Here is a 51301-nt window from a genome sequence, read left to right on the forward strand (position 1 = left end):
CGCGCATGTCGTCGCCTGCACCGAGGCGGGCCTCCAGGCGGGCTTCCACGCCATCGGGGACGCCGCCGTCACCACCGTGGTCGAAGGCGTCCGCGCGGCCGCCGAGAAGGTCGGCCTGGCCCGCGTCCGGGCCGCCCGGCACCGCGTCGAACACGCCGAGATGCTCACCCCGGAGACCATCGCCGCCTTCGCCGAACTGGGTTTGACCGCCTCCGTACAACCCGCCTTCGACGCGCTGTGGGGCGGCGAGGAGGGCATGTACGCCCAGCGCCTGGGCGCCGAACGGGCCCGCGCCCTGAACCCCTTCGCGGCCCTGCTGCGGGCCGGCGTCCCGCTCGCCTTCGGCTCCGACAGCCCGGTCACCCCGATCGACCCCTGGGGGACGGTCCGCGCCGCCGCGTTCCACCGGACGGCTGAACACCGCGTCTCCGCGCGGGCCGCGTTCACCGCACATACGCGGGGCGGCTGGCGGGCCGTAGGACGCGACGACGCGGGTGTTCTGGTGCCCGGCGCGCCCGCCGACTACGCCGTCTGGCGGACCGACGCCCTGGTCGTGCAGGCGCCCGACGACCGGGTCGCGCGCTGGTCGACCGACCCGCGCTCCGGCACACCCGGACTGCCCGACCTGACACCGGGCGGCGCGCTTCCGGTCTGCCTGCGGACCGTCGTGGGCGGACGGACGGTGTTCGTACGGCCGGGCGAGTGATCTCCCGGGGTGGCGCGCCCCCGATCCACGCCCGCCGCCCTGTCGCGCGACCTGCGCATCCTCTGCCCTGACCAGCCATTTGGGGGAGAAAGCGCAGATCAGACGGCTGTTGACAGGCGGGCGCGGGGGGCCGGTAGGTTCGTCCGAGTCCACCACCGGACGCCCGACCGGGGAACCTCCGAACAATCGCCGAAGCGCCGCTGGGTCAGGGACGGTGTGCCGCACCGGGGCACCGCCACTGGGAGCCAGGCTCAGCGCCCGCGCCACGGCGAGGGAACGTTCCGGCCGGTCGGCTGGTGTGACCCGGGTGGGGCCCGGACGTCCAGTAGACAACGGCCTTGGTCGACCCGCAGCCGGCGGGTCCCAGGTCGGCCCGAAGGGCGCCGGGCCCCCATCCGCAGCACACCAGTACCCAAAAGGCACAGTCTTACCCCGTTCTTGTCGAATCGACACCACCGTACGAACGACGTGGCACGTCATCCCAGGCGGCGGCCACTATGGTGGACGCCTGCGTACGGACATGAAGGGGCAGCAGTGAACGACGGCGACGGAGCCCTCGCGGCACAGGCCCAGGGGCGGAAGTTCGGCCCGCTCGGCACGGCCTTGGTGATCATCCCGACCTACAACGAGGCGGAGAACATCAAGGCCATCGTCGGGCGGGTGCGGCAGTCGGTCCCCGAGGCTCATGTCCTCGTGGCCGACGACAACAGCCCCGACGGCACGGGCAAGCTGGCCGACGAGCTGGCGGCCGAGGACGAACAGGTCCAGGTGCTGCACCGCAAGGGCAAGGAGGGCCTCGGCGCCGCCTACCTCGCGGGCTTCCGCTGGGGCATCGACAACGGCTACGGCGTCCTCGTCGAGATGGACGCCGACGGCTCCCACCGGCCCGAGGAGCTGCCCCGGCTGCTCACCGCCCTCAAGGGCGCGGACCTGGTGCTCGGCTCCCGCTGGGTGCCCGGCGGCCGGGTGGTGAACTGGCCCAAGTCCCGCGAGTTCATCTCCCGCGGCGGCAGCCTCTACTCGCGCGTGGCACTCGACCTGCCGCTGCGCGACATCACCGGCGGCTACCGCGCCTTCCGCAAGGAGACCCTCGAAGGCCTCGGCCTGGACGACGTGGCCTCCCAGGGCTACTGCTTCCAGGTCGACCTGGCCCGCCGCGCCGTCAAGGCCGGCTACCACGTCGTCGAGGTCCCCATCACCTTCGTGGAGCGCGAACACGGCGACTCCAAGATGAGCCGCGACATCCTCGTCGAGGCCCTGTGGCGGGTCACCACCTGGGGCGTGGGGGAGCGGGTCGGCAAGCTCCGCGGCCGGGGCAACTCCGGAAGAAAGCCCTCACAGTCGTAGCCCCGCGACCTCACAGGCCTCGTTGATCGTCCCCTTATCCCGCACTGAGCCGGGCCCAGGCACACTGGACGTATGACGACTGGCGCATCCACCCCTTCCTCCGCCGCCCGAACTCCGCGTTCCCGGCTGCGCAGGTTCCTGCCGCTGGGCATCGTCGCGTGGCTGGTGCTGGAGATCTGGCTGCTGACCGTGGTGGCGGGCGCGTCGAGCGGTCTTACGGTCTTCCTGCTGCTGCTCGCCGGGTTCGTGCTCGGCGCGGTGGTGATCAAGCGGGCGGGCCGGCGGGCCTTCCAGAACCTGAGCCAGGCCGTGCAGCAGGGCACCGCCCCGGCCAGCGGCGGTGGCAGCGGCCTGATGATGCTGGGCGGCCTGCTGCTGATGATCCCGGGGCTGATCTCGGACGCGGTGGGACTGCTCCTGCTGATCCCGCCGGTGCAGAAGGCCCTGGGGCGTTTCGCGGAGCGCACGGTCGAGCGGAAGCTGCGCAAGGCCGCCCCGGGCACCCTGGGAGACGCCTTCCAGCAGGCCCGGATCCACCGCCCGGACGGCAAGGTCGTCCAGGGTGAGGTCATCGTCCGGGACGAGCCGGGCGGTGACGCCCCGCAGGGCCCGCGCCCGCCGCTCACCGGCTGACATCCGGGCAGGCAAAAGCGCGGGCGCCGTACAGGTTCGTACGGCGCCCGCGCTTACTTGCTTGTGCTACTTGCGTGTGCGGTAGAACCGCTCCGCACCTCCGGGACTAGGCCGACTTGCGGCTGTCCCTCGGGTGAACCGCGATATTCATCGCGCCGGAACGGAGAACGGCAAGACGCTCCTCAAGGACCTCTTCGAGTTCCTCGCGGGTGCGCCGCTCCATCAGCATGTCCCAGTGGGTACGCGCGGGCTTGGCCTTCTTTTCCTCAGGGCCATCGCCGTCGACCAGGAGTGCCTGGGCCCCGCAGACCTTGCACTCCCACTCCGGCGGAATCTCCGCCTCGACCGAGAAGGGCATCTCAAAGCGATGTCCCTTCTCGCATGCGTACTCCACGGCCTGGCGTGGTGCCAGGTCGATACCGCGGTCCGTCTCGTAGCTGGTCACCACGAGGCGCGTGCCGCGAAGAGCTCGCTCACTCATGAATCGTGCCTCCCGGGCTTGTCGCCCACAGGACAGGTGTCGCTGTCGTCGTCATCCGGTCAACGTCCGGTCGGCGGTAAAGATTCCCGTACGGGGTCATGCGTCGCCGTCGTAGCCGCCCCTTGTTGTACCCACCAGCGCCCGGTTTGTCACATCTACTAGCAGATGTCACCTAGCGATTCGTCATCTTTGACGCGCAGTAACGGTACGCCAGGCAGGCCAAACGCGTACACTACCGCCCTTTCGCCTCCAGCGCTAAATCCTCTCGGGAAGAGGATTCCCCGCGTCGCCGATCGCCCGTGCCACCGGAACCCGTGCGAGCAGCACGAATCCCGCGATGAAGAAGGCCACCAGGGAGATGATCGCGTCCCGATAACTTCCGGTCAGCTGGTACGTCACCCCGAACAGAAGTGGGCCCAGCCAGCTCATGCCCCGATCGCTCATCTCGTACGCCGAGAAGTACTCGGCCTCTTTCCCGGGCGGCACCAGATGCGAGAACAGCGACCGGGACAACGCCTGGCTGCCGCCCAGGACCAGGCCGATCCCGGCGGCCAGCACGAAGAACCAGACGGGCGCCCCGGCGGGCAGGAAGTACCCGGCGGCCAGCGTCGCCGTCCACGCCACCAGCGAGCCGAGAATCGTCCGCTTGGCCCCGTAGGTCCGGGCGAGTCGCCCCATCCCGAGCGCACCCGCCACCGCCAGCACCTGGACCATCAGCACGGCCGTGATGAGCGTGGACTGGCTCAGCCCCAGCTCCTCGGAGCCGTACACGGACGCCTGCGAGATCACCGTCTGGATGCCGTCGTTGTAGATCAGGTAGGCGAACAGGAAGGACAGGGTGAGCGGTTTGCCGCGCATGTCCCGGACGGTCGCCGCCAGCTGCCGCCAGCCCTGCGCCGTGGGCGCCTCGGACGTCGTACGGCCGCGGTCGCGCAGTCGTTTCAACGGTACGAGAGTGAAGGCGCCCCACCAGATGCCGGCCGAGGCGAGGCAGATGCGGACGGCCATCGACTCGGAGAGGCCGAAGGAGTCGTGGGCGGTGAACAGGACCAGGTTCGCGACCAGGACGAGGGAACCGGCCGCGTAGCCGAAGGCCCAGCCTCGTGAGGAGACCGCGTCGCGTTCCTCGGGCGGGGCGATCTGCGGAAGGTAGGAGTTGTAGACGACCATCGAGACGGCCACGGAGGAGTTCGCGACGATCAGCAGGAAGCCGCCCAGGAGATAGCGGTCGCCGTCCAGGAAGAACAGGCCCGTGGTGGCCGTCGCGCCCACATAGGCGGCCAGCGCCAGGATGGGCTTCTTGCGACCCGTACGGTCCGCCGCCGCGCCCGCCAGGGGCATGACGAGGATCGACACGATCACGGAGGCGGAGACGGTGTAGGCGAAGAAGGAGCCCGCCCGGACCGGTATCCCCAGGGGGTGCACGAACCCGTCGGGGCCGGCCGCCGACTTCGCGACCGAGGTCAGATAGGGGCCCAGGAACACGGTGAGCACGCTCGTCGAGTAGACGGAGCAGGCCCAGTCGTAGAAGTACCAGCCGCGCTGTTCGCGCCGCCGCTCGGCTGCCTCGTCGGCCTCCGGTGACCGCAGGGTGTCGGTACCCACCCGTGCCCTCGCTTCCCCGTGGACGCGTCGGCTCCGGGGCTCAGGCCCAGACGCCCCGCTCCACCATGACCTCGCGCAGTGTGTCGATGTGATCGGTCATGATGCCATCGACGCCCAGGTCCAGGAGCCGGTGCATGCGATCGGCCTCGTTGATGGTCCACACGTGGACCTGCACCCCGCGCGCGTGGGCAGCGTTTACGAAGCGCCGGTCAACAACAGGGATGCCCGACTGCTCCTCGGGCACCTGTGCGGCCACCGCGGAGCGACGCACCGGGAGGGGCGCTCCCCAGGAGCGCAGCCGCAGATTCAACACCCCGCGCGTGCCGAACGACGTGGCCAGGCGCGGCCCGGCCAGGTGCTGGGCGCGGATCACACGCTTCTCGGAGAAGGAGCCGACAAGGACGCGGTTCCAGGAGTCGGTGCGCTCCAGGAGGTCCAGGAGCGGGCGGAGCGCCGGTTCCGCCTTGATGTCGACGTTCCAGCGCACCTCGGGGAAGGTCTCCAGCAACTCCTCGAAGAGGGGCACCGGTTCCTTGCCCGCCACGCGCGCGTGGCTCACGTCGGACCAGAACAGGTCCGCGATCCGGCCCGCGCCGTCGGTCACCCGGTCCAGGGTCTCGTCGTGGAAGGCGACGAGCTTCCCGTCCGCCGTGGCGTGGACGTCGGTCTCGATGTACCGGTAGCCCAGCTCGACCGCGCGCCGGAACTGGAACACGGTGTTCTCCAGGCCGTCCGCCGCGCCGCCCCGGTGGGCGAAGGGGATGGGGCCGGGATGGTCGAGGTACGGATGACGTATGAGCGTGGTCACCCGGGCAGTATCGCCCGTTCCGGTGACCCGGTGGCTACGACCGTGCTGCCGCCGGATGCCGAGGGGGCGGCGAAGACGCGAAGGAAGAGCTGGGCGAGCGGGCCGATCGCCAGGGCGTAGAGCAGGGTGCCGACGCCCACCGTGCCGCCCAGCGCGAAGCCGGTGGCCACGACGGAGACCTCGATGCCCGTGCGGATCAGGCGGATGGACCGGCCGGTGAGCTTGTGCAGGCCGGTCATCAGCCCGTCGCGCGGGCCCGGCCCGAAGCTCGCGGAGATGTAGAGCCCGGTGGCGACCCCGTTGAGCACGATGCCCGCGATCAGCAGCGGAATCCGTACGGTCAGACCGTGCGCGTCCGGGATCAGCGCGAGGCTGCCGTCCATGGCCAGGCCGACCACGAACACGTTGGAGACCGTGCCGAGGCCCGGGCGCTGGCGCAGCGGGATCCACAGGAGCAGCACCACCGCGCCCACGATGATCGAGACGACACCGATCGTCAGGCCGGTGAGTTCGGCGAGGCCCTGGTGCAGCACGTTCCAGGGCTCCAGGCCCAGTCCGGAGACCAAGAGGAGCGCCGAGCTGGCGCCGTACAGCGCGAGTCCGACGTAGAGCCGGATCAACCGTCGGGCGAGACGGTTCCGCGTGGACAAGGGGTGCCCCCTGGTGGTGGTAGTGGCCTGACGCATGACACTCTGTGGCTTGAGAACAGACGTCATACATGGCCAATTCCGGGAAGGTGGACTGGTTTCCATGGCGCAGTGGACCTCGGCGATGGGCGCCGCGCAGCTGGCCCGGCTGCTCAACTCCCAGCAGGACCGCCCGGCCGGGCCCGGCACCCGCCGACCGCCCGCCTATCGCGCGCTCGCGGACGGCATCCGCCTGCTGGTGCTGGAGGGGCGCGTCCCGGTGGCCGCCCGGCTGCCCGCCGAGCGGGAGTTGGCGCTCGCGCTGTCCGTCAGCCGCACCACGGTCGCGGCCGCCTACGAGGCACTGCGCGCCGAAGGGTTCCTGGAGTCCCGGCGCGGGGCCGGCAGCTGGACCGCCGTACCGGCCGGAAACCCGCTCCCCGCGCGCGGGTTGGAGCCGTTGCCCCCGGAGGCCCTCGGTTCGGTGATCGACCTGGGCTGCGCCTCACTGCCCGCGCCCGAGCCGTGGCTCACCCGGGCCGTGCAGGGCGCCCTGGAGGAGCTGCCGCCGTACGCCCACACGCACGGCGACTACCCGGCCGGGCTGCCCGCGCTGCGCGCGATGATCGCCGAGCGGTACACCCTGCGCGGGATCCCGACCATGCCCGAGCAGATCATGGTCACTACGGGTGCGATGGGCGCCATCGACGCCATCTGCCATCTCTTCGCGGGGCGCGGCGAGCGGGTCGCCGTCGAGTCGCCCTCCTACGCCAACATTCTCCAGCTGATGCGGGAGGCGGGCGCCCGGCTGGTGCCCGTGGCGATGGCAGAGGGGCTGACGGGCTGGGACATGGACCGCTGGCGGCAGGTGCTGCGGGACGCGGCGCCCCGACTCGCCTATGTCGTCGCCGACTTCCACAACCCGACCGGAGCCCTCGCCGACGACGACCAGCGGCGGCAGCTCGTGGACGCGGCCCGCTCGGCCGGCACCGTGCTCGTCGCCGACGAGACGATGACCGAGCTGTGGCTGGACGACGTCGAAATGCCGCGCCCTGTCTGCGGGTTCGACCCGGCCGGTTCCACCGTCATCACCGTCGGCTCCGCCAGCAAGGCCTTCTGGGCCGGCATGCGCATCGGCTGGGTGCGCGCGGCCCCGGACGTGATCCGCAGCCTGGTCTCGGCCCGCGCCTACGCCGACCTCGGCACCCCGGTCCTGGAACAGCTCGCCGTCAACTGGCTGTTCAGCACGGGCGGTTGGGAACAGGCCGTCGACATCCGGCGTGGCCAGGCCCGGGAGAACCGGGACGCGCTGGTCGCGGCGGTACGGCGGGAGCTGCCCGGCTGGGAGTTCGAGGTGCCCAGGGGCGGGCTCACGCTGTGGGTCCGCACGGGTGGGCTGTCGGGCTCCCGGCTCGCCGAGATGGGGGAGCGGGTGGGCGTACGCGTCCCGTCCGGGCCGCGCTTCGGCGTCGACGGGGCCTTCGAGGGGTATGTGCGGTTGCCGTTCACCGTGGGCGGCGCGGTGGCCGAGGAGGCTGCGGCACGGCTGGCCGCGGCGGCCCGGCTGGTGGAGAACGGGGTCGGCGGGGGCGGCAGCGAGTCGCCGCGGACGTTCGTGGCGTAGCCCCGGGGTTCGGGGCGGGCGACTCCCGGCCGCCCGCCCCGAAGGCCGGTCTCTACGAAGACTCCGCCACAGCGGCCTCCACGGCCGCTTCCACGGGCAGCGCCTCGGTCGGCATCGTCTCCGCCGCGTCCGCCGGTGTCGTGCGCGGCGGGAGCAGGGCCAGCACCGCCTGGCGGTCCGCGTCGCTCGTCGCGTCGTCGTACGGGTCCGGGGTCGCCGGGACCTGGAGGCGGTGCACCGGGCCGCTGCCCAGGCGGGCATAGCCGCGGCCGGGCGGCACCTGGGCGATCGGCGTGGTGGGCGGGGAAGCGCCGAGGACCGCCTCCAACTGGGCTGCGGTCGCCGGGCCGAGGACGACACGCGCGCGTGTGTGCTGTCGTACGGCGTCGCTCAGGGTGTCCGCGCTGTCGAACTGGTCGGCCACCACCACCGTCACATGGGCCGCGCGGCCGTGCCGCAGGGGTACCTGGAGCAGGGACTGCGGGTCCTGGCGGCCGTCGGCCGCGGCCAGGTGGGCGAAGGCGCTCGGGCGGTCCAGGATGATCCACAGGGGGCGCCTGGTGTCGTCCGGCGCCGGATGGCCCGACTGGCGGGCGTGGTTGGCCGCGATCAGCCGGCGTTCGGTCTCCTGAGAGGCCCACTCCAGGCTGGCCAGGGTGCCGGTCAGCCCGCACTCGACGGCGAGGACCCCGTCCCGGCCGGTGAGGCACGCGTACTCGCCGGTGCCGCCGCCCTCCACGATCAGGACGTCGCCGTACTGGAGGGCCTGGAGGGCGATGGAGCGCAGCAGGGTGGAGGTACCGCTGCCGGGCTGGCCCATGACCAGCAGGTTCGGTTCGGTGGAGCGGATGCCGGTGCGCCAGACGACGGGCGGGACATCGCGCTGTTCCGTGCCGTGGGTCAGCGGGAGCGTGCGGTGGACGTGGGTCGGGTCGGTGAAGCCGAGGACGGTCTCGCCGGGCGCGGTGACGAAGCGCTGGGCGGCGATGTCGGTGGGGAGCGGGGCGAGGACGCCGATGGTGAGCTGGTTGCCCTCCTCGTCCCATTCGAAGCGGTACTCACGGCCGCGCCCGGACTTCGCGGTGAGCAGCTGCTCGATCCGCGCGCGGGAGTCGGCCTCGCCGTCGGTGAAGTAGGCCGGGTAGCGGACGACCAGGTGGGTGATCCGGCCCGCGCCGTCGAACTCGTGGGCGGGGAAGGCCTTCTCCCAGTCTCCGCCGTGGGCGAACAGGGGCGCCGGGTCCTCGGCGATGGAGAAGTAGGGCACCAGCGCCTCGTAGAGGGACCGCAGACGCTGCGTCTGGGACTCGTCGGGCCCTTCGGGCGCCGGCGGGGTGCGGTCGCGGCCGTGCCATGCTGCCGCCGCCATCAGGACGATGACGGCGAGCAGCGGGCCGTACGGCACCAGTGCCACCACCAGGACCACCGAGGCCACCAGGAACAGCAGTGGCCCGCGCTTGTCCTTGGGGGTGTCGGCCCATCTGCGCCGCCCGGCGGATGCCAGTCGGCGCAGACCGCGAGTGATCGTGATCAGCGGATGGAGGACGTCGGTGGCGCTGTCGGCCGCCGTCCGGGCCAGCTCCCGGCTCCGGGCGATCTGTGCGCTGCCGTTGCTCAGGATGCGGGGGAGGGGGCGCCGGGCCACTGCTGTCTCCTGGAGGTGCGTACGGGTGGTTGCGTCAGAACTTGATGCCACCGAGGAGGCTCGCCAGGCTCTCCCCGCCGGCCTTGATGCTCGGCGCGATGGCCGTGCTGGCCATGTAGAAGCCGAAGAGTGCGGCCACCAGGGCGTGCGAGGCCTTGAGTCCGTCCTTCTTGAAGAAGAGGAAGACGATGATGCCGAGAAGGACGACGCCTGACATGGACAGGATCATTTGAGCTCTCCTGGTTCGTGGGGACAGTCACCATGAGTTCTTCCAGGATCACAGGATGTATCCATACGATAAAAGGTGCAAGTGGGTGAATTTCGTCGGATTTCCCTCTGATGGCGGAGCGCATTCGGGCCGTCTGAGCAGGGGTTTCACCTGTGTCGGGCCCTGCGGTGATCTTTGCCTCGGAGAGCGCCGGTCATGTGTCGGCGGAGCCAGTACGCTGGCGATTCACCCGTACTAGTGAGAGGCGGTCAGGCCGATGAGTGAAGCCCCCGACCCCGAGGTCGTGGAGCTCGCGACCAAGATCTTCGATCTGGCCCGCCAGGGCGGGACCGAAGCGCTGGTGGCGTATGTGGACGCGGGTGTTCCGGCCAATCTCACCAATGACCGCGGTGACTCCCTGGTGATGCTCGCCGCGTACCACGGGCACGCCGACGCCGTACGGGCCCTGCTGGCGCGGGGGGCCGAGGCGGACCGGATCAACGACCGGGGGCAGACCCCGCTGGCCGGAGCCGTCTTCAAGGGCGAGCAGGAAGTGATCGAAGTCCTGCTGGAGGCCGGTGCCGATCCGGCCGCGGGCACACCGTCCGCGCTCGACACGGCGCGGATGTTCGGCAAGGCCGAGCTGCTGGAGCTGTTCGGCGCGCACTGAAGTGTGTGGTCCGTCATTCACTGGGACGGGCCTTGTGACCAGGCACGACAAGGAAAACGGGGGAAAACGGGGGAAGGCAGCACGTGGCCGCCCGAAATTTCGGTCGCGGCAGCGAGAACTGCCGGGTCATCATGACGTCGTGATTCACGGACGCGATGGCCGGGCAGGTGTTGCCGCACCGCGCGGACCGTGAGGGTCCGCTTGGGCCACCGACGAGAGGCAGAGGAAAATGGTCTACAGCAAGCAGGAAACGGCGGGCGCCCCGACGTGTTGTCACGCGGCCAGGTAGTGCACGTCCCCCGGTTGCGTCGACGCTTGATGTGAGGCTGTTTCCCATGTTCGATCCGGTCATAGCGCCCAGCGGTACGCTGCTCGGCCTGCTTCAGCGGGGCCGCGGCGACGGCACACTGCACGCGCTCACCGCACCCCGTGCCGAGGCACTCGCGGCACTGAACCACTGTGTGCTGCGCGACCCCCGCCACGACTGGCAGGTGGAGAACCGCTCCCTGTACTACGCCCGTCTGTACCTCGATCTGGGCGGCGATCTGGACGCCGTCGAGGCCCACCTCTTCGACACCGAGGACGTCCTCGACACCGAGGAGTCCCGCACGGGACTCGCCCTCGCCGTCCTCGGGCACCTCGCCTCCTACGGCAGGCGGGACGCGCTCACGCTGCTGCGCCGATACGCGGCCACCGGCAGCAACTGGGCCTGGGCGCTCGACGAACTCGCGCTCAGGGACGACGACGCGGGCCTGCGCGCCCTCGCCGCTCCCGTGCTGGCGCGTTTCCCGGCCGATCCCGAGGGCGAGGCCGAACTGGCCACCGTCGTGCGGGACGCCTTCGAACCCCGGCCCTGGCGGCTGTGGGCCGAGGACTCACGGGAATCGATCGCCACGCGCGTGCGTGCCGCCCAGGAAGCCGGCTGCTTCGACCGCTGGCAACGGCAGATGCGACCAACCGGGCCCCGTCCGGGGTGGAGCGTGCAAGCGGTGTTCGAATGGGCCCAACAGGGCATCGAACGCGGCTCCGCGCTGCACGTCCCCGCCGCCCGCTGCCTCAGCGCGGTGGCCGGCCCCGAGGACCGGCCCGAGATCGTCGCGGCGGCCGAGGACGGCAGCGAGGGAGCCCGCTGCACCGCCCTTCGGTATCTCGCCGACAGCAACGACCCCGAAGCCCTCCAGCTCATCGAGCGAGCCGTGGCCACCGGCTCGGCACCCGTCGTGGAGGCTGCCGTCGACGCCTTCGAACGGATGCGCTCCGTGGCCGCCGTGGACCGGGCCCGCGGCTGGGCCCGACGGCCCGACCCGCTCGGCGCCGCCGCCGGCCGGATGCTCGCCTGCCGGGGCGGAGCCCAGGACAGCGACCTCGTCCTCGGCGCCCTCAGGGAGGCCGTCATGGGCGAAGGGCCCGACGCCCCCACCCTGTGGACCCTCGTCGACGGCGCCGGCCGCCTCGGCATCGTCTGCGCGGCACCCGTTCTGCGCCATGTGTACCGGGAGACCGCCTCGTCCCATCTGCGCGGCCGGGCCGCCCGGGCCCTGGCCGCCACCGACCCCTCTTACCCCACCGGCTTCGCCGTCGAGTGCCTGTGGGACTGCGAGGAGACCACCCGGGAGATCGCCGCCCGGCACGCCGAGACCGGTGACGCACGGGTCGTGGAACAGCTCCGCAGGCTCGCCGCGGACCCGGCCGAGGAAGCGGAGGTCCAGACAGCCGTTCGGAGCCGGATCGGGCCCGACGCCCCCGCAGTGTGAACACGGGATGACTCGCGGGTCAGACGGGCATGGACGCCGTCTGACCTGCTCGGGTGCGCAGCGTAACGCTCATGGGACGTTCACCGTTCGCATAGATCCACGTTGACGCGGGCACGTCCAGCGCGGCGACAACACGGGTATGCGTGTCGTCATCGTGACCGAATCCTTTCCCCCCGATGTGAACGGCGTGGCCCACTGCGCGCTCCAGACCGCCCGGCACCTCGTGGATCGCGGTCATCATCCGCTCGTCGTCGCGCCGGCCACCGCGGCCGGTTCCGGGCCCGACGCCCAGTCGCCGTGCCCTGTCATCCGCATCCCCTCCCTACCGCTCCCGGGCTACCCCCAGGTCCGCGTCGCCCTCCCCAGCCGACGCGTCGCCGCGGCCATCACCGAACACCGCGCCGACATCGTGCACCTGGCCAGCCCCTTCATCCTCGGCGTCCGCGGCATGGCCGCCGCCGCCCGGCTCGGCATCCCCGCCGTGGCCGTCTACCAGACCGACCTGGCCGGATATGCCCGTACGTACGTCGGCGCGGGCGAAGCCACCGCCTGGCGGCGCATACGGTCCGTCCACGCCGCCGCCGACCGCACCCTCGCGCCCTCCAGCGCGGCCCTCGGCGACTTGGAGGCACATGGCGTGCCCCGGGTCAGGCTCTGGCCGCGCGGGGTCGACACCGAGCGCTTCCGCCCCGAGTACCGGGACGAGGCGCTGCGCCGCGAACTCGCCCCGAACGGCGAACTGATCGTCGGCTACGTCGGCCGGCTCGCCCCCGAGAAGCAGATCGAACTCCTCGCCGGAGTCTGCGGTCTCCAGGGCGTCAAGGTCGTGGTCGTCGGCGACGGACCCAGCCAGCCGCACCTCACCGAGGCGCTGCCGGGCGCGGTCTTCCTCGGACGCCGTACCGGCGACGAGCTCGCCCGTATCTTCGCCTCGTTGGACATATTCGTGCACACCGGACCTTTTGAGACCTTCTGTCAGACCGTCCAGGAAGCCATGGCCAGCGGCGTCCCTGTTGTCGCGCCCGCCGCCGGCGGTCCGCTCGACCTGGTCGCCCACGGGCGCACCGGGTTCCTCTTCCCGCCGCGCGACGAGAACGCCGTGACGGACGCCGTACGGACCCTGGCCGCCGATCCCGCGCTCCGGGCCGAGTACGGCACCGCCGCGCGGGCCATGGTCGAGGGCCGCACCTGGGCGGCCGTCGGCGACCAGCTGATCGCGCACTACGGCGACATCCTCGCCGCCCGCAAGGTGGTGGTGGCGGCGTGAACACCGCTGCGCTGCGGATCGTCAGGCTCGCCAACTTCGTGGCCCCCTCCTCCGGGGGGCTGCGCACCGCCCTGCGCGAGCTGGGCAAGGGCTTCAAGGAGGCCGGGCACGACCCGGTCCTTATCGTGCCCGGCGAGCGCCACACCGACCGCGAGACCGAGCAGGGCCGGGTCATCACCCTGCCCGGGCCGCTGCTGCCCGGCACCGGCGGCTACCGCGTCCTCGCCGACAAGCGGCGCGTGGCCAGCCTCCTGGAACAACTCGCCCCCGACCGCCTGGAGGTCTCCGACCGTACGACCCTGCGCTGGACCGGCAAATGGGCCAGGCGGGCCCGCATCCCCGCCGTGATGGTGTCCCACGAGACCGCCGACGGCGTCCTGCGCACCTGGGGCCTGTCGGAGAACATGTCCCGGCGCACCGCCGACGCCCTCAACGTCCGCACGGCACACACCTACGCGCGCGTGGTGTGCACCACCGAGTTCGCCGAGCGGGAGTTCGTCCGCATCGGCGCCCGCAACGTCGTACGGGCCCCGCTGGGCGTCGACCTGGTGGGGCGCACTCCGGCACTGCGGGACCCGGTCGTGCGCGCGGAGTACGCGCGCGTGGACCAGGTTCTGCTGGTGACCTGCACCAGGCTCTCCGTGGAGAAGAAGCCCGGCACGGCGCTCGACGCCCTGGAGGCGCTGGTACGGCGCGGGCGGCGGGCGGTCCTCGTGGTCGCCGGGGACGGACCGCTGCGGGCCCGGCTCGAACAGCGGGCGCGGGAGCGCGGGTTGCCGGTCACCTTCCTCGGGCACGTGTCCGACCGGCGGCTGCTCGGCGCGCTTCAGGCCTCCGCGGACGTGTGCCTGGCACCCGGGCCCGCCGAGACCTTCGGGCTCGCCGCCCTGGAGGCCATGGCTTGCGGCACGCCCGTGGTGGCCAGCGCCTCGTCCGCGCTCCCCGAGGTCATCGGCTCCGCCGGTGCCACGGCCGCGGACAACGGGAGGGCCTTCGCGGACGCCGTGGACATGCTGCTCGAACGCTCCGAGGCGGAGCGGCGGGAGATCGCACGCGCGCGTGCGGAGTGTTTCGGCTGGGACACGGCGGTCGACGCGTTCCTCGCCGCACACGACGCGGATGTACCGGTACGGCGCTTCGTGCCCGGAGGCGTGGCATGAGAACGGTCCGTTTCGTCGCCCTCGGTGACTCGCTCACCGAGGGCGTGGGCGATCCCGTCGGCGAGGCATGGCGCGGTTGGGCCGCGCTGCTCGCCGGCGGGCTGGCCCAACAGCCCGAAGACACCGTGGAGTTCACCAACCTCGCGGTCAGCGGGGCACAGTCGCGGGACGTGCTGGAACGGCAGACCCCGGCCGGGCTCGCCCTGAAGCCGGACGTCGTGTCCGTCGTCATAGGCGTCAACGACACCCTGCGCTGCACCTTCGACATCCAGGCTCTGGCCGCCCGGCTCGACAAGGTCTACGCGGCCTTCACGGCACAGGGCGCGGTCCTCCTGACGGCCTGTCTGCCCGACCCGGGCGCCATGCTCGGCCTCCCGGGCGCACTGGCCCGCCCGCTCGCCCGGCGCCAGCGAGCGGTGAACACCGTGGTGCACGCGCTCTCCGAGCGGTACGGGGCCGTGCACCTGCACGCCGCGGAGGGTGAGTGGATCATGGACCGCGCGATCTGGAGCGCGGACCGGCTGCACCCCGGTGAGCGGGGCCACCGCCAACTGGCCCTGCGGTTCCACGCGTTGCTCGCCGAGGAGGGTGTGGCCACGGGGGCCGCGCCCTCGCCCGAGCCCGAGTTCCCGGCCCCCACCAAGTCGGCCAGCCTGTGGTGGCTGGCGACCGCGGGCACCGGCTGGGTGGCCCGCCGCTGTACCGACCTGCTGCCGCAGCTCCTCAGGCTGGCCGCCGACGAGATGCGCCACCGCGCGCGGGGCACCAGCGCGCGGCTCGACCTGAGCGCGTCCCACGCGGTGTCGGCGGCACTGGCCGCCCTCTCGGTGGGGGAGAAACAGCCGGACGCCGCATAGAGCCTGTCTGCCGGATCAGGTCGCAGCAGAGTGACCGTGCCTGATCAGCGCAGGTCGGCGGGGTCCGGTGCGTCCGACCGCAAGGCGGAGGAGACGTTGACATCAGCGGCTCCGCCGCGGGCGACACGGTGGGGGCACCCCGCGTCTGCGACAGGATCCGCCGGACAGGCCCCGGGGCGCGTACAGGGCCTCAGCGGCGTCGTACGGCCACGAAACGGACCGGGGTTCCGGGCACCGCCTGCGCGGCGGCCGGGAGGTCCGTCGGGCGGACGACCGCGATCACCGGGTAACCGCCGGTGGTCGGATGGTCGGCGAGGAAGACCACGGGACGGCCGTCCGGGGGGACCTGGACGGCGCCCAGGACCATGCCCTCGCTGGGGAGTTCACCGGTCAGGGCCCGCTCCAGGGCGGGGCCCTCGGTGCGCAGCCCGATGCGGTTGCTCGCCGACGACACCTGATAGACGCGTGACGTGAACGCCCGTACCGCCTCCGGCGTGAACCAGTCGTCGCGGGGGCCGAACGTCACCCGGAGGACGAGTTCGACCGGAGGGCGCGGCTGCGGGGCGAAGTCCACGCGCGCGTGGAGGCCGGTCGGGGAACCCAGCGGCAGTATGGCGCCGTTCGTGAGCGGCGCCGGACCGAGCCCGGACAGCAGGTCCGTCGAACGGCTGCCGAGCACCGGCTCCACGGCGACACCGCCGGCGAAGGCGACGTAGGCGCGTACTCCGGAGAAGGCTGTTCCGATGTCCAGGAGGGCTCCGGCGGGCACGTGCACGGGTGCTCCCCAGGCGACGGGCCGTCCGTCGACCGTGACCGGGCAGGGCGCGCCGCCGACCGCCACGAGGATCGTTGAACGAGGCCGTACGGCACACCCGTTGAGGGTCGTCTCCAGGACGGCCGCCTCGGGCGGATTGCCGACCAGCCGGTTGACGAGCGCCGCCGCGGGCCCGTCGAGCGCCCCCGAACGCGGCACCCCCAGGTGCGCGTGTCCGGGCCGCCCCAGGTCCTGCACCGTGGTCAGGGCCCCGGCCCGGACGACGGCGAGTGCGCGGTCCGTCATACGTCCGCCACCGGGACGAAGCGCACGCGCGTGCCCGGCGACAGCAGCGCGGCAGGCACACGCGTATGGTCCCACAGGACCGCGTCCGTCGTACCGATCAGCTGCCAACCGCCGGGCGAGGCACGGGGATACACGCCCGTGTACGGGCCCGCCAGGCCCACGGCACCGGCGTGCACGGCCGTACGCGGGGTGGCACGGCGCGGAACGTCGTAGCGGGCCGGGAGGCCGGTGAGGTAGCCGAAGCCGGGGGCGAACCCGCAGAACGCGACGCGGAACTCGGTGGCCGCGTGGATGCGGCCCACCTCCCGCTCGGGGACGCCCCACAGGGCGGCGACGTCGGCGAGGTCCGGGCCGTCGTAGCGCACCGGGAGGTCGATCACCTCTCCCGCGCGCGGGGGCGCGGGAGGTACGTCGGAGGCCGTCAGTTCGGAGGCCAGCCGGGCCGGGTCGGCGAGACCGTCCAGCAGGACCGTGCGGGCGGCGGGGACGATCTCGCGGACGGTGAGGAGGCCCTCCGCGCGGCGGCGCAGCAACTCCGCGTGGACGGCCTCGGCCTCCTCCCCGGAGGCGACCTCGACGAGCAGTGCGTCGTCCCCGACGCGCAGCGTCCTCACGCGAAGGCCTCCACCGGGACACCCGATTCCAGGAGCCGTGCGCGCACCCTGCGGGCCAGTTCGACCGCGCCGGGCGTGTCCCCGTGCAGGCACAGGGAGCGGGCCCGCACCTCGATGCGCGCCCCGGAGAGCGCCTCGACCGTCCCGGAGCGGGCCAGGCTCAGCGAGCGCTCTACGACGGCCTCGGGGTCGGTGACCACCGCGCCGTCCCGGCCGCGCGGCACGAGCGTGCCCTCGTCGGTGTAGGCACGGTCCGCGAACGCCTCCGTGACGGCCGGCAGGCCCGCCTTGGCGGCCAGGTCGAGGACGACCGAGCCGGGCAGCCCGAGCACGGGCAGCGAGGCGTCGGCCAGGAGCACGCCCTCGACCACCGCGGCGGCCTGCTCGGGGTCGTGCACGACCCGGTTGTAGAGCGCGCCGTGCGGCTTGACGTACGACACGCGCGTGCCCGCCGCCCGGGCGAACACCTCCAAGGCACCGATCTGGTACGCCACTTCGGCCGCTAGCTCGGCGGACGGCACATCCATCGCGCGCCGCCCGAAGCCCGCCAGATCCCGGTAGGACACCTGGGCGCCGACCCGCACCCCGCGCTCGGCCGCCAGCTCGCACACCCGCCGCATGGTGACCGGGTCCCCGGCGTGGAAGCCGCAGGCCACATTGGCGCTGGTGACGACGGACAACAGCTGTTCGTCGTCGGTGAGATGCCAGCGGCCGAAGCCCTCGCCGAGGTCGGCGTTCAGATCGATCATCATCTCTCCTGGTCAGGCGACGCGGTACTGCTCGTCGCGGGCGTCGGTGACGAACATCTGGCCCGGCGCGTGCGTGATGGCGAACGGCGGGCGGGACGCCATCACCGCGGCCTGCGGGGTCACTCCGCAGGCCCAGAACACCGGGATGTCGTCCGGCGCGGCGTCCACCGGATCACCGAAGTCCGGGCGGCCGAGGTCCTCGATACCGAGTCCCGAGGGATCGCCGCAGTGTACGGGGCTGCCGTGCACCGCCGGGAGCAGCGCGGTCACCCGGATCGCCGTCGCCAGGTGCTCAGGGGGCACCGGGCGCATCGACACGACCATCGGGCCGTGCAGCCGCCCCGCCGGGCGGCACGGGCGGCTCGTCACGTACATCGGGACGTTGCGGCCCTGCTCGATGTGCCGGACCGGGACGCCCGCCTCGCTCAACGACCACTCGAAGGTGAAGCTACAGCCGATCAGGAACGACACCAGGTCCTCGCGCCAGTACGCCCGCACGTCCGTCGGCTCGTCCGCCAACTCGCCGTCCCGCCACACCCGGTAGCGCGGCAGATCGGTGCGCAGGTCCGCGCCGTCGGCCAGAACGGTCTCCCAGGAGCCCGCGTCCGTGACGTCGAGCACCGGACACGGCTTCGGGTTGCGCTGGCAGAACAGCAGCATGTCGTACGCCCAGTCGGCGGGCACCGAGATCAGGTTGACCTGGGTGTGGCCCGCCGCGACCCCGGCCGTGGGACCCGTCAGCCCGGCCCGGAAGCGGGTCCGGGCGGAACGCGGGCTCCACGCGTGCGCGTGCTCGTCGACGAGGGTCAAGGGGCGGTCCTCCGTACGGTTCACGCCAGTTCCTTTCCGCGGGTCTCCGGCAGTCCCAGGAGCGCCAGTGCCGCGATGCCGTAACCGATGGCCCCGAAGACGAGCGCTCCGCCCACACCCCAACTGTCGGCCAGGAAGCCCACCAGGGTCGGGAAGACGGCGCCGACCGCGCGGCCGGTGTTGTACGTGAAGCCCTGTCCGGTGCCACGCAGGGCCGTCGGGTACAGCTCGCTCAGGTACGAGCCGAAGCCGCTGAAGATCGCCGACATGCAGAACCCGAGCGGGAAACCGAGCACCAGGAGAAGGGTGTTGGCGCCGTTGGGGATGTGTGTGTACACCAGGATGCAGATCGCCGAGAGCAGGGCGAAGAGCCAGATGTTGCGCTTGCGGCCGAGCACGTCGGTGAGGTAGCCGCCGGTCAGGTAGCCCAGGAAGGCGCCGGAGATCAGGAAGGTCAGATAGCCGCCGGTGCCGACGACGGACAGGCCGCGCTCCGTCTTGAGGTACGTCGGCACCCAGGTGGCGAGGGTGTAGTAGCCGCCCTGGACGCCCGTCGAGAGCAGGCCCGCGAAGACCGTCGTCCGCAGCAGGCCGGGCGCCTCGGCCGTACCCGGCTTGAAGATCGCCGCGAACGAGCCCTTCTGGGCGTTCTGTTCGCGCACGGCCGTTGCCTCGGGGGCGTCGTGCACCCGGCGCCGTATCCAGAGCACCAGCAGCGCGGGCAGCGCGCCGGTCCAGAACATCACCCGCCAGGCCAGGTCGTCCCCGAGGAACGAGAACACCAGCGTGTAGACGACCGCGGCCAGCGCCCAGCCCACCGCCCAGGAGCTCTGGACCGCGCCGAGCGTACGACCCCGGTGTTTGGCGCTCGCGTACTCGGCGACCAGGATCGCGCCGACCGCCCACTCGCCGCCGAAACCCAGGCCCTGGAGGGCGCGGAACACCAGCAGGGTCTCGTAGTTGGGGGCGAAGCCGCAGGCCACCGTGAAGACGGCGTAGGTGATCACCGTGATCATCAGGGCCTTGACGCGGCCCACCCGGTCGGCGAAGACGCCCGCCACGGCGCCCCCGACCGCGGAGACGACCAGCGTGACCGTGGTGAACAGGCCCGTCTGGCCGCTGTCCAGGCCGAAGTACGCGGCCAGCGCGACCATGCTCAGCGGCAGCGTGAAGTAGTCGTAGGAGTCCAGCGCATAGCCGCCGAACGCGCCGGCGAAGGCCCGGCGGCCGTTCGGACCGAGCGCACGGAACCAGGCCAACGCACCGTCGTCGGCGGTCAGTTCGTCCGCGTCGGGCTGCGTTCCGGTGTTCAGGGCCTGAGGTGGAGGGGTCGTGCTCATGTGCACCTCGCAGAGGGAGGACGGAGGGTGCTGGGACTGAGCCGGGCCGTGCGGAGGCCGTCGGCGCCGGGGTGAGCGGGTGGCGCCATGTGAAGCAAAGTAGAGGATCGTTGAACGATCCTTCAAGAGGCATGTTGTTTCGTTCTTGTATCTGCGGTTGAATTCCGGGCATGGCAGAGCAGATGGCGGGACTGGCCGACGACCGCGCCCTCCTGGGCCGTACGAGCACCGCGGAACGCGTCTCGGACATCCTCAGGAGCCGTATCGCGGAGGGCTATTTCCCGCCGGGCGCCCGGCTCTCGGAGGACAGCATCGGCGGGGCGCTCGGTGTGTCGCGCAACACACTCCGTGAGGCGTTCCGGCTGCTCACCCATGAGCGACTGCTCGTCCACGAGTTGAACCGGGGCGTCTTCGTCCGGGTCCTGAGCGTCGAGGACGTCCAGGACATCTACCGCACCCGCCGCCTCGTCGAGTGCGCCGTCGTGCGGGGGCTCGGTGAACCGCCGTACGCCCTCCAGCAACTCGCCGCGGCCGTGACCGAGGGGCAGTTGGCGTCCGTCGAGGATGACTGGAAAGGAGTGGGTACGGCCAATATCCACTTCCACCGGGAACTGGTCGCCCTCGCCGGCAGCGCCCGCACCGACGAGCTGATGCGCAGCGTCTTCGCCGAACTCCGGCTCGCCTTCCACCTCGTGGACGACCCGAAGGCGCTCCACGAGCCGTACCTCCAGCGCAACCGCCTGATCCTCCAGGCGCTCCAGGCGGGCGACGCCGCCGAGGCCGAGAGACTGCTCGCGGTCTACCTCGACGACTCGCTCCAACGGGTCGTCGACGCCTACCGGCAGCGGGTCGGCGAGGACGGGACGGCCCTCGGCTGACGACGGCACGGCGCCCGGCGGAACCTCGCACAGTGTCCGTCGGACCCCCGCACACGGCTGTGGCGGTAGTCGCTTCTGCGTCGTTTGGGTCGTTGTCAGACCGAGGACCTAGTCTGTGCAGCGTGACTTCGCCTGCATCGACGGACAGCGTTCCGCCCCAGTTCAGCGCGGGGCCGCGCCCCGCACCGGGCCCGGCCGCCGACGAGGGACTGGCGCGGCGACTGCGCGCGCTCGCCTGCACCGCGCCGCTGCACGACCTCGACGTGCGCAAGGCCAACCTCGCGGGTGAGTACTCGGTCTACGGCATGGCGGAGGTGGCCCTCGCCGCCATCGACCTGGTCACCCTGAACATGGACTTCGACACCGGCGCCGACCACGACCAGATAGTGGCCAGGCTCATCCCGCGCATCGCCGCCCAGGCCCCCCAGCGCCCCGTCGCCGAGCACGAGCGCGTGGCCCGCTGGGTCCTGGAGAACCTGATCAACGTCGGCAGCGTCGACCGCGGCTTCCGCACGGTCTACGGCACGTTCGCCCAGGACGGCACCTATGTGCGCCGCGACTACGACTTCAAGCTGATCGAGGAGGTCCCCGGTTACGGAGGCAGCGTCTACCTCCGTACGACCGACGAGGCCGTCAACGTCCTCGTGGGCGCCCTCGACACCGACGTCACCAGCGCGCAGATCGCCGCCGAGGTCAAGCTGGAAGTCCTCATCAGCCGCGGCCGGCTCGCCGACGCCCAACTCGCCGCCGAGCAGGCCCGCTACCGGACCGTGCAGTACTCGGAGACCCTGCGCCGCGCCCTGGACGCCACCCGGCGCAACGTCCGCGCGGTGGACTGGCTCAACGCCGTGCCCGACATGATCGCCGAGGCCCTCGACCACGTGGCCGACCGCTACCGCCACGAGAACGCGATCCTCACCAACATCCGCAAGGCCCGCGACGAGTCCGAGGACCCCGAACAGAAGCGCCGCGCCGCCGAGTTGGTCGACATCGTCAAGGACTGCATCCGACGCCACACACAACTCCAGTCGCGCCTCCTGGAGGCCGGGCCGCTGTTCCGCGCCGAGCAGGACCGGCAGGCCTTCGCCACGCCCATGACGACATCGGGGATAGACCTCTACGGGCATCTCGTCTCGCCCGTGCTGCCGCTGCCCCTGGAGCAGGCGATCCGGGTCACGGACGCGTTCTTCGCGCGCGGGACGGGGCTGCGCACGCCCGTGTCGGTCCGGGTGGGCGACCTCGTCGAGATACTGCTGACGCCGCCTCAGGAGCGGGAGCACCTCGGTGCGGAGATGCCGGAGCCGGATCTCATCGCCACGCCGGACGACAGCCGCTTCAGCGAGGAGCAGTTGGCGGCGGCGATGGAGTTGCTCGATCTGCCGGCGGACGCGCCTCGGAGGTTGTCGGGGTTGCTTGCGGACGCTCGGCGCCAGGATCCCGAACTGCCGTATCTGGTCGCCCTGTTGGCCGTGCACGCGGCCAGTCCGCCGGTCGGTACGGCGTATCGGCAGGGGGAGCCGAAGCTGCTGTTCGCCGTGGACGACGGGGTCGAGCTGGACGATCCCGAGTTCGGCGGGGCCGATCTGATCGTGGGGATGGCCCTGTTGGACGCGGCGGGGATGGCGGCGGGGCGGAGCGAGGCGGCGTAGGGCATGAACGACCGAGGAATGAACCACCGTCACGTGAACGACCCTCACATGAACCACCTCAGCAAGGAGCCCCAACCGTGAGCGAGCACGTCGAATGGAGTGAGCCGGCGGCCACGGCCCCGGCAGTGACCGCCGTCATCACGCCCGCCGACGCCGCCGACGCGGCGCGGCTCGTCGCGTTCGGGCTACAGCCCAAGTTGCAGCCCGCGCGGGACCAGGAGTACGCGGAGCTGCTGCGCCGGTACCGGGAGGACCCGCCGTTCGCGCGGCTCGCCGACGCCGTGGCCGCCGGGCTCGGGCTCGTCGTCCTGGAGGTGTCCCCGCGCGCGGGGATGGCCGTGACCGCCGCCGAGGACTCGGTGTTCGCCGTCCGCATGGGCGACTACGCGCGCCGCACCGCCGCCGACTCCGGGGACCGTTTCCTGCACGGGCTCGCGCATCTCTCCGTCGCCGCGATGGCGTTCCCGCGCCCCGAGGACCTCGCCGACGACGGCTACATCGGGCGTGTCACGGTCAACGGCGTCGACGCCTTCGTACGGCAGGCCTGTCGGCGCCTTGAGGAGCGGGCCGACGAGCAGGGCATGAACACCGACCCGGCCACCGACGCGCCCGGCCTGGAGGCCGCCTGGCGGATCTGGGTCAGACGCAGCGCCACCGGAGCCACCAAGGACGCCCGCAGACTCGCCGGTTCGACCACCGGAATCGTCGGCAAGGCCGCCGCGTTCCTCACCGACTCCGGCTTCCTCCAGCGCACGGGCGACGACAACGGCGGTACGTACCGCACGACCGCCCGCTACCAGCTCCAGGTCCGTGACATGGCCGGCAGCGCCGCCATGGCCGAGCTGCTGGAGCTGGGCGTCGTCCCGGTCACCGACGGCACCGCGAGCCTGCTGCCCGCCGAGGACACCGAGGACCTGGAACTGGTGGCCGACGCCGGGCTGCCGTTCCACTCCTGACCCCCCGCCCCTCCAGAAGACCTACGAACCCCCCACACCTGCCGAAGACTTACGACGAGAGTCCGCCATGTACGAGCTGTCCCGGGTCCGCCTCTACTCCATCGGGCCCGCCGGTGCGCGCTACGCCGACACCGTGCTTGACCTGCGAGGCGTGGGCAAGCCCGTGCCCGACCCCGCGCCCACCCAGGCGGAGTTCTTCGAGGACGAGCCCGTCGGACCGCCGCGCCGCCCCGCGCCCGCCGGTGTGCTCTTCCTGGAGAACGGCGGCGGCAAGTCCGTCCTGCTCAAGCTGATCTTCTCGGTGATGCTGCCGGGACACCGCAACACACTCGGCGGCGCCAGCTCCGGCGTGCTGCGCAAGTTCCTCCTCGCGGACGACTGCGGACATGTCGCCCTGGAGTGGCAGCACACGCTGACCGGTGAGTGCGTGGTCGTCGGCAAGGTCAGCGAGTGGCGGGGGCGTCAAGTCTCCAACGACCCGCGGAAGTTCGCCGAGGCCTGGTATTCGTTCCGGCCCGGTCCGGGACTCAGCCTGGACAACCTCCCCGTCGCCGAGGCCACTTCCGTCCGGCCGCCCGTCGAGGGCGCGTCCGGGGCGCAGGGCCGTCGACGCACCATGAAGGGGTTCCGGGACGCCATCACCGAGTCGGGCAAGGCGTATCCCCACCTCGAAGTCCACTGGGAGGAGATCCACGACCGCTGGATCGAGCACCTGGGCGACCTGGGCCTCGACCCCGAACTCTTCCGCTACCAGCGGGAGATGAACGCCGACGAGGGCGAGGCCGCCGGCCTGTTCGCGGTCAAGAAGGACTCCGACTTCACCGACCTGCTGCTGCGCGCGGTCACCGACACCCGCGACACCGACGGGCTCGCCGACCTGGTCGGTGGCTTCGGCAACAAGCTGGGGCGACGCGCCGAACTCATCGCCGAACGGGACTTCACGGCGGGGTCCGTGGACCTGCTCGGCCGCATCGTCGAGGCGGCGGAGGGGCGGGCACGCGCGCGTGACATCCACGCCGGCGCCGAGCGTCGTACCCGCACGTTGGCACGGCGGTTGTCCGCGCGGGGCGCGCAGGAGCGGGTGCGGGCCGCCGACCTCGCCCAGCGGGTCACCGCCGCCGCGTACGCCGTCACGCACTCCGAGGGAGCGCGCGAGCGCAGTGCGCTGATCGCCGCCGAACTGGCCTACCGACACGCCTCGTTGGCGCTCGCCACCACGGAGAAGTCCGCCGCCGCGCAGAAGCGCGAACTCGCCGACGCGCGCACGCTGCACTCCGCCTGGCAGGCTGCCGAGGCCGTACTGCGCCACCGCGCGGCCGCCGACCGCTCCGCGCGCGTGGCCGTCGCCATCCGCGAGGCGGAGCGGGACGCCGCTCCCGCGCTCGCCGCCCGCGCCAAGGCCGCCGTCGACCTCGTACGAGCCCTGCACGAGGCCGCGGAGAGCGCCGAGAACCTCGCCAACGAGGGCGAGGAGCGCTCCGCCGCACTCCAGGAGGTCGGTGAGTCCTCCCACCGGGACGCGACCTCCGCCGCCACCGAGGCACAGCGCGCCCGCAGCGAGATCGGGCATCTGCGCCAGCGCCTGTCCGAGGTCGAGCAGGAGACCGCCGAGGCGGTACGCGCGGGCTGGCTCGACGACAGCGCCCCCGACGCGGACCCGGCCCGCGCGGCCCTCGCGGCGAGCGACGCCGAGAAGACCGCCGTGGCCGCCTGGGACACCACGCGCGAGGCATCACGGCGAGCGGCCGAGCACGCGCGCGAAGCGGCTTCCGCCGAGTCCCGCGCGGAGCTGACGGCGGCCCGCGCGTCCGACGCGGCGACCGCCGCCGCGCGGACCTACGACGCGGAACGGCGCCTCGCGGAGGGACTGGCGGGGGAGGAGCGGCTGGCGGAACTGCTCAGCCTGCCGGGAGCCGGTGGTGCCGGTGGTGCCGGTGGTGTGCCGGTGCCGCGTGGGGCCAACGAGGCTGCGGTGAGCGGCAGTTCCGCCGCCGACACCGCCTCCCTCACCTCCTCCGGCGCCACCAAGTCCTCCCGCCCACTCGCCGAAGGCTCCCTCACCCCCGAGGAACTCGACCGCTTCGCCGACGAGTTGCGTGAACTGCTCGACGACGGGGTCGCCGCCGGCGAGCGACAGCTCTTCGACCTGCGTACCGCCGCCGCCGACGACTCCCGGATCCTCGGGGCCCTCGGAGACGGCGGACTGCTGCCGCCCGGCCCGGACGTACTGGCCACCGTCGAGTACCTGGGCGAGCACGGCATCCCGGCCCTGCCCGGCTGGCGCTACCTCGCGCAGGCCGTCGACCCCGTCGACCACGCGCGCGTGCTGGCCGCCCGGCCCGAACTGGTCGACGGTGTGATCATCACCGACCCGGCCACGCACGCGCGTGCCCGCGAGGCGCTCACCGACGCGGCCCTGCTGCCCCGGTCCGCCGTGGCGGTCGGTACGGCCGCCGCCCTGCTGGCCCCGACCCCGGCGCCCGACGCGGGGAACGGTGACGTCTTCCTCGTACCGCCGAACCCGGCCATGCACGACGAGCACGCCGCCGACGAGGAGCGGCAGGCGCTACGCGCGCGGGCGGGCGAGCGGGACGAGGAGATCCGCACGCTCGCCGCACGGCTCGGCAAGGACCGGGAGCTGGCGGCGCGGCTCGCCTCCTGGCGCACCGGCTGTCCGAGCGGACGGCTGGTCGAACTGGCGCGGTCCGCGCAGGACACGCGCGGGTTCGCCGAGGAGGCCGAGGCCGAGCTCGCCGAGGCGCGGACCGTGCGCGCCGAGGCCGACGAAGCCGCCGCCGAGGCCGCCCAGGTGCGCGACGAGCGGCAGGAGACCGCGCAGAAGGCCCGGCGTGCCGCCGACGCCCTCGCCGGACTCGCCTTCCGGCTGCGGGAGCGCGCCGGCTGGCAGGTCAAGCTCCGCGAACTCGCCGACGAGGCAACCGAGTCGGAGGCCCGCGCCCAGTCCTGCCTGGAGCGTGCCCGCGCCGCCGACGAGGACCGCCGCGCCGCCCAGCGCGCCGCCGACGACGCCCGCCGTACGGCGCGTGCGCTGCGCGCCGAGCGCTCCGAGATCGCGGGCGCCCCCGACGACGTACCGGCCGACGACGCCGACGCTCCCAAGCCGTCGCTGCCCGCTCTGCGCGAGGCCTATCGCGCCGCCTCCCAGCTCTACGAGAAGGTCGGCGTCGGCGCCGATCTACGGGCCGAGCAGGCGCGGGCGGAGAGCGACGAGAGCGCGGCCATCGCCGAGTTGGACCGGGTCAGCAACAAGGTCCGCACCCGCGCGGCCCAGCTGTTGGAGTCACCCGACGGTTCCGACGGGCCGTCCCGGCAGGCTGCCGCGGCCCGCGCCGAGGAGCTGGTGCAGCTGCTGGAGACCCGGGTGTCGAACGCGAGCGAGCAGCTCGGGCGGTTGCGCGGCGAGGCCGAACGGCACGCGCCCGAGGACGGCGAGGCACACACCGAGCTGGCCGAGGAACTCGTCCCGCGCGACGCCGAGCACGCCCAGGCACTGCTGCGCACCGCCACGGCCGAAGTCGCCTCCCGCACGGACGCGTTGGGCCAGGCCCGCGAGGCGCACGCCGAACTCCTCGACGCCCATCGCGCCGCCGAGGACGGGGCCGGCGGCTTCGACGAGACCGCCGCGATGCTGCGTGACCTGCTGCGTGAACACACCTCGGACGAGGACCAGGAGGAGCCCGAGCCGTACCCGGGCAGCGTGGAGGAGGCCCGGCACTCCGCCGCCGAGGCCCGACGCTCGCTGCGCGGCTGCGCCGCCGACCTGTCCGCCGCCGAGGGCGCCGTACGGGAAGCGAGCGATGTGCTCGTGCGGCACGCCAACTCCACGCGCTACGAGCAGGTACGCACCCCCGCGCGGCAGCAGATCCGTGAGCTGCCGGCGTCCTCCCTGCCCGAGCACGCGCAGAAGTGGGCCGACGCCTTCGCGCCCCGACTCCGGGTCCTCACCGACGAGTTGGCGCAATTGGAGCGCAACCGCGACTCGATCGTGGACCGACTGCGCGGGCTCGTCGAGTCGGCGCTCGCCACCCTGAGGTCCGCGCAGCGGCTGTCCCGGCTGCCGGAGGGGCTCGGTGAGTGGTCCGGGCAGGAGTTCCTGCGCATCCGCTTCGAGGAGCCCGACCAGGCCACGCTGACCGAGCGGCTCGGCGAGGTCGTAGACGAGGCCACCCGGGCCGCCGTGAAGAAGAACTCCGACATGCGGCGCGACGGAATGTCCCTGCTGCTGAGGGGAGTTGGCGCCGCCCTGGAGCCCAAGGGGATCGCCGTCGAGATCCTCAAGCCGGACGCCGTACTGCGCGCCGAGCGCGTCCCCGTCGGGCAGATGGGCGACGTCTTCTCCGGCGGCCAGCTGCTCACCGCGGCCATCGCCCTGTACTGCACGATGGCCGCGCTGCGCTCCAACGACCGGGGCCGCGACAAGCACCGGCATGCCGGCACGCTCTTCCTCGACAACCCCATCGGGCGGGCCAACGCCACCTATCTGCTGGAGCTCCAGCGCGCCGTGTCCGACGCGCTCGGCGTCCAACTCCTGTACACCACCGGCCTGTTCGACACGACGGCCCTGGCCGAGTTCCCGCTGGTCATCCGGCTGCGCAACGACGCCGACCTCCGGGCCGGACTCAAGTACATCAGCGTGGAGGAACACCTCCGGCCGGGGCTGCCGCAGCAGGCCCCCGCCGGAGAAGGGGAGTCGGTGCACAGCGAGATCACGGCCACCCGGATGTTCAAGCGACCGGCACCGACCACCCCGTAGGCGAACCTCAGGAGTGGGACTGGGACAGCTGCCCGGCGCCGCCCTTGCGGGCTATCCGCTCCTGCGCCCGCCGGGTGGCCTTCGCCTGACGCTGGGCCCGACGCCGCTCACGGCGGAGGGCCCGTGCCGTGCTGCTGGGCTCCGAGACCACGCCGTTGCGCTGGTTCCACATCTGGCGGGTCACCCAGACGTCCAGGACGCCCCAGGTGGCCACCACCGTGCTGACCACGCTGCTGATCACCATCGGGAACGCCAGCCAGGACCCGGCCATCGTGCACAGGAAGGCCACCGTCGCCTGGATCAGCGTCACGGCGGTGATGAGCACCGCCCGCACCGCCGCCGTACGCACCGGATCGGGCAGCCGGCGCCGACGCGCGGGCTCCTCGATCCACAACGGCCTGTAGTACTCCGGCTGTTCGGCTGTCGCGCGGGCCGCACGCGGCCCCTCGAACCCCGCCGCCTTCGGTGCGCCCGAGCGCGCCGGAGCCTCGCCGTCCCCCGTCGACCGCGCCGCCACGCCGTCCTCAAGCGTCTCTTGCCGCTCCGCCGTGCCCATCAACGTGTCCTCCCCACCGCCGGTACACCACTCGCCCCGGAGTCCGAAGACTCCGACTCCCCAGTGGGTGCCCGGCCTGCCCTGTTTTACGCCGCCCAGATGCGGATGCGGCTCCTGTGGCCGGTTCCGCACCCATATCCCGTAGAGAAAGACGAACAACATCCCACGAAGATTCCCAACGAACGAAAAATTCCAGCCAACTGGCCAAGCGGGTCTATCCGGTCAGGTCCGGCGAACCTCGCGGATTGAGGGCGGCAATCTCCCGTAATGCCCTGACACCTCCCCATGTCCGGTCCCAGGTGCGGAAGTTCACGCTCCGGACAGCTCTTCGAGTTACCTGTGTGTCAGTAGTAGGCTCGCGCCGTTTGTTGACGCACATGTGTACCCCCGGCCGGCGGGGGTCCAGCTGGGGGAGGCCATGCGCTTTCGCGGGAAGTCCATCCGCCGGAAGATCGTGGCGCTCCTTCTCGTGCCGCTCGTGTCCCTGACCGCGATCTGGGCGTTCGCCACGGTCCTCACCGGCCGGGCGGCCGGAGACCTGTTCAACGTGTCGTCGGTCGTCGAGAAGATCGGCTATCCCACCGAGGACACCGTCCGCGTCATCCAGCAGGAACGGCGCCAGTCGCTCGTCTATCTCGCCGACCCGCGCGCTGCCGACGGCCTCAGCGACCTGAAGCGCAGCCGCGCCGCGACCGACGCGGCCGTCGCCAAGATCCGCAAGAACGCACGGAATCCCGACGTCCGTGACGCGATGGGCCAGACCACCGACAGCCGCGTCTCCGCCGTGCTCGACGCCTTCGACGGCCTCACGTCCCTGCGCCGCAGCATCGAGGACGGCACGGTCAACCGCGCCCAGGCCCTCGATCTCTACAACCGCCTGGTCGACCCCTGCTACGTGCTGCTGACCAACCTCCATGTCGTCGACAACGTGGAGATGGACAAGCAGTACCGCGCCCTCGTCAACCTGGCACGCGCGCGTGAACTCCTCTCCCGTGAGGACGCGTTGCTCGGCTCCTCGCTGATCGTCGGCAAACTCACCCGGGACGAGACCCGCGCGGTCTCCGACCTCGTGGCCCAGCGCACCCTGATGTACGACGTCAACCTGCCGCTGCTGCCCTCCTCGGAGCGCGCCCACTTCGACCGCTTCTGGAAGAACGCGGCCAGCGCCCCGCTGCGCGTGGCCGAACAGGCCGCCGCCTCCGCCGATTCCGGCGAGCCCCGCAACGTCACCGCGCAGACCTGGAACACCGCGGCCGGTGCCGTGCTGGACAAGCTCGGCACCCTCGACGACCAGGCCAACGACCGCTATCAGGACCGCGTCCGGCCCGTCGCGATGGGCGTCATCCTGAAGGCGGCCGTCGCCGGCGTCCTCGGCCTGATCGCGCTGCTCCTCTCGCTCTTCCTGTCCGTGCGCATCGGCCGCGGCCTCATCCGCGATCTGCGTCAACTCCGCCTGGACGCCCACGAGGCGTCCGGTGTCCGGCTGCCCAGCGTGATGCGCCGCCTGTCCGTCGGCGAAGTCGTCGACGTGGAGACCGAGGTCCCGCGCCTGGAGTACGACCGCAACGAGATCGGCGAGGTCGGCCAGGCCCTCAACACCCTGCACCGTGCCGCCGTCGAAGCCGCCGTGAAACAGGCCGAGTTGCGCTCCGGCGTCTCCGAGGTCTTCGTCAACCTCGCCCGGCGCAGCCAGGTCCTGCTGCACAAGCAGCTCACCCTGCTCGACACCATGGAGCGCAGGACCGAGGACACCGACGAACTCGCCGACCTGTTCCGCCTAGACCACCTGACGACCCGTATGCGCCGCCACGCCGAGGGCCTGGTGATCCTCTCCGGGGCGGCCCCGTCCCGGCAGTGGCGCAAACCGGTCCAGCTCATGGACATCGTCCGCGCGGCCGTCGCCGAGGTCGAGGACTACGAGCGCATCGAGGTCCGCCGACTGCCGAGGATCGCCGTCACCGGCCCCGCCGTCGCGGACCTCACCCACCTGGTGGCCGAACTCCTGGAGAACGCCACGGTGTTCTCCCCGCCGCACACCGCCGTCCAGGTCGTGGGGGAGCGGGTCGCCAACGGCTTCACCCTGGAGATCCACGACCGCGGCCTCGGCATGGCGGCCGACGCGCTCCTGGACGCCAACCTCCGGCTCGCCGAGACACCAGAATTCGAACTCTCCGACACCGACCGGCTCGGCCTGTTCGTGGTCAGCCGCCTCGCCCAGCGGCAGAACGTCCGCGTCTCCCTCCAGCCGTCCCCCTACGGGGGTACCACCGCCGTCGTGTTCATCCCCGACGCCCTGCTGAGCGACGAGGTCCCGGACACCAACGGCATCGGCTTCCGCCTCGACCGGCCCCAGCCGACGAAGGAGGCCGAGTACGAGGAGAGCCAGCGCTCCACGCTCTCCCAGGTGTCCGCGAAGCTTCCCGGCCTGCCGCCCGCCCTCCTGGACGGGCCGGTCGAACTGGAGGCCCCGGTCGACCTGGACGCCCTCGCCGGCTTCCCGGACGCCCTCGACGACGAGGACGGTGAACGCGGCGAGGTCTTCCGTCCGCGCCGCCCGGGCCTCCGGGACGACCTCGCCCCCGTCCGCCCCGTAGAGCCCCGCCAGCAGCTCTCAGAGGCCCACGACGGACCGCGCGGGGACGGGGACGCCCACCGGAGCGATCCGCTTCCGCTGCCCCGGCGCCGGACGCCCAAGCTCGTCAGCTCGCACGGACGCCCGGTCGTCGAGCAGCGCTCGCGACGGGACCCAGGGGATTCCGCGGACGGTGGCTTCGACGGTCTCTCCACGACCCGGGGCCCGGCCGGAGCCGACCCGGAGGCCCCGGCGCAGCTGCCGGCCCGGCGACGAGGCGACACGCCGCTACGGCGCCGTACCGACGTACCCGCGGCCCCTTCGGCCTCCCCGGGGCGCCGATCGGGCGAGCCGCCCGAGACTCCCGCCCTGCCCCGACGCACACGCCGCGCCGAGATCGCGTCCAGCATTCCGGACTCCGGCACCTCACCGGACGCGAACGGGCCCGACCTGGGGGCGTTGCCCAGGCGCGTGCGGCAGGCCAACCTGGCCCCGCAGCTGAAGAAGGACCCCGAACGGCGCACCACGAATCCGGCGGAGGTCGTGGAGCGCGACGCCGACGAGGTACGCAGCCGCATGGCCTCACTCCAACGCGGCTGGCAGCGTGGCCGCGAGGAGAACGCCGAGGGCGACGACGTCCAAGGCGGCACAGCACAAGGAACTAAGGGGGACGGTCGATGACCGCACCAAAGGCGACCGGCCACGACACGACCGACCAACGCGGGCTGAACTGGCTCCTCGACGACCTCGTCGAGCGCGTAGCCAGCATCCGCAAGGCGATCGTGCTCTCCGGCGACGGTCTGCCCACCGGCGTGTCCCAGGATCTGACCCGCGAGGACAGCGAGCACCTGGCCGCCGTCGCCTCCGGCTTCCACAGCCTCGCCAAGGGCGTCGGCCGTCACTTCGAGGCGGGCAGCGTACGGCAGACCGTCGTAGAGCTCGACGAGGCCTTCCTGTTCGTCACGGCGGCCGGTGACGGCAGCTGCCTCGCCGTCCTGGCCGACGCGGACTCGGACGTCGGACAGGTCGCCTACGAGATGACACTGCTCGTGAAACGGGTCGGTGTGCATCTCGGTGCCGCTCCGCGCACCGATCTGTCCTCCGGCGGGTAGTGAAGTGACATGAGCAGAGACGGTCAGGGAAGAGGCCACTGGTTCGACGACGAGGCCGGACCGGTCGTCCGTCCGTACGCCATGACGCGCGGCCGTACCACCAGTGCGGCACAGCACCGCCTCGACCTGATCGCGGTGGTGGTCGCGGAATCCTGGGCGGACGACTCCGAGGCGGACCAGGCGCTGTCCCCGGAGCACGTGGACATCGTCGGTCTGTGCCGTGACGCCCCGCAGTCGGTCGCCGAACTCGCCGCCGAACTCGACCTGCCCATCGGCGTGATACGGGTCCTCATCGGAGACCTCGTGGACGAGGAACTCGTCCATGTCTCACGGCCCGTACCCCCGGCCGAACTGGTCGACGAGAGTATTCTCCGCGACGTCATCAGCGGCCTGCGGGCCCTGTGAGCGGCGTGGAATCCGACCCGCCCCACCCATCAAGCAGGAGAACAGATCGATGATCTTCGGGCGTTCTGAGCGAGGCAAGCCTCCGGTCGAGCCCGTCACGCTCAAGATCCTGGTGGCCGGCGGCTTCGGCGTGGGCAAGACCACCCTCGTCGGCGCGGTCAGCGAGATCAGGCCGCTGCGCACGGAGGAACTGCTCACCGAGGCGGGGCGTCCGGTCGACGACACCAGTGGTGTGGAGGGCAAGCACACCACCACCGTGGCCATGGACTTCGGCCGCATCACCCTGCGCGAGGACCTGGTGCTCTACCTGTTCGGCACCCCGGGTCAGGAGCGGTTCTGGTTCATGTGGGACGAGCTCTCCGAGGGCTCGCTCGGCGCCGTCGTACTCGCCGACACCCGCCGCCTGGAGGACTGCTTCGCCGCCCTCGACTACTTCGAGCGGCGCTCCATACCCTTCGTCGTCGCCGTCAACTGCTTCGAGAGCGCGGCCCGTTACCCGGTGGAGACCGTACGGCAGGCCCTGGACCTCGACCAGGACGTACCGCTCATGCTGTGCGACGCGCGCGACCGGTCCTCGGTCAAGGAGGTCCTCATCGAGGTCGTCCAGCACGCGATGGCCTACGGTGCGAAGCGCCGCCAGAGCGTCACCAGCTGAGCCGCGGGAGCGGCCCGTACCTCCGCCGACCGGGGTACGGGCCGCAGCTCGTCGAAGGACGCACGCGCGTGTGCCTCATCGACACGCACGATCAACACGCACGCGTGTGTGCCTAGTTGTCGCCCTCCTCCAGCCAGCCGAAGCTCTTCTCCACGGCCTTGCGCCAGTTGTGGTACTCACGGTCCCGCACCGAGGACTCCATGGACGGCGTCCACTCGACGTCCTTCTGCCAGTGCGACTTCAGCTCGTCCAGGCCGTTCCACACACCGGTGGCGAGTCCGGCCGCGTAGGCGGCGCCCAGGCAGGTCGTCTCGGAGACCTTGGGGCGGATCACCGGTACGTCGAGCACGTCCGCCTGGTGCTGCATCAACAGGTTGTTCTTGGTCATGCCGCCGTCCACCTTCAGGGTGGTGATCTGCACCCCGGAGTCCTGGAACATGGCGTCCACGACCTCCCGCGTCTGCCAGCTCGTCGCCTCCAGCACCGCGCGCGCGAGGTGGCCCTTCGTGACGTACCGCGTCAGCCCCGTGACGACACCGCGCGCGTCCGAGCGCCAGTAGGGCGCGAACAGCCCGGAGAACGCGGGCACGATGTACGCGCCCCCGTTGTCGTCCACGCTCGCGGCCAGGCTCTCGATCTCGTCGGCGCTGCGGATGATGCCGAGTTGGTCCCGGAACCACTGAACGAGCGCGCCCGTTATGGCTATTGATCCCTCCAGGCAGTAGACCGGCGCCTCGTCGCCGATCTTGTAGCCCATCGTCGTGAGGAGCCCGTTCTTCGAGGGCACCGGCCGGTTCCCCGTGTTGAGCAGCAGGAAGCTGCCCGTGCCGTAGGTGTTCTTCGCGGTGCCCACGTCGTAGCAGGCCTGCCCGAACACGGCGGCCTGCTGGTCACCCAGGGCCGATGCCACGGGCACGCCCGCGAGTTGGCCGACCGCGGTCCCGTAGACCTCGGCCGAGGACCTGATCTCGGGGAGGATCACCTCGGGGACGTTCATCGCGGCGAGGATGGACGGGTCCCACTGGAGCGTCTCCAGGTTCATCAGCATGGTGCGCCCCGCGTTGGTCACGTCGGTGACGTGCTTGCCGCCGTCGGTGCCGCCGGTGAGGTTCCAGATCAGCCAGGAGTCGATCGTCCCGAAGGCGATCTCGCCGCGTTCGGCGCGGTCCCTGAGGCCGGGCACGTTGTCGAGCAGCCAGGCCGCCTTGGGGCCCGAGAAGTAGCTGGCGAGCGGCAGCCCGGTCTGCTCGCGGAACCGGTCGGGCCCGTCCGAGCCGCCCAGTTGCTTGCACAGGGCCGCGGTGCGGGTGTCCTGCCACACGATCGCGTTGTGCACGGGTTTGCCGGTGGCGCGGTCCCAGAGGACCGTCGTCTCCCGCTGGTTGGTGATGCCGAGCGCGCTGAGCTGGTCGGCGCGCAGTCCCGCCTTGGCGAGCGCCCCGGCGACCACCGCCTGCACCTTGGACCAGATCTCGGTGGCGTCGTGCTCCACCCAGCCCGGCTTGGGGAAGATCTGGCGGTGCTCACGCTGGTCGACGGCGACGATCGCGCCGTCCTGGTTGAAGACGATGCAGCGGCTGGAGGTGGTGCCCTGGTCGATTGCGGCGACGAACCTGTCCGTCATGACGACCCCTTTGTCGTTTCTCTCGGATCCTTGCGAGAGCTGCTCTCGGATGACTGCTCGAAGACCGTTGTCAGAAGGCTGCGTTGAAGATCACTCCGGCGAGTGCCCCGCCGATCAGCGGCCCCACCACCGGGATCCACGCGTAACTCCAGTCCGAAGTGCCCTTGTTGGGGATCGGGAGCAGCGAGTGGACGATGCGGGGACCCAGGTCGCGGGCCGGGTTGATGGCGTACCCGGTGGGCCCGCCGAGCGACAGACCGATACCGACCACCAGGAACGACACGACCAGCACCGCCGTGCCGGACTCGCCCAGTCCCTTGGTGAGCCCGAAGGCCAGGATCGGCAGCACCAGCGCGACGGTCGCGATGATCTCCGTCATCAGGTTCGCCACGACATTGCGGATCGTGGGTGAGGTGGAGAAGATCCCGAGCGTGGGCTGCGCCATCTCCTCCTCGGCGTTGGCCTGGAACTGCGCGAAGTAGACCAGCCAGCACAGCACCGCGCCGAGCATGGCGCCGACCATCTGCCCCGCGATGTAGAGCGGGACCTTGTCCCACTTCCCGGTGTCGATGGCGATGCCGATCGTGACCGCCGGATTGAGCTGCCCGCCGGACAGCGGCGCGGCCGTGTACGCCCCGGCCATCACGCCGAAACCCCATCCGAAGGCGATGACGATCCAACCGGAGTTCTGTGCCTTGGAGTAGTTCAGTACGACGGCGGCGACCACGCCGGCGCCGAAGAGGATCAGGATCGCGGTGCCGATGACCTCACCGAGGAATATGTCTCCATTGCTCATGGCGGCTCCTAGGCCCGGGCCCGGGACTGTCGGCCCCGGTCCTCCGTGCAGGGTGCGGTTCCCTTGGCGACTTCAGCCGAAGGCAGGGAGGGTCCCGAGCCCCGCCCGGCGTCCGTGACGAGCGTGCCGTCGCAGCCGAGATCGCCCTTGGGGGAGTGGGCCCGAGCGCAGGCGCAGCCCGCGCGGCGCAGTGCCTGGTACGCCGAGAATGTACGGCGATGTCGACCGACACCGGGAAGTGTTCACCGGCGCCCAGGGAGCGTCAAGGTCGCGGACGGCAACGGTGACACCCGCCCTGACGGCCCCTGGAGCCCCGTAGGAAGCCCCTGAGCCGCTCTCAGCGCCCGTGCGACTCCGCCGCCGTGCGGTCGGCCTGTACGGGCGTCACAGGCGTGCCACGCAGGATCTCGTACTCGCCCAGCCCCGCCTGGCTCAGTACCCAACTCGTGCCGTGCAGCGACTTCGCCGCCTTCTTCAGCGGCGCCAGATACGCGGCGGCCTGCCGGTGGTCGGCCACACTGTCCGGCACGCACAGCACGGTGGCCAGGGACAGCGTCACCGCCCTGCCGCCCGCCGCCCAGGGCACGTTCAGCACGGCGCCGGCCAACTGCTCCAGCCCTTCGGGATCGGTGAGCACCAGGAAGTCGTCGCCGCCGATGTGCCCCACGCGCGTGTGCCCGGTCGCGGCCCGCTGCAGCGCCTGCCCCACCGAGCGGATCAACTCGTCGCCCGCCGCGAAACCGGCCCCGTCGTTGACCTGCTTGAAGTGGTCGACATCCAGCCAACTCAGCGCGAACGCCCGCCCGTCCGCGATCCGCCGGTCCACCTCCCCGGTGATCGCGTCCGAACCCGGCAGCCGCGTCAGCGGATTGAGCCCCGCGGCCTCCTCCACCCGCGTCTCGGCCAACGCCCGCACCAGATCCGCCAGTCGTACGACCCCCACGCACCGCCCGTACCGGTCGACGACCGCCACGTCGTCCGACGTACGGTCCGCGTCGCCGACCGCGACGACGTCCAGGACCTCCCAGGCGGTCGCGTCGACGCCGATCGTCCGCGGCACGTCCCCGAGCTTGGCGGCGGGCCGGTCGGCGTACAGGGCGTGCCCGTAGCGCCCCGACATCGACAGCAGGAAGCGGGACCGGTGCACCGACCGGACCGGCACCCCGTCCCGGTCCACGAGCACCACTCCGGAGACGTCGGGCGAGCCGGTCAGCAGCGCGCGGACCTGGTCGGCGGACGCGGTGTCGGGCAACAGCGCGGCCGGGCGGACGAACTCCCGCACCCACGGCCCGGACGGCGGTGTCGTCGCGAGGCCGGGCGGCCGGGGCGGAACGTATACGTCCGCCGCGGGAACCCGGGTCGCCGGCGCGAACAGCTCGCCCTGAGCCAGCTGCGCCCCGGCCGATCGCGCGGTCGCGCACTGCGCCTCGGTCTCCACCCCCTCCACGGACAGCAGGGCGCCCAACTGCTCGCACAGGGTCCGCATCGCGCGCACCGCCGCGGGCCGCTCCAGCAGCGACGCGTCGAGCTTCACCAGGTCGGGCGCGAGGTCCGTGAGCAGCCGCAGGGGGATGTCACCGTCGCCGACGCCGTCGGCACTGATCCGGAACCCCTGGCCGCGCAGCGCGGACACCGCCTCCAGGAGCGCCCGTCGCGGCACGTGCGTGAAGGGCGGGACGATGTCGACCGTCACCTCCCACGGCAGCCGCCCCGCCTCGCGGACCGCGCTGTGCAGGGCGGTGAGCCCGCCGAGGTCGGCGAGGGTGCCGGCGAACACATTGATGTGCAGCGGGAGCAGCGTCTCCTTGCGGGCGGCGGCACGGACCGCCAACACGGCCAGCTTGCCGTCGAGTTCGGGATCGCGGCGGGCCTCGGCCAGGATGTCGCCGGTCTCCGGGCGGACGAGTACCTCCAGGCCCGCGATTCCGCCGGTGGTCAGATTGACCACCGGTTGGAAGGCGAAGCGGAGAGTGTCCGTCCTGGAGCGCACGGCAGCATGATGACGCCACCGGCGTACGCCCAGGCCCAGTTCATAAGACGTTCACGCAGCTGGAGGGCCGATCACACCGCTCGGGCGGCACTCCGCCGCTCAGCGCACCGCCAGCACCGCCGATCCGTGCCCGAACAGCCCCTGGTTCGCGGTGATCCCCACCCGGGCCCCCGCGACCTGCCGGTCACCCGCGTCGCCTCTCAACTGCCAGGTCAACTCGCAGACCTGGGCGATCGCCTGCGCCGGTACCGCCTCCCCGAAGGAGGCCAGCCCGCCGCTCGCGTTCACCGGTGTGCGCCCGCCCAGGGCCGTCGCGCCCTCCCGCAGCAGCTTGGCGCCCCCGCCCTCCGCGCACAGCCCCAGGTCCTCGTACCACTGCAACTCCAGGGCGGTGGACAGGTCGTACACCTCGGCCAGGGAGAGGTCCTCGGGGCCGATGCCGGCCTCCTCGTAGGCCGCGCGCGCGATCGACGCCCGGAAGGTCTCGTCCGGCGGTGCCACCGCCGCCGCGGAGTCCGTGGCGATGTCCGGGAGGTCCAGCACCGTGTTGGGGTAGCGCGGTGTCACCGTGGACACCGCGCGGATCCGTACCGGGTCCGCCGCCCCGTGCCGGCGCGCGAACTCCATGCTCGACAGCACCAGGGCGGCCCCGCCGTCCGAGGTGGCGCAGATGTCGAGCAGCCGCAGCGGATCGGCGACCACCGCCGACGCGGCCACCTCCTCCGCGGCGACCCGCTTCCGGTAGCGCGCGTACGGATTCAGCGCCCCCAGGGCGGAGTTCTTCACCTTCACCTGGGCGAAGTCGTCCGGGGTGTCCCCGTAGAGGGCCATCCGCCGTCGCGCGTACAGCCCGAAGTACGTCGGGTTCGTCGCCCCGAGGACCCGGAAGCGGAGCCAGTCCGGATCGTCGTGCCGGTCCCCGCCGGCCGGCCGGAAGAACCCCTTGGGCGCGGCGTCGGCGCCGACGACCAGCACCACGTCCGCGAGCCCCGAAAGGATCTGCGCCCGCGCCGCGTTGACCGCCTGCGCCCCGGACGCGCACGCCGCGTACACGCTCGCCACCCGGGCACCCTGCCAGCCCAGCGCCTTCGCGAACGTCGCGCCCGCCACATACCCCGGGTATCCGCCACGCACCGTGTCCGCACCGACGATCGAGCCGACGTCCCGCCACTCCAGCCCGGCGTCGGCGAGCGCCGCCCGGGCCGCCGCCGTCCCGTACTCGACGAAGCTCCGCCCCCACTTGCCCCAGGGGTGCATGCCCGCACCGAGCACCGCCACGTCCGCTGTCATGCCCCCACCCCCGCAGGCCGCCAGTGCCAGGTCGTCCAGGTCGTCTCCGTGTCCTCGTCGAGCACACCGGGGACGACCTCCACCTCCATGCCCACCGTCAGATCGGCGACGGTGATCCCGGGAACCGCCTGTCCCAGCACCACGATCCGCTCGGACTCCAGCTCCACAGCGATCAACGCGTACGGTTCCCACGGAAGTTCCGGATCGCTCACATACGGTGACGGTGGCCGGTACCGGCTGTCCGTGTAGGACCAGACACGGCCGCGCCGCGACAGCGGGACCTCCTCCAGGTCGCCGCCCGGGCAGCCCGGATTGCGGCAATGGCCGTCCTCACGCGGGAAGAAGACCGACGCACATCCGGAACAGCACGTGCCGAGCAGCCGGAAGTCGTCCCCGTCCCCGGTGAACCAATCGGTGACCACAGGTGTGCGTGTCCGCGACAACGTCCCTCCACAGCACTGGATCTGACGGAACGTCAGAAGTGTGCCACGGGCAACGGAAAATGAGCAGGCCGTTTCGGTGAACCATCGAGCCCCTTATGGCGTCGTGATACCGGGAGGGACGGCCGGGGCCCACGGGGGTGGTTCCGGCCGTTTCCCGTTTACTCGCGCGGCCCCCGGAAAGACGCCCTCCGCTTGATCGGATACAGTCCGCCGGGTGTCCGAAACTCAAGCCTCCGTCCCCAACTCCGCGCCGGACTCCCACTGTTCGAGCTGTGGATCGCCCTACGGAGAGGGCGTCTCCGGCTGGCCCCGCACCTGCCCGGCCTGCGGCACGGTCGCCTACCGCAACCCGCTGCCCGTCGCCGTCGCACTCCAGCCGGTGTACGACACGAAGGGCACCGCCCTGGTCGTCATCACCCGAACCGTCGCCCCCGCGCGCGGAGGCGTCGCCCTGCCGGGCGGCTACGTCGACGACCGCGAGGACTGGCGGCAGGCCCTCGTGCGCGAACTCAGGGAGGAGACCGGCATCGAGGCCGCGAGCCGCGACGTACGACTCGTCGACGCCATCAGCTCGCCCGACGGCCATCTCCTGCTCTTCGGAGTCCTCCCCGAGCGCCCGGTCGAAACCCTGCCCCAGTCCGCCGCCACCGACGAGACGGAGGGCTGGCACCTCCTGCGCAGGCCCGAGGAGCTCGCCTTCCCGCTCCACTCCGTGGCCGTCAGGGCCTGGTTCGAAGGCCGGTACATCTGAGGTCAGCCCTCACCCAGCCCGCGCACCCGCACCGGGCAGGACGGCGTGCTCACGCCGTCCTCCGACTCCCGCTCCACGACCACCCGCCGGCCCTCCCAGCGGGCGACGTACCGCTCGATCTCCGGTTCGTCCCAGCCGTCGCCCGCGTCCGGCACCACCAGCCCGCCCCCGGTCCGCCCACGGGCGGGCGCCCACACCTCCAGCTCAAGGCCGCCGTCCGCACCGCGCACCGGCAGCACGGCACCCGCGCGCGCGAACACCGGAATCCGCGACAACGAGGCATCGACGAGAACCTGGGCCGGCCCCTCGTACGCCCGCTCCGTCTCCGTGTCGTACCAGCGCCCCCGCGGCAACTGCACCGCCCGCCGGTCCGACCCCGGGGTGAGCACCGGCGCCACCAGGAGGCAGTCGCCCAGCAGGAACGCGTCCTCGCAGTCCCGTAGCGCACGATCCTCCGGAGCACCCCACCACAGGGGCCGCACATACGGCGCCCCGGTCCGCCGCGCCAGATGCGCCAACGTCAGGAAGTACGGCAGCAGCCGCCGTCTCTCGACGAGCGCCACGCGCGCGTGCTCCAGCACGTCGGCACCGAACTCCCAGGGCTCGCGACGCCCCGCGCGTAGACCTGCGTGCGTACGGAACAGCGGCAGATACGCGCCCAGTTGGAACCAGCGCAGATACAGCTCGGGCGACGGACTCCCGTCGAAGCCGCCCACGTCCGGACCCGAGTACGGCACCCCGCACAGCCCCAGCCCCATCACCAGCGACAGCGAGGCCCGCAGCCCCGGCCAGCCGGTGGCCACATCGCCGGACCAGGTGCCCCCGTAGGCCTGCATCCCGGCCCACCCGGAGCGCGAGAAGAGGAACGGCCGCTCCTGGGGCGCCAGTTCACGCAACGCCTCATAGGCCGCCCTGGCCATGCACAGCGCGTACACGTTGTGCGCCTCACGATGGTCACCACCCCGCCCCTCCAGGTCGTGCCGGGCCGAACGCGGCAGTGTCGACTCCCCGAAGGCGGCGAACGACGTGGGCTCGTTCATGTCGTGCCAGAAACCCGCGAACCCCTGCCCGAGCCGCTCCTGGTAGAGCCCGCCCCACCACTCCCGCACACGCGCGTGCGTGAAGTCCGGGAAAACCGCCTCCCCGGGCCATACGACCCCCCGCACCAATCGCCCCGACGCGTCCCGCACGAAGGCGTCCTCGGCCGTGCCGCTGTCGTAGACGGCGTTCCCGGGCTCGGCCTTCACCGCCGGGTCGACGATCGACACCAGCCGGATGCCGTCCCGCCGCAACTCCTCGGCGAGCACCGGCAGTTTGGGGAAGCGCTCGTGGTCGACGGTGAACACCTGGTGCTCGTCGTAGTGGTCGATGTCCAGGTGGACGGCGTCCAGCGGCAGACCACGCTCCTGGTAGCCGGCGACGATCCGCCGCACCTCCTGCTCACCGCCGAAGCCCCACCGCGCGTGATGGTGCCCCAGCGCCCACGCCGGCGGCAGCGCGGGAGCACCGGTCAGCGAGACCCAGGCGTGCAGCACGCGCGCGGGAGTGCCCACGATCACCCAGCAGCGCAGCGGACCGCCGTCCATTCGCAGTTCGGACGACCCCGCCCGGTCGTGCCCGGAACCGGCACCCTCCTCGCCCTCCCGCAGCGTCACCGTGCCGTCCCAGGAGGTGTCGTGGAACACCAGATGCGTGGCCGCGTCGGCCACCACAAGCTGTACCGGCATCGTGATGTACAGCGGATCGTCACCCGGCCCGAAGGCATGCCCGGGGTCGGTGTTCCACAGCCGGTACGTCCCGTCGCGCAGCCGGGGGCCCGACGCGCGCCCACCGAGCCCGAAGAACCGGGCGTCCGCGGCCACCTCCGACCGCTGCATCCAGCGAGCCGTGCCGCCGCCCACCGGCTCCCACCAGCGCGGTGGCAGATCCCGGCGCAGCGTCACACCACCGGGCGTACGCACCTCGACCGCGCCGTGCCGCGACACGGCGACCGTCACCCGCTCCGCCACGACCCGCCAGCCGCCGTCCTTGTCCGGCTCCAGGACGGCCCGAGGGTCCGGCTCGGGGCATCGCCCGGCGAGCGCGTACGAGGGCTCGGGAGCGGCCCCGTCCCAGCCCCAGAAGACCGCCCCGTTCACGGCGACGGTGATGCGCAGTTCGGAACGGCTGAACCGGACGACTCCGCCACCGGGCCCGGGCTCCGCCTCCCGCACCGGCCCGGGCACACGCGCCCGCTCGGCCCCCCGCGCGGGCAACCCGGTGGCGTCGGCACGCCTCCTGCGCCACGCGGCCCGTACGGTACGCAACCCCTGCGCCGCCCCCGCCGAACCGACCACCTTCACCGAACGCACCAGGTCACGACCATCCATGCTGCTCACCCTGCCATTACGGGTCGCGGATCACCGCTTCGTTCAACTTCCGTTCACCCGTGGTGGGACCACATCTTCACGGCACGGACTATGTGGAGCGTGCCCTGGTGCAGAAGTCGATCACATGGCATCGTCCGTGTCAGCCGCGTCACGCGCACACCCCCGCACGTGCGCGCCCGACGCACACGACGCGCACAGTCCCGGGAGCCGCCCCATGTCGACCGTGAACCCCCTGCCCCTCTGGCAGCCAGATCCGGAACGCATCGCCCAGGCACAGGTCACCAGGTTCCAGGCCTGGGCGGCCGAACACCACGGAGCCCCCGCCGACGGCGGCTACGCGGCACTGCACCGCTGGTCCGTCGACGAACTGGACACGTTCTGGCAGGCCGTCACCGAGTGGTTCGACGTCCGCTTCTCGGCCCCCTACGCGCGCGTGCTCGGCGACCGCTCGATGCCCGGCGCCCACTGGTTCCCCGGAGCGACCCTCAACTACGCCGAGCACGCCCTGCGCGCGAGCGCGACCCGCGCGCACGAACCGGCCCTCCTGTACGTCGACGAGACCCACGAGCCACGCCCGGTCACCTGGGCCGAACTGCGCCGCCAGGTCGGCTCCCTGGCCGCCGAACTGCGCACCCTCGGCGTACGCCCCGGAGACCGCGTCAGCGGCTACCTCCCGAACATCCCGCAAGCCGTCGTCGCCCTCCTCGCCACAGCCGCCGTGGGCGGCGTCTGGACGTCCTGCGCCCCCGACTTCGGCGCCCGCAGCGTCCTGGACCGCTTCCAACAGGTCGAGCCGGTCGTCCTGTTCACCGTCGACGGCTACCGCTACGGCGGCAAGGAGCACGACCGCCGCGACACGGTCGCCGAACTCCGCCGCGAACTGCCCACCCTCCGCGCGGTGGTCCACATCCCCCTCCTGGGCACCGACGCTCCCGAAGGTGCCATGGACTGGTCGTCCCTGACCTCGGCCGACGTGGAACCCGTCTTCGAAGAGGTCCCTTTCGAGCACCCCCTCTGGGTGCTCTACTCCTCGGGCACGACAGGCCTCCCCAAGGCCATCGTCCAGTCCCAGGGCGGCATCCTCGTAGAACACCTCAAACAACTCGGCCTGCACTGCGACCTCGGCCCCGGGGACCGCTTCTTCTGGTACACGTCCACCGGCTGGATGATGTGGAACTTCCTCGTCTCCGGCCTCCTGACCGGCACGACGATCGTCCTCTACGACGGCAGCCCCGGGTACCCCGACACGGCCGCCCAGTGGCGCATCGCCGAACGCACCGGAGCGACCCTCTACGGCACCTCGGCCGCGTACGTCATGGCCTGCCGCAAGGCCGGCGTGCACCCCTCCCGCGACTTCGACCTCTCCCAGGTGCGGTGCGTCGCGACCACCGGATCACCGCTGCCCCCGGACGGCTTCCGCTGGCTGCACGACGAGGTCCGCGACGACCTGTGGATCGCCTCGGTCAGCGGCGGCACGGACGTCTGCTCCTGTTTCGCCGGAGCCGTACCGACCCTCCCGGTGTACATCGGCGAACTCCAGGCCCCCGGCCTGGGCACCGACCTCCAGTCCTGGGACCCGAACGGCGACCCCCTGGTCGACGAGGTCGGCGAGTTGGTGGTCACCAACCCCATGCCGTCCATGCCGATCTACTTCTGGAACGACCCCGAAGGCACCCGCTACCACGACAGCTACTTCGACACCTACCCCGGAGTGTGGCGCCACGGCGACTGGATCACCGTCACCTCCCGGGGCTCCGTCGTCATCCACGGCCGCTCCGACTCCACGCTCAACCGCCAAGGCGTGCGCATGGGTTCGGCCGACATCTACGAAGCGGTCGAACGGCTCCCGGAGATCAAGGAGTCCCTCGTCATCGGCATCGAACAGCCCGACGGCGGCTACTGGATGCCCCTCTTCGTGCACCTCGCCCCCGGAGCCGTCCTGGACGACGCCCTCCTGGGCCGCATCAAGCAGACGATCCGCGAACAACTCTCCCCACGCCACGTCCCCGACGAGGTCATCGAGGTCCCCGGAGTCCCGCACACCCTCACCGGAAAACGCATCGAGGTACCCGTCAAACGCCTCCTCCAGGGCACCCCGTTGGAGAAGGCGGTCAACCCGGGCTCCATCGACAACCTCGACCTGCTGAGCTTCTACGAGGACCTCGCCCGCAAACGCGCCTGATCGCCCTCCCGTAGAGGCCGATCACGACCGATCATCCCCCATAGGTGGCCTCGGACTCGCCCTCGCCGAGCACCGCGGCGAAGTCCGAGGCCAGCCGCACCGCGTCGGCCGGTTCGAGTTCGGCGACGGAGATCCGTACCCCCGGCTCGGACGACAGCCGGAACCGCGCCCCCGCGGCGACCCACCAGCCGTACGATCGCAGCCCGTTGACCACGGCGGACTCGTCCCGCACCGGCACCCAGAGATTCATCCCACTCGCGCCGTGCGACGCGATCCCCCGCCCGCCCAGCTCCCTGCGGAGGGCCTCCCGCCGCAGTCCGTAAGCCTCTTGAGCACGCGTGACCAACGCGCGCGTGCCGTCGTCCGTCATCAGCCCCTGGACGGTCTCCTGGAGGAGATGACTCACCCAGCCGGACGTCAGCAGCAGCCGCCCGTCGTGCCGCGCCAGCGTGGTCCGGTCGCAGGCCGCCGCGGCCCACCGCAGGTCGGTGCCGAGGAACTTGCTCACCGTCCGCACATGCACCCAGCGCGGCAACCCGCCGGAAGCCAGCGACCACAGGGGAGCGCCCGCCACGGCGGACGCGTGATCGTTCTCCACGACGAGCACTTCGGGCCCGTCCCGGAGCACCTCGACAAGGGCGTCACGGCGCGCGGCCGAGAAACCGCCGCCGTACGGATTCTGCGCCCGAGGACTGCACACCACGGCACGCACACCGGCCCGCAGCGCCATACGCAGCGCATCGGGACGCAACCCCTCGTCGTCCACGGCGACCGGCACGCTCCGCAGCCCCAACGCCGTGACCAGATCCAGCAGATGGTGATACCCGGGATCCTCCATGGCCACCGCGTCCCCGGGCCGCAGCTCCACCGACAGCAACCGCCCGATCAGATCCAGCGCCCCGTGCGCGAAGGTCACCTGCTCCACAGGCACACCGTCAGGCCGAAGCCAGTCCCGTACGACATCCTCCAACCGCGCCAACCGAGGCGTCGACCGGTGCGACCGCGCACCCGGGGACAGCCGCGAGGGCGGCACCAGCGCGGGCAGGAAGAGCGGGTCGGGGTGCCCGCCGGCCAGATCCCGCAGACCCTCCGGGACCCGGGGCGGCCGTCGGGACGCCACCGAGGGGGCCTGTGCCACCACGGTCCCGCCCCGCCCACGCGTGACGACGATGCCCCGCTGCCGCAACTCCTTGTACGCGGTGGCGACCGTGCCCGGACTCACCCCGAGCTCGTCCGCGAGCCGCCGAACCGGAGGCAGCGCGGCATCCGGCCCCAACACGCCCTCGGCCACGGACCGCTCGACGGACGCGGCAATCCCCTTGGCCGTCGTACCACTGATCCCATATTGTATTGCCACGTCATCAACTATGTATCAATACATAATGCGACGCAAGGGGGAACAGTGAGCACGACCCGCCGCACAGCCGCACGGCCGAAACGCATACCCGGAGGACGCGACGGCCGCAGAATGCTCGCGATCGCCCTCGTCGACCGCACCGGCAGCGGCCTGTGGGCCTCCGTGTCCGTCCTGTACTTCACCTACGTCTCGCATCTCTCCGTCGCCCAGGTCGGCACCCTCGCCGCGATAGCGGGAGCCCTCGGCATCGCAGGCGCACCCCTGGGCGGTCGCCTCGCCGACCGGTTCCCGCTCACCCGCGTCCTCACCGCCCTCCAACTCCTGCGCGCCCTCGCCTCCTTTGCCCTGCTCACCACGGACAACTACGTCCTCCTGATCGCCTTCTCCGCCGCCGGCGGTTTCGGTGACCGCGCCGCCAACGTGCTCACCAAGCTCTACGCCACCCGCGTGGCCGGACCGGACCGCATCCGCTACCAGGCCATCAGCCGAACCGTCGCCAACGCGGGCTGGGCCCTGGGCGGTCTCGCCGCGGCGGCCGCACTCGCCCTCGGCACAACAGCCGCCTACCACTGGCTCCTTCTCGGCGACGCCCTCTCCTTCGTCGCCGTCGCCACGCTCACCGTGCGCTGCGGCGAACCCCCGTCACCACAACGCGTCATCGCGACATCGAAGGACGCTCCGCCCGCGAACAAGCCCCCGAACCCCTGGTGCGACCGCACCTATCTCGCCTACGTCGCGACCGAGACCGTCCTCTTCCTCGACGACGCCGTCTTCAAGGTCGGCCTGCCACTGTGGATCGCCCACGCCAGCGAGGCACCGCACGGCCTGGCGCCCCTGCTGATGGTCCTCAACAACGTGATGGTCGTGGCCCTCCAGGTCCCCCTGGCCCGCTTCGGCACCACGACCACAGCCGCCCGCGACCTGCTGATTCCGCTCTCCGCCGCCTTCGCCCTGGGCGGGACCACCCTCGCCCTCTCGGCCACCGGCGGAGCCGTCACCGCGACCGTGCTCCTCACCGCCTCTGCCGCCGCCTTCACCATGGCGGAAATGCTGCACGCCACCGTCTCGTGGGAACTCTCCGTCGCCCTCGCACCCGGCACCGCGCAAGGCACCTACCTCGGCGTGCACGGACTCGCCCAGTCCACCCAGCGCAGCATCGGCCCACTGGCGGTCACCGCAGCCATCGCCACCGGCCCCCTCGGCTGGACCGCCTTCGGTGCTGTCATCGCTCTGACCTGCGTGATTCAGCACCGACTGCTCCGCCGACCACTGGCTCGGACGCCGTTGTCAGTGGCGCCGGTTACTGTGAGTGAGCATTGATCGACAGCGCACAGGGGGAAACATGGCGCACACCGACCACCAGACCATGCGACGCGTTCTGCGCCGCGAAATCGCCGGCACCATCGGCCTGTTGACCGACGAGCAGGACTTCCGCGCCATGCGGCGCTATCGCAGCTTCACCTTCGACGACCACACCGCCTACCTCCAACAAGTGGAAGCACTCCTCAGGAGCCGAGCCGCCCAGGGCAGCCACACCAGCGTGGCCCTCTTCGACCCCCAGGAATACGCCGAGTTCTGCGCCGACAGCGGCCTGGACCCCGACAACCCGTCGAGCCGCACCCGCTTCACCGCCGAACTCGCCACCACCGGCCCCACCCTGCCCTACGACGGCCAACCGCTCGCCGACCTCCTACCGGCCCTCGTCGACGAGGCCGTCCGCCAGGCGACCTGGGAGTACGTCACCACGCTCCTGGCCCGCCTCGGCACCTGCGTCACCTGCGGCGAGGACATCGGCCGCGCGGCCTTCACCCGAGCCTCCGGCCTCCTGGTCCGCATCCTCGACACGGCCCGCCCCGGAAACCGACATCTGGTGTGCAGTGTCTCGGGAACACCGGAAACCATCGTCGCCGCACTCCACGCCGACCAGGACGAGGACGGAGCCACCCACCTGGACGACGCCGAAGCCCTCGAATTCACCAGCATCCTCGCTCTAGGCATCGCCACCCGAAGCCCCGGCGGCCTGGTCATGCGTACCACCAGCCCCAACACCACCGACTGCATCTACGGCTGGCGCCTGCGCGGCGACGGCCTGGAACCCCTGACCGCCGGCGAGGTCTTCGACGCCTACTGCACCGACGTCGAATCCGGAGATCTGATCTCGCCCGAATCAGGCGTCGACTACTGCGTGCCGCCCGACCTCGGCGACCTGGAACAGCCTCCGGGAGGACACCACCACTGAACACACCAGGGGCGCCCCACCCGGTGGTGAGGCGCCCCTGGACCAGAGCCGACGGACGGCTTCCTGTCCGGCTACTCGCCGGACAGCACCGCCTGAGCCGCCTGACGTGCCTCCTCGGCACTGTCCGCGGCCCGGGCCGCCAGCGCGGCCCGCTCGCACTGGGCGAGCGTGTACTTCGCCAGCGTCGACCGTACATAAGGAATCGAAGCGGCACCCATGGAAAGGGAGGTGACTCCAAGACCGGTCAACACACAAGCCAGCAGCGGGTCGGACGCGGCCTCACCACAGACACCACAGCTCTTGCCCTCGGCCTTCGCCCCCTCGGCGGACATCGCCACCAGGTCGAGCAGCGCGGGCTGCCACGGATCCTGAAGACGGGAGACAGCGCCCACCTGACGGTCGGCGGCAAAGGTGTACTGCGCGAGGTCGTTGGTCCCCAGCGACAGGAACTCGACCTCCTGCAGAATCGAGCGCGCCCGCAGCGCGGCCGACGGAATCTCCACCATCGCGCCGAACTTCGCCCGCAGACCCGCCTCCCGGCACGCGTCCGCGAACGCCTTGGCGTCCGCACGGTCCGCGACCATCGGAGCCATGACCTCAAGGTAGACAGGCAGTCCCTCGGCGGCCTTCGCGAGCGCGGTCAGCTGAGTCCGCAGCACGTCGGGGTGGTCGAGCAACGAACGCAGCCCGCGCACACCCAGGGCCGGGTTCGGCTCGTCGGCGGGCGTCAGGAAGTCCAGCGGCTTGTCCGCGCCGGCGTCCAGCACCCGCACGACGACCCGCCCCTCGGGGAACGCCTCAAGCACCTGCCGGTACGCCTCGACCTGCTTCTCCTCGGACGGCGCGTTCTTGCTGTCGTCCAGGAAAAGGAACTCGGTACGGAAGAGCCCCACACCCTCGGCCCCCGCCGCCAACGCGGCCGGCACATCAGCGGGACCGCCCACATTGGCGAGCAACGGCACCTTGTGCCCGTCGGAGGTGGCACCCGGCCCCGTCGAAGAGGAGAGAGCGGCCTTGCGCGCGGCAGCCGCGGCCTCCAGCTCGGCCTTCTTCTGATCACTCGGGTTCACGAAGATCTCGCCGGTGCTGCCGTCCACGGCGACAACCGTCCCCTCGGCCAACTCGCCGGCCCCCGGCAGCGCCACCACGGCGGGCACACCGAGCGCCCGCGCCAGGATCGCGCTGTGACTGGTCGGCCCGCCCTCCTCGGTGACGAAACCGAGCACGAGGGCCGGGTCCAACAGCGCCGTATCGGCAGGCGCAAGATCACGAGCGATCAGGACGTACGGCTCGTCGCTGTCCGGAACACCCGGCATCGGCACCCCGAGCAACCGGGCGACGATACGGTTCCGCACATCATCGAGGTCGGCGACCCGACCGGCCAGGTAGTCACCGGCACCGGCCAGCAGGGCACGGTAGGCGGCGAAGGCGTCGTACACGGCCCGCTCGGCCGTGCTGCCGACGGAGATACGGCGATCCACGTCCGTCATCAACTCGGGGTCCTGGGCCATCATGGCCTGGGCCTCAAGCACCGCCTGGGCTTCGCCCCCCGCCAGATTGCCGCGTGCCATCAGGTCGGCCGCCACAGCGTCCACGGCCTGGCGGGCGCGCCCCTGTTCACGCTCCGCGTCCTCCACCGGAATCTGCTTGGCAGGCGGTTCCAGAACCGCCGTCCCCATGTGCCGAACCTCGCCGATCGCCACACCGTGGCTCACACCGACGCCTCGCAGCGTTGTCTCCATCTCACCCGTCTCCGATAGTGCGGCGGGTCCCGCCGCCGCGGTGGTTGTCCTGCACACCGTCATTTCGACGGCACTGACGTCACTCCCAGGAGAAGAGCCTGTCGCCGGCCTTCACATCGCCGTCCTCGCGGAGTTCGGAGAGGGACTCGGCAGCGGCCTCAAGGGCCACGATCGGGCACACCGGGGACTTGCCGGCGGCCTCGACAGCGGCGGGGTTCCAGCGCACGACACTCTGACCCCGGGTCACGGTGTCGCCCTTGCTGACGAGCAGTTCGAAACCCTCGCCATTGAGCTGCACGGTGTCGATACCGAGGTGGATCAGAACACCATGCCCCTCGCTGTCCACGACGACGAAGGCGTGAGGGTGGAGGGAGACGATGACTCCGTCCACGGGAGAGACGGCCTCGGAGGGCTCACGTACGGGGTCGATGGCGGTGCCGGGGCCGACCATGGCCCCGGAGAAGACGGGATCCGGCACCTCGGTCAGTCCGATGGCTCGTCCTGCGAGCGGGGACGTCACGGTGGTCATGGGAAGCCTCCCAGGGGTGGAAATGTGATGGGGCCGTCACTACCTGTCCCGGACGGCACACTGAGCAGCAGGGTATGTCATATGTAGTACCGGTTCCGCCCGAGAGGTCTGGATTAGTGGTCTAGACCACACCTCTAATCGATTTGCACCTGCTCTACGGCCGCATGTACAGTCGTACTCCTGCTTGAGGCCGAGCGACGCGACCAAGCGTCTTTGCTTGGCTTGGCAGCACCCAACTTGTCAGATCCTATCCCGGGGTCACCTTCTGCATGCCTGCAGGATGGTGGTCAGGGGGCCGGAAAAACACTGATAGAGTTTGGAACACCGAAGGGAAGCCCGGAGGAAAGCCCGAGAGGGTGAGTACAAAGGAAGTGTCCGTTCCTTGAGAACTCAACAGCGTGCCAAAAATCAACGCCAGATATGTTGATACCCCGTTCATCGGACACTTTGTCCGGTGGCGAGGTTCCT

General features: G+C 71.6%; 42 protein-coding genes (1 of these 42 cut by a window edge). 21 read left to right on the forward strand and 21 right to left on the reverse strand.

Annotated features, from left to right (window positions below; genetic code table 11):
- The 3 genes from ACWIHT_RS27770 to fxsA all read left to right on the forward strand — a co-directional run.
- Positions 1-706: the 3' portion of an amidohydrolase gene (locus tag ACWIHT_RS27770; RefSeq protein WP_456170983.1), read on the forward strand. 896 nt of this gene lie to the left of the window's left edge; only the last 706 of its 1602 coding nucleotides appear in the window; the start codon falls outside the window, past its left edge; its stop codon occupies positions 704-706.
- Positions 707-1240: 534 nt separating this feature from the next.
- Positions 1241-2053: a polyprenol monophosphomannose synthase gene (locus tag ACWIHT_RS27775; RefSeq protein WP_456170985.1), complete on the forward strand. Its 813-nt coding sequence runs from the start codon at positions 1241-1243 to the stop codon at positions 2051-2053.
- 72 nt (positions 2054-2125) lie between these two features.
- A complete protein-coding gene (gene fxsA, locus ACWIHT_RS27780; protein WP_456170987.1) occupies positions 2126-2686 on the forward strand; it encodes an FxsA family membrane protein in 561 nt (186 codons plus the stop codon).
- A 106-nt stretch (positions 2687-2792) separates the two neighbouring features.
- On the opposite strand, the gene ACWIHT_RS27785 is transcribed toward fxsA, so the two are convergent.
- The 4 genes from ACWIHT_RS27785 to yczE form a co-directional block, all read right to left on the reverse strand.
- Positions 2793-3167, reverse strand: coding sequence for an RNA polymerase-binding protein RbpA (locus ACWIHT_RS27785; protein WP_003977404.1), 375 nt, complete (start codon positions 3165-3167; stop codon positions 2793-2795).
- A gap of 255 nt (positions 3168-3422) precedes the next feature.
- Positions 3423-4772, reverse strand: coding sequence for an MFS transporter (locus tag ACWIHT_RS27790; RefSeq protein WP_456170988.1), 1350 nt, complete (start codon positions 4770-4772; stop codon positions 3423-3425).
- 40 nt (positions 4773-4812) lie between these two features.
- Complete coding sequence (locus ACWIHT_RS27795; protein WP_456170989.1) at positions 4813-5580, reverse strand: glycerophosphodiester phosphodiesterase; 768 nt, start codon at positions 5578-5580, stop codon at positions 4813-4815.
- Positions 5577-6266 carry a membrane protein YczE gene (gene yczE, locus ACWIHT_RS27800; RefSeq protein ID WP_456170991.1) on the reverse strand — a complete coding sequence of 230 codons (690 nt, stop codon included), beginning with the start codon at positions 6264-6266 and terminating at the stop codon, positions 5577-5579. The genes ACWIHT_RS27795 and yczE overlap by 4 nt, the downstream gene beginning before the upstream one ends.
- A gap of 64 nt (positions 6267-6330) precedes the next feature.
- Between yczE and ACWIHT_RS27805 the strand changes: the two genes are divergently transcribed.
- Entirely contained in the window at positions 6331-7830 is a 1500-nt protein-coding gene (locus ACWIHT_RS27805) for an SCO1417 family PLP biosynthesis transcription factor (RefSeq protein ID WP_456170993.1), read from the forward strand.
- A 52-nt stretch (positions 7831-7882) separates the two neighbouring features.
- On the opposite strand, the gene ACWIHT_RS27810 is transcribed toward ACWIHT_RS27805, so the two are convergent.
- Both ACWIHT_RS27810 and ACWIHT_RS27815 read right to left on the reverse strand, forming a co-directional pair.
- Positions 7883-9475 carry a hypothetical protein gene (locus ACWIHT_RS27810; protein ID WP_456170995.1) on the reverse strand — a complete coding sequence of 531 codons (1593 nt, stop codon included), beginning with the start codon at positions 9473-9475 and terminating at the stop codon, positions 7883-7885.
- A gap of 34 nt (positions 9476-9509) precedes the next feature.
- Positions 9510-9704 carry a hypothetical protein gene (locus tag ACWIHT_RS27815; RefSeq protein WP_019059657.1) on the reverse strand — a complete coding sequence of 65 codons (195 nt, stop codon included), beginning with the start codon at positions 9702-9704 and terminating at the stop codon, positions 9510-9512.
- Positions 9705-9960: 256 nt separating this feature from the next.
- Between ACWIHT_RS27815 and ACWIHT_RS27820 the strand changes: the two genes are divergently transcribed.
- From ACWIHT_RS27820 to ACWIHT_RS27840, 5 genes are all read left to right on the forward strand, one after another.
- A complete protein-coding gene (locus ACWIHT_RS27820; protein WP_019066472.1) occupies positions 9961-10353 on the forward strand; it encodes an ankyrin repeat domain-containing protein in 393 nt (130 codons plus the stop codon).
- 335 nt (positions 10354-10688) lie between these two features.
- Entirely contained in the window at positions 10689-12107 is a 1419-nt protein-coding gene (locus ACWIHT_RS27825; protein ID WP_456170997.1) for a HEAT repeat domain-containing protein, read from the forward strand.
- Between the two features lie 139 nt (positions 12108-12246).
- A complete protein-coding gene (locus ACWIHT_RS27830; RefSeq protein ID WP_456170998.1) occupies positions 12247-13374 on the forward strand; it encodes a glycosyltransferase family 4 protein in 1128 nt (375 codons plus the stop codon).
- The gene (locus ACWIHT_RS27835) at positions 13371-14534 is read left to right on the forward strand and encodes a glycosyltransferase (RefSeq protein WP_456171000.1); all 1164 of its coding nucleotides are present in this window, start codon (positions 13371-13373) and stop codon (positions 14532-14534) included. The genes ACWIHT_RS27830 and ACWIHT_RS27835 overlap by 4 nt, the downstream gene beginning before the upstream one ends.
- Entirely contained in the window at positions 14531-15391 is an 861-nt protein-coding gene (locus ACWIHT_RS27840; RefSeq protein ID WP_456171001.1) for an SGNH/GDSL hydrolase family protein, read from the forward strand. Before ACWIHT_RS27835 ends, ACWIHT_RS27840 begins: the two co-directional genes overlap by 4 nt.
- A gap of 190 nt (positions 15392-15581) precedes the next feature.
- Here ACWIHT_RS27840 and ACWIHT_RS27845 read toward each other — a convergent pair whose 3' ends face one another.
- The 5 genes from ACWIHT_RS27845 to ACWIHT_RS27865 are packed head-to-tail and all read right to left on the reverse strand — an operon-like array spanning position 15582 to position 19964.
- Positions 15582-16451 (reverse strand): 5-oxoprolinase subunit C family protein, encoded by an 870-nt coding sequence (locus ACWIHT_RS27845; protein WP_456171002.1) that lies wholly within the window; start codon positions 16449-16451, stop codon positions 15582-15584.
- The gene (locus ACWIHT_RS27850; protein ID WP_456171003.1) at positions 16448-17065 is read right to left on the reverse strand and encodes a 5-oxoprolinase subunit B family protein; all 618 of its coding nucleotides are present in this window, start codon (positions 17063-17065) and stop codon (positions 16448-16450) included. Before ACWIHT_RS27850 ends, ACWIHT_RS27845 begins: the two co-directional genes overlap by 4 nt.
- Positions 17062-17814 (reverse strand): LamB/YcsF family protein, encoded by a 753-nt coding sequence (locus ACWIHT_RS27855; protein WP_456171048.1) that lies wholly within the window; start codon positions 17812-17814, stop codon positions 17062-17064. Before ACWIHT_RS27855 ends, ACWIHT_RS27850 begins: the two co-directional genes overlap by 4 nt.
- A gap of 12 nt (positions 17815-17826) precedes the next feature.
- Positions 17827-18648 carry a putative hydro-lyase gene (locus ACWIHT_RS27860; RefSeq protein WP_456171005.1) on the reverse strand — a complete coding sequence of 274 codons (822 nt, stop codon included), beginning with the start codon at positions 18646-18648 and terminating at the stop codon, positions 17827-17829.
- Positions 18645-19964 (reverse strand): MFS transporter, encoded by a 1320-nt coding sequence (locus tag ACWIHT_RS27865; protein ID WP_456171007.1) that lies wholly within the window; start codon positions 19962-19964, stop codon positions 18645-18647. Before ACWIHT_RS27865 ends, ACWIHT_RS27860 begins: the two co-directional genes overlap by 4 nt.
- A 170-nt stretch (positions 19965-20134) precedes the next feature.
- Here ACWIHT_RS27865 and ACWIHT_RS27870 point away from each other — a divergent pair, with 170 nt between their 5' ends.
- The 4 genes from ACWIHT_RS27870 to ACWIHT_RS27885 all read left to right on the forward strand — a co-directional run bounded on the left by ACWIHT_RS27870 (position 20135) and on the right by ACWIHT_RS27885 (position 28221).
- Positions 20135-20842, forward strand: coding sequence for a GntR family transcriptional regulator (locus tag ACWIHT_RS27870; RefSeq protein WP_456171008.1), 708 nt, complete (start codon positions 20135-20137; stop codon positions 20840-20842).
- Between the two features lie 122 nt (positions 20843-20964).
- Positions 20965-22491, forward strand: coding sequence for a hypothetical protein (locus tag ACWIHT_RS27875; protein WP_456171010.1), 1527 nt, complete (start codon positions 20965-20967; stop codon positions 22489-22491).
- A 77-nt stretch (positions 22492-22568) separates the two neighbouring features.
- Complete coding sequence (locus tag ACWIHT_RS27880) at positions 22569-23447, forward strand: hypothetical protein (protein ID WP_456171012.1); 879 nt, start codon at positions 22569-22571, stop codon at positions 23445-23447.
- A gap of 67 nt (positions 23448-23514) precedes the next feature.
- Positions 23515-28221 (forward strand): hypothetical protein, encoded by a 4707-nt coding sequence (locus tag ACWIHT_RS27885; RefSeq protein WP_456171013.1) that lies wholly within the window; start codon positions 23515-23517, stop codon positions 28219-28221.
- 7 nt (positions 28222-28228) lie between these two features.
- Here ACWIHT_RS27885 and ACWIHT_RS27890 read toward each other — a convergent pair whose 3' ends face one another.
- Entirely contained in the window at positions 28229-28777 is a 549-nt protein-coding gene (locus ACWIHT_RS27890; RefSeq protein WP_456171014.1) for a hypothetical protein, read from the reverse strand.
- 418 nt (positions 28778-29195) lie between these two features.
- Between ACWIHT_RS27890 and ACWIHT_RS27895 the strand changes: the two genes are divergently transcribed.
- From ACWIHT_RS27895 to ACWIHT_RS27910, 4 genes are read left to right on the forward strand one after another with little or no spacing between them, the layout of a single operon-like run.
- Positions 29196-32030 (forward strand): nitrate- and nitrite sensing domain-containing protein, encoded by a 2835-nt coding sequence (locus ACWIHT_RS27895; RefSeq protein ID WP_456171015.1) that lies wholly within the window; start codon positions 29196-29198, stop codon positions 32028-32030.
- A complete protein-coding gene (locus ACWIHT_RS27900; RefSeq protein ID WP_093624343.1) occupies positions 32027-32461 on the forward strand; it encodes a roadblock/LC7 domain-containing protein in 435 nt (144 codons plus the stop codon). Before ACWIHT_RS27895 ends, ACWIHT_RS27900 begins: the two co-directional genes overlap by 4 nt.
- Before the next feature lie 9 nt (positions 32462-32470).
- Positions 32471-32866 (forward strand): DUF742 domain-containing protein, encoded by a 396-nt coding sequence (locus tag ACWIHT_RS27905; protein ID WP_456171017.1) that lies wholly within the window; start codon positions 32471-32473, stop codon positions 32864-32866.
- A gap of 49 nt (positions 32867-32915) precedes the next feature.
- A complete protein-coding gene (locus ACWIHT_RS27910; protein ID WP_456171018.1) occupies positions 32916-33521 on the forward strand; it encodes a GTP-binding protein in 606 nt (201 codons plus the stop codon).
- Between the two features lie 112 nt (positions 33522-33633).
- Here ACWIHT_RS27910 and glpK read toward each other — a convergent pair whose 3' ends face one another.
- The 5 genes from glpK to ACWIHT_RS27935 form a co-directional block, all read right to left on the reverse strand.
- The gene (gene glpK, locus ACWIHT_RS27915; protein ID WP_456171019.1) at positions 33634-35145 is read right to left on the reverse strand and encodes a glycerol kinase GlpK; all 1512 of its coding nucleotides are present in this window, start codon (positions 35143-35145) and stop codon (positions 33634-33636) included.
- A gap of 70 nt (positions 35146-35215) precedes the next feature.
- On the reverse strand, positions 35216-35941 hold the full coding sequence (locus ACWIHT_RS27920) for an MIP/aquaporin family protein (RefSeq protein WP_200717382.1): 726 nt from the start codon (positions 35939-35941) through the stop codon (positions 35216-35218).
- Positions 35942-36278: 337 nt separating this feature from the next.
- Positions 36279-37931: an EAL domain-containing protein gene (locus ACWIHT_RS27925; RefSeq protein WP_456171021.1), complete on the reverse strand. Its 1653-nt coding sequence runs from the start codon at positions 37929-37931 to the stop codon at positions 36279-36281.
- Between the two features lie 99 nt (positions 37932-38030).
- The gene (locus ACWIHT_RS27930) at positions 38031-39221 is read right to left on the reverse strand and encodes a lipid-transfer protein (RefSeq protein ID WP_456171023.1); all 1191 of its coding nucleotides are present in this window, start codon (positions 39219-39221) and stop codon (positions 38031-38033) included.
- Positions 39218-39643 (reverse strand): Zn-ribbon domain-containing OB-fold protein, encoded by a 426-nt coding sequence (locus ACWIHT_RS27935; RefSeq protein WP_456171024.1) that lies wholly within the window; start codon positions 39641-39643, stop codon positions 39218-39220. Before ACWIHT_RS27935 ends, ACWIHT_RS27930 begins: the two co-directional genes overlap by 4 nt.
- 235 nt (positions 39644-39878) lie before the next feature.
- Between ACWIHT_RS27935 and ACWIHT_RS27940 the strand changes: the two genes are divergently transcribed.
- Positions 39879-40415 (forward strand): NUDIX domain-containing protein, encoded by a 537-nt coding sequence (locus tag ACWIHT_RS27940; RefSeq protein WP_456171025.1) that lies wholly within the window; start codon positions 39879-39881, stop codon positions 40413-40415.
- 2 nt (positions 40416-40417) lie between these two features.
- Here the strand turns inward: ACWIHT_RS27940 and ACWIHT_RS27945 are convergent, their stop codons facing one another.
- Positions 40418-42784: a glycoside hydrolase family 31 protein gene (locus tag ACWIHT_RS27945; RefSeq protein WP_456171026.1), complete on the reverse strand. Its 2367-nt coding sequence runs from the start codon at positions 42782-42784 to the stop codon at positions 40418-40420.
- A gap of 214 nt (positions 42785-42998) precedes the next feature.
- Between ACWIHT_RS27945 and ACWIHT_RS27950 the strand changes: the two genes are divergently transcribed.
- Positions 42999-44966 (forward strand): acetoacetate--CoA ligase, encoded by a 1968-nt coding sequence (locus ACWIHT_RS27950; RefSeq protein ID WP_456171027.1) that lies wholly within the window; start codon positions 42999-43001, stop codon positions 44964-44966.
- A gap of 31 nt (positions 44967-44997) precedes the next feature.
- Here ACWIHT_RS27950 and ACWIHT_RS27955 read toward each other — a convergent pair whose 3' ends face one another.
- Positions 44998-46323 (reverse strand): aminotransferase class I/II-fold pyridoxal phosphate-dependent enzyme, encoded by a 1326-nt coding sequence (locus ACWIHT_RS27955; protein WP_456171028.1) that lies wholly within the window; start codon positions 46321-46323, stop codon positions 44998-45000.
- A gap of 45 nt (positions 46324-46368) precedes the next feature.
- Between ACWIHT_RS27955 and ACWIHT_RS27960 the strand changes: the two genes are divergently transcribed.
- Positions 46369-47643: an MFS transporter gene (locus ACWIHT_RS27960; protein WP_456171029.1), complete on the forward strand. Its 1275-nt coding sequence runs from the start codon at positions 46369-46371 to the stop codon at positions 47641-47643.
- 22 nt (positions 47644-47665) lie between these two features.
- Complete coding sequence (locus ACWIHT_RS27965; protein WP_456171031.1) at positions 47666-48562, forward strand: hypothetical protein; 897 nt, start codon at positions 47666-47668, stop codon at positions 48560-48562.
- A 71-nt stretch (positions 48563-48633) separates the two neighbouring features.
- Here ACWIHT_RS27965 and ptsP read toward each other — a convergent pair whose 3' ends face one another.
- On the reverse strand, positions 48634-50304 hold the full coding sequence (gene ptsP / locus ACWIHT_RS27970; RefSeq protein WP_456171033.1) for a phosphoenolpyruvate--protein phosphotransferase: 1671 nt from the start codon (positions 50302-50304) through the stop codon (positions 48634-48636).
- Between the two features lie 79 nt (positions 50305-50383).
- Positions 50384-50833 carry a PTS sugar transporter subunit IIA gene (locus ACWIHT_RS27975; protein WP_456171035.1) on the reverse strand — a complete coding sequence of 150 codons (450 nt, stop codon included), beginning with the start codon at positions 50831-50833 and terminating at the stop codon, positions 50384-50386.
- Positions 50834-51301: the final 468 nt, after the last annotated feature.

This window comes from Streptomyces sp. NPDC002276 (genome assembly GCF_053891435.1).

Coding starts and splice junctions, on each gene's coding strand:
- ACWIHT_RS27815 (WP_019059657.1), bottom strand. CDS start 9,704: ATGATCCTGTCCATGTCAGGCGTCGTCCTTCTCGGCATCATCGTCTTC.
- glpK (WP_456171019.1), bottom strand. CDS start 35,145: ATGACGGACAGGTTCGTCGCCGCAATCGACCAGGGCACCACCTCCAGC.
- ACWIHT_RS27855 (WP_456171048.1), bottom strand. CDS start 17,814: ATGATCGATCTGAACGCCGACCTCGGCGAGGGCTTCGGCCGCTGGCAT.
- ACWIHT_RS27975 (WP_456171035.1), bottom strand. CDS start 50,833: ATGACCACCGTGACGTCCCCGCTCGCAGGACGAGCCATCGGACTGACC.
- ACWIHT_RS27820 (WP_019066472.1), top strand. CDS start 9,961: ATGAGTGAAGCCCCCGACCCCGAGGTCGTGGAGCTCGCGACCAAGATC.
- ACWIHT_RS27950 (WP_456171027.1), top strand. CDS start 42,999: ATGTCGACCGTGAACCCCCTGCCCCTCTGGCAGCCAGATCCGGAACGC.
- ACWIHT_RS27830 (WP_456170998.1), top strand. CDS start 12,247: ATGCGTGTCGTCATCGTGACCGAATCCTTTCCCCCCGATGTGAACGGC.
- ACWIHT_RS27805 (WP_456170993.1), top strand. CDS start 6,331: ATGGCGCAGTGGACCTCGGCGATGGGCGCCGCGCAGCTGGCCCGGCTG.
- ACWIHT_RS27845 (WP_456171002.1), bottom strand. CDS start 16,451: ATGACGGACCGCGCACTCGCCGTCGTCCGGGCCGGGGCCCTGACCACG.
- ptsP (WP_456171033.1), bottom strand. CDS start 50,304: ATGGAGACAACGCTGCGAGGCGTCGGTGTGAGCCACGGTGTGGCGATC.
- ACWIHT_RS27945 (WP_456171026.1), bottom strand. CDS start 42,784: ATGGATGGTCGTGACCTGGTGCGTTCGGTGAAGGTGGTCGGTTCGGCG.
- ACWIHT_RS27930 (WP_456171023.1), bottom strand. CDS start 39,221: ATGACAGCGGACGTGGCGGTGCTCGGTGCGGGCATGCACCCCTGGGGC.
- ACWIHT_RS27870 (WP_456171008.1), top strand. CDS start 20,135: ATGGCAGAGCAGATGGCGGGACTGGCCGACGACCGCGCCCTCCTGGGC.
- ACWIHT_RS27965 (WP_456171031.1), top strand. CDS start 47,666: ATGGCGCACACCGACCACCAGACCATGCGACGCGTTCTGCGCCGCGAA.
- ACWIHT_RS27905 (WP_456171017.1), top strand. CDS start 32,471: ATGAGCAGAGACGGTCAGGGAAGAGGCCACTGGTTCGACGACGAGGCC.
- ACWIHT_RS27825 (WP_456170997.1), top strand. CDS start 10,689: ATGTTCGATCCGGTCATAGCGCCCAGCGGTACGCTGCTCGGCCTGCTT.
- ACWIHT_RS27900 (WP_093624343.1), top strand. CDS start 32,027: ATGACCGCACCAAAGGCGACCGGCCACGACACGACCGACCAACGCGGG.
- ACWIHT_RS27890 (WP_456171014.1), bottom strand. CDS start 28,777: ATGGGCACGGCGGAGCGGCAAGAGACGCTTGAGGACGGCGTGGCGGCG.
- ACWIHT_RS27920 (WP_200717382.1), bottom strand. CDS start 35,941: ATGAGCAATGGAGACATATTCCTCGGTGAGGTCATCGGCACCGCGATC.
- ACWIHT_RS27885 (WP_456171013.1), top strand. CDS start 23,515: ATGTACGAGCTGTCCCGGGTCCGCCTCTACTCCATCGGGCCCGCCGGT.
- fxsA (WP_456170987.1), top strand. CDS start 2,126: ATGACGACTGGCGCATCCACCCCTTCCTCCGCCGCCCGAACTCCGCGT.
- ACWIHT_RS27785 (WP_003977404.1), bottom strand. CDS start 3,167: ATGAGTGAGCGAGCTCTTCGCGGCACGCGCCTCGTGGTGACCAGCTAC.
- ACWIHT_RS27910 (WP_456171018.1), top strand. CDS start 32,916: ATGATCTTCGGGCGTTCTGAGCGAGGCAAGCCTCCGGTCGAGCCCGTC.
- ACWIHT_RS27865 (WP_456171007.1), bottom strand. CDS start 19,964: ATGAGCACGACCCCTCCACCTCAGGCCCTGAACACCGGAACGCAGCCC.
- yczE (WP_456170991.1), bottom strand. CDS start 6,266: ATGCGTCAGGCCACTACCACCACCAGGGGGCACCCCTTGTCCACGCGG.
- ACWIHT_RS27840 (WP_456171001.1), top strand. CDS start 14,531: ATGAGAACGGTCCGTTTCGTCGCCCTCGGTGACTCGCTCACCGAGGGC.
- ACWIHT_RS27895 (WP_456171015.1), top strand. CDS start 29,196: ATGCGCTTTCGCGGGAAGTCCATCCGCCGGAAGATCGTGGCGCTCCTT.